This is a genomic window from Micromonospora sp. NBC_01655 (genome assembly GCF_026339755.1).
Classification (GTDB): Bacteria; Actinomycetota; Actinomycetes; order Mycobacteriales; family Micromonosporaceae; genus Micromonospora.
In genome coordinates this window covers 6,244,435-6,302,105 of sequence record NZ_JAPEQF010000001.1, presented here as the reverse complement: position 1 = coordinate 6,302,105, position 57,671 = coordinate 6,244,435, and the positions used below count along the sequence as shown (strand labels likewise).

General features: G+C 72.5%; 41 protein-coding genes (2 of these 41 only partly in view). 30 read left to right on the top strand and 11 right to left on the bottom strand.

What is annotated here, in order from left to right; genetic code table 11:
- The 7 genes from OOK41_RS27685 to OOK41_RS27655 all read left to right on the top strand — a co-directional run.
- Positions 1 to 219, top strand: partial view of an electron transfer flavoprotein subunit beta/FixA family protein gene (locus OOK41_RS27685; protein WP_117666113.1) — the 3' end only. Its footprint begins 561 nt before the window's first position; only the last 219 of its 780 coding nucleotides appear in the window; the start codon falls outside the window, past its left edge; the stop codon is at positions 217 to 219.
- 11 nt (positions 220 to 230) lie between these two features.
- Positions 231 to 1,190, top strand: coding sequence for an electron transfer flavoprotein subunit alpha/FixB family protein (locus tag OOK41_RS27680; protein ID WP_266267226.1), 960 nt, complete (start codon positions 231 to 233; stop codon positions 1,188 to 1,190).
- Positions 1,191 to 1,526: 336 nt separating this feature from the next.
- Positions 1,527 to 2,702 (top strand): cysteine desulfurase family protein, encoded by a 1,176-nt coding sequence (locus OOK41_RS27675; protein ID WP_117666117.1) that lies wholly within the window; start codon positions 1,527 to 1,529, stop codon positions 2,700 to 2,702.
- Positions 2,703 to 2,863: 161 nt separating this feature from the next.
- A complete protein-coding gene (mnmA, locus tag OOK41_RS27670; RefSeq protein ID WP_207892619.1) occupies positions 2,864 to 3,937 on the top strand; it encodes a tRNA 2-thiouridine(34) synthase MnmA in 1,074 nt (357 codons plus the stop codon).
- Between the two features lie 18 nt (positions 3,938 to 3,955).
- Complete coding sequence (locus tag OOK41_RS27665) at positions 3,956 to 4,960, top strand: methionine synthase (RefSeq protein ID WP_117666121.1); 1,005 nt, start codon at positions 3,956 to 3,958, stop codon at positions 4,958 to 4,960.
- A 36-nt stretch (positions 4,961 to 4,996) separates the two neighbouring features.
- Entirely contained in the window at positions 4,997 to 5,365 is a 369-nt protein-coding gene (locus tag OOK41_RS27660; RefSeq protein ID WP_207892620.1) for a VOC family protein, read from the top strand.
- 42 nt (positions 5,366 to 5,407) lie between these two features.
- Positions 5,408 to 6,415 (top strand): ADP-ribosylglycohydrolase family protein, encoded by a 1,008-nt coding sequence (locus OOK41_RS27655; protein WP_266268023.1) that lies wholly within the window; start codon positions 5,408 to 5,410, stop codon positions 6,413 to 6,415.
- A 30-nt stretch (positions 6,416 to 6,445) separates the two neighbouring features.
- Here the strand turns inward: OOK41_RS27655 and OOK41_RS27650 are convergent, their stop codons facing one another.
- A complete protein-coding gene (locus tag OOK41_RS27650; protein WP_117666127.1) occupies positions 6,446 to 7,012 on the bottom strand; it encodes a type II toxin-antitoxin system PemK/MazF family toxin in 567 nt (188 codons plus the stop codon).
- 198 nt (positions 7,013 to 7,210) lie between these two features.
- Between OOK41_RS27650 and ligA the strand changes: the two genes are divergently transcribed.
- The 6 genes from ligA to OOK41_RS27620 all read left to right on the top strand — a co-directional run bounded on the left by ligA (position 7,211) and on the right by OOK41_RS27620 (position 18,150).
- Entirely contained in the window at positions 7,211 to 9,478 is a 2,268-nt protein-coding gene (gene ligA, locus OOK41_RS27645; RefSeq protein WP_266267225.1) for an NAD-dependent DNA ligase LigA, read from the top strand.
- Between the two features lie 270 nt (positions 9,479 to 9,748).
- Positions 9,749 to 12,202: a bifunctional diguanylate cyclase/phosphodiesterase gene (locus OOK41_RS27640; protein WP_266267224.1), complete on the top strand. Its 2,454-nt coding sequence runs from the start codon at positions 9,749 to 9,751 to the stop codon at positions 12,200 to 12,202.
- Positions 12,203 to 12,391: 189 nt separating this feature from the next.
- Positions 12,392 to 12,697: an Asp-tRNA(Asn)/Glu-tRNA(Gln) amidotransferase subunit GatC gene (gene gatC / locus OOK41_RS27635; protein WP_117666131.1), complete on the top strand. Its 306-nt coding sequence runs from the start codon at positions 12,392 to 12,394 to the stop codon at positions 12,695 to 12,697.
- Complete coding sequence (gatA, locus tag OOK41_RS27630; protein ID WP_266267223.1) at positions 12,694 to 14,169, top strand: Asp-tRNA(Asn)/Glu-tRNA(Gln) amidotransferase subunit GatA; 1,476 nt, start codon at positions 12,694 to 12,696, stop codon at positions 14,167 to 14,169. The genes gatC and gatA overlap by 4 nt, the downstream gene beginning before the upstream one ends.
- Before the next feature lie 12 nt (positions 14,170 to 14,181).
- A complete protein-coding gene (gene gatB / locus OOK41_RS27625) occupies positions 14,182 to 15,681 on the top strand; it encodes an Asp-tRNA(Asn)/Glu-tRNA(Gln) amidotransferase subunit GatB (RefSeq protein WP_266267222.1) in 1,500 nt (499 codons plus the stop codon).
- Between the two features lie 111 nt (positions 15,682 to 15,792).
- Positions 15,793 to 18,150 carry a transketolase C-terminal domain-containing protein gene (locus tag OOK41_RS27620; RefSeq protein ID WP_266267221.1) on the top strand — a complete coding sequence of 786 codons (2,358 nt, stop codon included), beginning with the start codon at positions 15,793 to 15,795 and terminating at the stop codon, positions 18,148 to 18,150.
- An 18-nt stretch (positions 18,151 to 18,168) separates the two neighbouring features.
- Here OOK41_RS27620 and OOK41_RS27615 read toward each other — a convergent pair whose 3' ends face one another.
- Positions 18,169 to 19,761: a metallophosphoesterase gene (locus OOK41_RS27615; RefSeq protein ID WP_266267220.1), complete on the bottom strand. Its 1,593-nt coding sequence runs from the start codon at positions 19,759 to 19,761 to the stop codon at positions 18,169 to 18,171.
- A gap of 89 nt (positions 19,762 to 19,850) precedes the next feature.
- Positions 19,851 to 21,026, bottom strand: a complete 1,176-nt coding sequence (locus OOK41_RS27610; RefSeq protein WP_117666142.1) for a sorbosone dehydrogenase family protein — start codon at positions 21,024 to 21,026, stop codon at positions 19,851 to 19,853.
- Between the two features lie 191 nt (positions 21,027 to 21,217).
- On the opposite strand from OOK41_RS27610, the gene OOK41_RS27605 reads away from it, so the two are divergent.
- The gene (locus OOK41_RS27605; protein ID WP_117666925.1) at positions 21,218 to 22,144 is read left to right on the top strand and encodes a 2-hydroxyacid dehydrogenase; all 927 of its coding nucleotides are present in this window, start codon (positions 21,218 to 21,220) and stop codon (positions 22,142 to 22,144) included.
- Positions 22,145 to 22,252: 108 nt separating this feature from the next.
- Here OOK41_RS27605 and OOK41_RS27600 read toward each other — a convergent pair whose 3' ends face one another.
- Positions 22,253 to 22,630 (bottom strand): PH domain-containing protein, encoded by a 378-nt coding sequence (locus OOK41_RS27600; RefSeq protein ID WP_266267219.1) that lies wholly within the window; start codon positions 22,628 to 22,630, stop codon positions 22,253 to 22,255.
- 802 nt (positions 22,631 to 23,432) lie between these two features.
- On the opposite strand from OOK41_RS27600, the gene OOK41_RS27595 reads away from it, so the two are divergent.
- Complete coding sequence (locus tag OOK41_RS27595; RefSeq protein WP_323136270.1) at positions 23,433 to 25,508, top strand: EAL domain-containing protein; 2,076 nt, start codon at positions 23,433 to 23,435, stop codon at positions 25,506 to 25,508.
- Positions 25,509 to 25,536: 28 nt separating this feature from the next.
- Here OOK41_RS27595 and OOK41_RS27590 read toward each other — a convergent pair whose 3' ends face one another.
- Positions 25,537 to 26,556 carry a LacI family DNA-binding transcriptional regulator gene (locus OOK41_RS27590; protein ID WP_266267217.1) on the bottom strand — a complete coding sequence of 340 codons (1,020 nt, stop codon included), beginning with the start codon at positions 26,554 to 26,556 and terminating at the stop codon, positions 25,537 to 25,539.
- Between the two features lie 499 nt (positions 26,557 to 27,055).
- Between OOK41_RS27590 and OOK41_RS27585 the strand changes: the two genes are divergently transcribed.
- From OOK41_RS27585 to pglX, 7 genes are all read left to right on the top strand, one after another.
- On the top strand, positions 27,056 to 27,451 hold the full coding sequence (locus tag OOK41_RS27585; protein ID WP_323136243.1) for a metalloregulator ArsR/SmtB family transcription factor: 396 nt from the start codon (positions 27,056 to 27,058) through the stop codon (positions 27,449 to 27,451).
- On the top strand, positions 27,448 to 29,115 hold the full coding sequence (locus OOK41_RS27580) for a SulP family inorganic anion transporter (protein ID WP_266267215.1): 1,668 nt from the start codon (positions 27,448 to 27,450) through the stop codon (positions 29,113 to 29,115). The genes OOK41_RS27585 and OOK41_RS27580 overlap by 4 nt, the downstream gene beginning before the upstream one ends.
- A 158-nt stretch (positions 29,116 to 29,273) precedes the next feature.
- Complete coding sequence (locus tag OOK41_RS27575) at positions 29,274 to 29,651, top strand: nucleotide pyrophosphohydrolase (protein WP_117666154.1); 378 nt, start codon at positions 29,274 to 29,276, stop codon at positions 29,649 to 29,651.
- A 113-nt stretch (positions 29,652 to 29,764) separates the two neighbouring features.
- Complete coding sequence (locus OOK41_RS27570; protein ID WP_117666156.1) at positions 29,765 to 31,669, top strand: DUF2075 domain-containing protein; 1,905 nt, start codon at positions 29,765 to 29,767, stop codon at positions 31,667 to 31,669.
- A 110-nt stretch (positions 31,670 to 31,779) separates the two neighbouring features.
- Positions 31,780 to 33,747: a DUF2075 domain-containing protein gene (locus OOK41_RS27565; RefSeq protein WP_117666158.1), complete on the top strand. Its 1,968-nt coding sequence runs from the start codon at positions 31,780 to 31,782 to the stop codon at positions 33,745 to 33,747.
- A 200-nt stretch (positions 33,748 to 33,947) separates the two neighbouring features.
- The gene (pglW, locus tag OOK41_RS27560) at positions 33,948 to 38,087 is read left to right on the top strand and encodes a BREX system serine/threonine kinase PglW (protein ID WP_266267214.1); all 4,140 of its coding nucleotides are present in this window, start codon (positions 33,948 to 33,950) and stop codon (positions 38,085 to 38,087) included.
- Positions 38,084 to 41,602: a BREX-2 system adenine-specific DNA-methyltransferase PglX gene (gene pglX, locus OOK41_RS27555; protein ID WP_266267213.1), complete on the top strand. Its 3,519-nt coding sequence runs from the start codon at positions 38,084 to 38,086 to the stop codon at positions 41,600 to 41,602. The genes pglW and pglX overlap by 4 nt, the downstream gene beginning before the upstream one ends.
- Positions 41,603 to 41,675: 73 nt before the next feature.
- On the opposite strand, the gene OOK41_RS27550 is transcribed toward pglX, so the two are convergent.
- The 4 genes from OOK41_RS27550 to OOK41_RS27535 all read right to left on the bottom strand — a co-directional run bounded on the left by OOK41_RS27550 (position 41,676) and on the right by OOK41_RS27535 (position 46,553).
- Positions 41,676 to 42,377, bottom strand: a complete 702-nt coding sequence (locus OOK41_RS27550; RefSeq protein ID WP_128763519.1) for a hypothetical protein — start codon at positions 42,375 to 42,377, stop codon at positions 41,676 to 41,678.
- 251 nt (positions 42,378 to 42,628) lie between these two features.
- Positions 42,629 to 45,346, bottom strand: a complete 2,718-nt coding sequence (locus tag OOK41_RS27545; RefSeq protein WP_117666166.1) for a ParA family protein — start codon at positions 45,344 to 45,346, stop codon at positions 42,629 to 42,631.
- Positions 45,343 to 45,759 carry a hypothetical protein gene (locus OOK41_RS27540; protein ID WP_117666169.1) on the bottom strand — a complete coding sequence of 139 codons (417 nt, stop codon included), beginning with the start codon at positions 45,757 to 45,759 and terminating at the stop codon, positions 45,343 to 45,345. The genes OOK41_RS27545 and OOK41_RS27540 overlap by 4 nt, the downstream gene beginning before the upstream one ends.
- Before the next feature lie 377 nt (positions 45,760 to 46,136).
- On the bottom strand, positions 46,137 to 46,553 hold the full coding sequence (locus OOK41_RS27535) for a hypothetical protein (protein ID WP_117666170.1): 417 nt from the start codon (positions 46,551 to 46,553) through the stop codon (positions 46,137 to 46,139).
- Positions 46,554 to 46,703: 150 nt separating this feature from the next.
- Here OOK41_RS27535 and OOK41_RS27530 point away from each other — a divergent pair, with 150 nt between their 5' ends.
- The 3 genes from OOK41_RS27530 to OOK41_RS27520 all read left to right on the top strand — a co-directional run bounded on the left by OOK41_RS27530 (position 46,704) and on the right by OOK41_RS27520 (position 49,666).
- Positions 46,704 to 46,925, top strand: a complete 222-nt coding sequence (locus tag OOK41_RS27530; protein ID WP_117666929.1) for a hypothetical protein — start codon at positions 46,704 to 46,706, stop codon at positions 46,923 to 46,925.
- 7 nt (positions 46,926 to 46,932) lie between these two features.
- Entirely contained in the window at positions 46,933 to 47,490 is a 558-nt protein-coding gene (locus OOK41_RS27525) for a DUF6879 family protein (protein WP_117666172.1), read from the top strand.
- A 91-nt stretch (positions 47,491 to 47,581) separates the two neighbouring features.
- Positions 47,582 to 49,666 (top strand): tetratricopeptide repeat protein, encoded by a 2,085-nt coding sequence (locus OOK41_RS27520; RefSeq protein WP_266267212.1) that lies wholly within the window; start codon positions 47,582 to 47,584, stop codon positions 49,664 to 49,666.
- 67 nt (positions 49,667 to 49,733) lie between these two features.
- Here OOK41_RS27520 and OOK41_RS27515 read toward each other — a convergent pair whose 3' ends face one another.
- The gene (locus OOK41_RS27515) at positions 49,734 to 49,922 is read right to left on the bottom strand and encodes a DUF397 domain-containing protein (protein ID WP_117666176.1); all 189 of its coding nucleotides are present in this window, start codon (positions 49,920 to 49,922) and stop codon (positions 49,734 to 49,736) included.
- A complete protein-coding gene (locus OOK41_RS27510; protein ID WP_266267211.1) occupies positions 49,915 to 50,796 on the bottom strand; it encodes a helix-turn-helix transcriptional regulator in 882 nt (293 codons plus the stop codon). Before OOK41_RS27510 ends, OOK41_RS27515 begins: the two co-directional genes overlap by 8 nt.
- Positions 50,797 to 51,002: 206 nt before the next feature.
- On the opposite strand from OOK41_RS27510, the gene OOK41_RS27505 reads away from it, so the two are divergent.
- From OOK41_RS27505 to pglZ, 5 genes are all read left to right on the top strand, one after another.
- Positions 51,003 to 51,299 (top strand): DivIVA domain-containing protein, encoded by a 297-nt coding sequence (locus OOK41_RS27505; RefSeq protein WP_266267210.1) that lies wholly within the window; start codon positions 51,003 to 51,005, stop codon positions 51,297 to 51,299.
- The gene (locus tag OOK41_RS27500) at positions 51,296 to 51,547 is read left to right on the top strand and encodes a hypothetical protein (RefSeq protein ID WP_266267209.1); all 252 of its coding nucleotides are present in this window, start codon (positions 51,296 to 51,298) and stop codon (positions 51,545 to 51,547) included. Before OOK41_RS27505 ends, OOK41_RS27500 begins: the two co-directional genes overlap by 4 nt.
- Positions 51,548 to 51,552: 5 nt before the next feature.
- Positions 51,553 to 53,505 carry a hypothetical protein gene (locus OOK41_RS27495; protein WP_266267208.1) on the top strand — a complete coding sequence of 651 codons (1,953 nt, stop codon included), beginning with the start codon at positions 51,553 to 51,555 and terminating at the stop codon, positions 53,503 to 53,505.
- 285 nt (positions 53,506 to 53,790) lie between these two features.
- Positions 53,791 to 57,609, top strand: a complete 3,819-nt coding sequence (locus OOK41_RS27490) for a phage resistance protein (RefSeq protein ID WP_266267207.1) — start codon at positions 53,791 to 53,793, stop codon at positions 57,607 to 57,609.
- Positions 57,606 to 57,671, top strand: partial view of a BREX-2 system phosphatase PglZ gene (gene pglZ / locus OOK41_RS27485; RefSeq protein ID WP_266267206.1) — the 5' end (the start) only. The gene runs 2,667 nt beyond the window's last position; only the first 66 of its 2,733 coding nucleotides appear in the window; its start codon is at positions 57,606 to 57,608; its stop codon lies off the right edge, out of view. Before OOK41_RS27490 ends, pglZ begins: the two co-directional genes overlap by 4 nt.

The following is a 57,671-nucleotide window of genomic DNA, read 5'->3' as shown; positions in this document are numbered from 1 at the left end:
TCGTTCAAGGGCATCATGGCCGCCAAGAAGAAGCCGGTGCAGACGCTCGCCCTGGCCGATCTCGGTGTGGCCCCCGCCGAGGTGGGCTTCGACGGTGCCACCAGCGTCGTGCTGGAGCACAGCAAGCGTCCGCCGCGCTCGGGCGGCGCGAAGGTCACCGACGAGGGCGACGGCGGCGTCAAGCTGGTCGAGTTCCTCGCCACCGAGAAGTTCGTGTGAGGGGTCTGGACATGTCTGAGGTTCTCGTCGTCGTCGAAGCCACCCGGGAGTTCGGCGTCAAGAAGGTCACCCTGGAGATGCTCACCCTCGCCCGCGAGCTGGGCACGCCGAGCGCGGTCGTGCTCGGCGGGCCCGGTGCCGCCGAGGCGCTGAGCGCGAAGCTGGGCGAGTACGGCGCGGAGAAGATCTACGCCGCCGAGAGCGAGGAGATCGACGGCTACCTGGTGGCCCCCAAGGCCACCGTGCTGGCCGAGCTGGTCAAGCGGGTGCAGCCCGCCGCCGTGCTGCTCGCCTCCGCCCAGGAGGGTAAGGAGATCGCCGCCCGGCTGGCGGTCAGGCTGGACAACGGCATCCTGACCGACGTGGTCGGCCTGGCCGCCGACGGTACCGCCACCCAGGTCGCGTTCGCCGGCTCGGCCATCGTGAAGTCGAAGGTCACCAAGGGCCTGCCGCTGGTCACCGTCCGGCCGAACTCGGTCACCCCGGTGCCGGCCGCCGCCACCCCGGCCGTCGAGCAGCTCAGCGTGTCGGTCACCGACACCGACAAACTGGCCAGGGTCGTCGACCGGGTCGCCGAGCAGAAGGGCTCGCGTCCGGAGCTGACCGAGGCCGGCGTGGTCGTCTCCGGTGGTCGCGGCGTCGGCAACGCCGACAACTTCAAGCTGGTCGAGGAGCTGGCCGACCTGCTCGGTGGTGCCGTCGGCGCGTCCCGCGCGGCCGTCGACTCGGGCTTCTACCCGCACCAGTTCCAGGTGGGACAGACCGGTAAGACGGTCTCCCCGCAGCTCTACGTCGCGCTGGGCATCTCCGGGGCGATCCAGCACCGGGCCGGCATGCAGACCTCGAAGACGATCGTCGCCGTGAACAAGGACGGCGAGGCCCCGATCTTCGAGCTGGCCGACTTCGGCGTCGTCGGCGACCTGTTCAAGGTCGTCCCGCAGGCAGCCGAGGAGATCCGCAAGCGCAAGTGAACGACGGCCCGGGGGGACCCGGGTGCGGACAGGGGCCACCCGGATCGGGTGGCCCCTTTCGCGTGCCGCCGCAAGGGAGCTGATCGGCGGGCCGGGGAGCTGAGCCGGCCCGCCGATCAGCCCGTCAGGGTGCCCCCCAGCAGGCTGTCGCCGCAGTGGGCGCTCCGGATCGATGTGCCCGACCTCGTAGTACCCGGGAATCTCCGGGAGATTCGCCACATGTAGGTGCAGTTGCCCGTCGGTGCAGGCCCGCCCGCCCCGGTCTCTGCCCGTGCCTGGGCGGGGTTGCCCTCCGGGGTCGGGCCGCCGATGCCCCGGTCAGTAGGCTGAACGGTGATGGCATACCTGGATCACGCCGCGACGACGCCAATGCTCGACGAGGCACTGGCGGCGTACCTGGCCGCAGCCCGCGAGGTCGGCAACGCGTCGGCACTGCACGCGGCCGGCCGGCGTGCCCGGCGTCGGGTGGAGGAGTCCCGCGAGCGGGTGGCCGCCGCGCTGGGTGCCCGCCCGTCCGAGGTGATCTTCACCGGCGGCGGCACGGAGAGCGACAACCTGGCGGTCAAGGGCATCTTCTGGGCCCGTCGGTCGGCGTCCCCGGGCCGGCGGCGGGTGGTCTCCAGCGCCGTCGAGCACCACGCCGTGCTCGACGCGGTCGACTGGCTGGTCGACCACGAGGGAGCCGAGGTGGGCTGGCTGCCGGTGGACGCCGCCGGTCGGCTCGCCCCGGAGGCGCTGCGCGCCGAGTTGGCCGCGCACGGCGACGGGGTCGCCGTGGTCACCGCGATGTGGGCCAACAACGAGGTGGGCACCCTCCAGCCGGTCGCCGCGCTGGCCGCCGTCGCCGCCGAGTACGGCGTGCCGTTCCACACCGACGCGATCCAGGCCGTCGGCCAGGTGCCGGTGGACTTCGCGGCCAGCGGCGTCTCCGCGCTCACCGTCACCGGGCACAAGCTGGGCGGCCCCGCGGGCGTCGGCGCGCTGCTGCTCGCCCGGGACGTCGCGGCCACCCCGCTGCTGCACGGCGGCGGGCAGGAGCGCGACGTCCGCTCCGGCACGCTGGACACCGCCGGCATCGTGGCCTTCGCGGTCGCGGTGGAGGCGGCCGTGAAGGGCCAGCAGGAGTACGCGGCCCGGGTGGCCGCCCTCCGCGACGACCTGGTGGAGCGGGTCCGGTACGCCGTCCCCGAGGTGGTCTTCAACGGCGACCCGGCCGACCGGCTCCCGGGCAACGCGCACTTCTCCTTCCCCGGCTGCGAGGGCGACGCCCTGCTCCTGCTGCTCGACGCCCAGGGCATCGCCTGCTCCACGGGCTCGGCCTGCTCGGCCGGCGTGGCCCAGCCCTCGCACGTGCTGATCGCGATGGGCGCCGACGACGACCGCGCCCGTTCCTCACTCCGCTTCACCCTCGGCCACACCAGCACCCAGGCCGACATCGACGCCCTGGTGACGGCCCTCCCGGCCGCAGTCGACCGCGCCCGCCGCGCCGCCGCCCTCCGCACCCCCCGTTAACCCCCACCCCACCCCACCCCACCCCACCCCCACCCCGTCGATCATGGACGCGTGGTGCCCGGTTCGACATCATGCGCGTCATCCGTCCCCCCGCACGGCTCCATGATCGACGGGGCGGAGGGCGGGGGCCGGTAGGCTCGGGGGGAAAGGAGCGTGACGGGGTGAGGGTTCTTGCGGCCATGTCCGGTGGGGTGGACTCCGCCGTGGCGGCGGCGCGGGCAGTGGCGGCCGGGCACGACGTGACGGGCGTGCACCTGGCGCTGGCCCGCAATCCGCAGACGTACCGGACCGGGGCGCGCGGGTGCTGCACGCTGGAGGACTCCCGGGACGCCCGGCGGGCCGCCGACGTGATCGGCATCCCGTTCTACGTGTGGGACATGGCCGACCGGTTCCACGCCGACGTGGTCGACGACTTCGTCGCCGAGTACGCGGCCGGCCGTACCCCGAACCCCTGCCTGCGCTGTAACGAGAAGATCAAGTTCGCCGCGGTGCTGGACCGGGCCGTGGCCCTGGGCTTCGACGCCGTCGTCACCGGCCACCACGCCCGGCTCGGCCCGGACGGCCTGCTGCGCCGCAGCGTCGACCTCGCCAAGGACCAGTCGTACGTGCTGGCGGTGCTGACCCGCGCCCAGCTCGACCGGTCGATCTTCCCGCTCGGCGACTCGACCAAGGCGCAGGTCCGCGAGGAGGCGGCCCGCCGTGGGCTCGCCGTGGCCGACAAGCCGGACTCGCACGACATCTGCTTCATCGCCGACGGCGACACCCGGGGCTTCCTGGCCGGCCGGCTCGGCGAGGCCCCGGGCGACGTGGTCGACGCGCTCACCGGCGCGGTGGTCGGCAGCCACACCGGCGCGTACGCGTACACGGTGGGGCAGCGGCGCGGCCTGCACCTGGACCGGCCCGCCCCGGACGGCCGGCCGCGCTACGTGCTCTCGATCACGCCGAAGACCAACACCGTCACCGTGGGGCCGGCCGAGGCGCTGGAGGTCTCCTCGGTGCGCGCCGAGCGTCCGGTGTGGACCGCAGGCGCCCGGCCGGCCGGGCCGTTCGGGTGCGAGGTGCAGCTACGCGCCCACGGCGACGTGGTGCCGGCCACCGTCGAGCTGACCGGGGACACGCTGCGCGCCGAGCTGCGCCGCCCGGTGCGTGGCGTCGCCGCCGGCCAGGCCGTGGTGGCGTACCGGCCGGACCCGGCCGGCGACGTGGTGCTCGGCTCCGCCACCATCACCGGCTGATCCGTATACCCTTCGCCCGTGACAGATCTCGCATGGTCCTGGCCGGCCGGCGCGGCGACCGGCATCGGTTCGCTGCCCGGCACCGACGTGGCCGAGGCGCAGCGGGTCGTCCTCGGCGAGCTGCCCGCCCTGCCCCACCTGCCCGAGCTGCCCGCACGCGGGCCGGGGGCGGACCTGATCGGGCGCACCGGGGGCCTGCTGGCCGAGCTGCCCGTCGAGCTGTACGCGGCCCGCTGGCGGGTCGCCTCCCGGCCGGGCCGGGACCTGCGCCGGGCGCGGGACCTGATGGAACGCGATCTCGACCAACTCGCCGAGCAGGCCGAGGAGTACGCAGGGACGGTCAAGGTGCAGGCGGCCGGCCCGTACACCCTGGCCGCCTCGCTCGACCTGCCGATCGGCGGCCGGATGCTGCGCGACCCGGGCGCGGTGCGGGACCTCACCGGCTCCCTCGCCGAGGGGCTGCGCGGGCACGTCGCCGCTGTCGCCCGCCGGCTGCCCCGGGCCACGGTGCTGCTCCAGCTCGACGAGCCGTCCCTGCCGGCCGTGCTGGCCGGGCGGGTGCCCACGGAGAGCGGCTTCGGCACGTACCGTCCGGTGCCGCAGTCCGACGCGGCGGACCTGCTGCGCACCGTGGTCGAGGCGGTCGGGGTCCCGGTCGTGGTGCACTGCTGCGCGCCGGACCTCCCGCTGGAGCTGGTCCGCTCGGCCGGCGCCGCCGCGGTCGCGCTGGACCTGAGCCTGGTGAAGGACCTGGACCCGCTCGGCGAGGCGATCGACGCCGGGCTCGGGCTGCTGGCCGGTGCCGCCCCGGCCACCCCGCCGCCGGACGGTCGCGCGCCGACCTCCGCCCAGGTCGCCGACCGGGTACGTCAGCTCTGGGACCGCCTCGGCTTTCCCCGCCGCCGGCTCACCGAGCAGGTGGTGGTCACCCCCGCCTGCGGCCTCGCCGGAGCCACCCCGCAGTACGTCCGGGCGGTGCTCGCCGCATGCCGGGACGCGGGGCGGCGACTCGCCGAGGACTGAGGTTTCCTGTCGTACCCGGCGGGCAGAATGACGCCCATGGTTGGACAACTGCGTTCTACGGTGATCGACTGCCCCGACCCCCGGGCCCTCGCGGCGTTCTACGCCGAGCTGCTGGGCCTGCCGGTGGCGGAGGAGGACTCCGAAGGCGACGAGTGGGTGGTGCTCGGCGGCCCGGCGGGCCGCCATCCCCGGCTCGCCTTCCAGCGGGCACCCGAGCTGCCCCCGCCGACCTGGCCCGACCCGGAGCGGCCCCAGCAGTTCCACCTCGACGTCACCGTCTCCGACATCGAGGCCGCCGAGAAGGCGGCGCTGGCCCTGGGCGCGCGGCGGCTGCCCGGCGAGGGCGAGGACTTCCGGGTCTACGCCGACCCAGCCGGTCACCCGTTCTGCCTCGTCTGGGAGTGACCCGCGCTCCCGTAGCGGGGCTTGCTGCCGCCAGGCATGATCATGGGGGTGATCGACTCCTCGCTCCGGCGGGCCTCCGGCTCGCTCTTCGGCCTCGCCTACGGTGACGCGCTGGGCCGGCCGACCGAGTTCCTGACCGTCGCCGAGATCCACCGCCGGTACGGCCCGTCCGGCCCGCGCGAGCTGGAGGGCGACCCGGCGCTGGTCACCGACGACACCCAGATGGCGCTCGCGGTGGGCTGGGCGCTGCACGACGCGCCGGCGTTCACCCCGGAGGCGGTCGAGCCGCTGCTGCGGGAGCGCTTCCTGGCCTGGTCGGTCAGCCCGGACAACAACCGCGCCCCGGGGATGACCTGCCTGCGGGCCTGCGCCGAGCTGTCCCGGGGGGTGCGCTGGCAGGAGGCGACCGTGGCCGGCTCGAAGGGCTGCGGCGCCAACATGCGGGTCACCCCGATCGGGCTGCTCCCCGTCGACCTGGACACCCTGGCCGGCCTCGCCCAGCTCCAGGCCGGGCTGACCCACGGCCACCCCACCGGGCTGGCCGCCAGCGAGCTGACCGCGTACGCGGTTCGGCTGCTGCGCGACGGTGTCGTCCTGGCCGAGCTGCCGGCGCTGCTCGCCGAGCGGGCCCGCGGGCAGCGCCGGGTCTACCGGGCGGACTGGCTCGGCGACCTGTGGCAGCGCCCGGGCGTGGACTCCCCGGAGGACTTCATCGCCCGTGGTTGGGACGAGTGCCTGGCCGTCCTGGGCCGGCTGAACACGACGCTCACCCGCCCCGACGACGGCGGCGACCCGTGCCGGCGGACCGGTGAGGGCTGGGTGGCCGAGGAGGCGCTGGCGACCGCGCTGCTCTGCGCGCTGTGGCACGCCGACGACCCGGTCGGCGCGCTGGCCCGGGGCGCCACCACCGCCGGCGACTCCGATTCGATCGCCGCCCTGGCCGGCGCCTTCGTCGGCGCCGCCCACGGCCTGTCCGCCTGGCCGAGAGCCTGGTCCACCCGCATCGAGTACGCCGACCAACTAACCACCCTAGCCACCCCTCACGACTAACCCCCCACCCCACCCGACCAGCCCCGTTGATCAAGAGGTGGGGAGGTGGGGGAGGGCGCGGAGTTGGCGCCAGAGGGCGGGGTCGCACCTGCCCGCGTGGTCCCGCAGGGCCGAGGTGGTGATCCGGATGGGTTCGCTGATGTCGAGGTAGCTGTCGTGGTCGGCGCCGGGGTCCCAGTCGCGGGTGGGGATGCGGACGTGGTCGTCCCGGTTGGACTTGTCCTGACTGGTGACCTTGAGCACGTCGACGCCCCGACCGTCGGCGCGCAGCACCACACAGGGGCGGACCTTCGAGCCGGTGCCGTCGGCGTACGGGACCTCGGCCCACCAGACCTCGCCGGGTCGGGGCGTGCCGGCGGGGGCCCGCTCGGCGGCGCGCGGCCGGGGCGGGGCGGCCGGTCGGCCCGGGGCCCGCGTGCCGGCGCCCCGGCCGGGGCGGGGGGCGGCGGACCCGGGGCGCGGTCGGTCCCGCTGCGGCCGGGGCCGGTCCCGCCGGGCGCGCTCGGGCCCGGAGTTCCGCCGGCGCCACTCGCTCCATGCCCAGCCCGCGACGACGGCCAGCACGATCGCCAGCGCCCAGAGCAGCCAGTCCGGCATCTGCGCCTCCCCATGTCCGGCGGCGGCCCCGGCACCGCCGACGTGCGGCGATCCTCGCACGTCGGCGGGGTGACGGCCCGCCGGGCGCGGCGGGCGGCCGGTGGATTGTCCTACCCGGCCGATACGGTGCGGGGGTAGCGTGATCACAGGAGGTCGCACGACGTGTCCGGTGGCGGCAAGGTGTCGGGGAGCGGCAAGGTGTCCGAGAGCGGCAGGGCGTCGAAGGGCGGCAGGACGTCGGGGGACGATCCGGCGGCGGCACCGGCGAGCGGCAGCGCGGCCGGGGACGATCCGGCGGGGCCGGGCGCGTCGGTCGGGGCGGCCGGGGGTGGCGCGGAGGAGGCCGTACCGCAGCGGGTCACCCCGGCCCAGGAGGCGGCGGCGGGCGCCGACCCGACCCCCGAGACGCGGGAGCGGCACGCCACCCTGAGCCAGGAGTTGACCGAGCACCAGTACCGCTACTACGTCATGGACGCCCCGATCGTCACCGACGCCGAGTTCGACCGGCAGTTGCGCGAGCTGGAGGCGCTGGAGGCCGAGTTCCCGGCGCTGCGCACCCCGGACTCCCCGACCCAGCGGGTCGGCGGCACCTTCTCGACCGACTTCACCCCGGTCGCCCACGCCGAGCGGATGCTCTCCCTCGACAACGCCTTCGCCGACGAGGAACTGGCGGCCTGGGCCGAGCGGGTCGAGCGGGACGCCGGCGGCCCGGTGCCCTACCTGTGCGAGCTCAAGGTCGACGGGCTGGCGATCAACCTGACCTACGAGAAGGGCCGGCTGGTCCGCGCGGCCACCCGGGGCGACGGGCGCACCGGCGAGGACGTCACGGCCAACGTCCGCAGCATCCGGGACGTGCCGGCCCGGCTGACCCCGTCGGCCGAGTTCCCCGACATGCCCGAGTTCATCGAGGTGCGCGGCGAGATCTTCTTCCCGGTCGCCGGCTTCGCCGACCTCAACGCCAGCCTGGTGGAGCAGGGCAAGGACCCGTTCGCCAACCCGCGCAACGCCGCCGCCGGCAGCCTGCGCCAGAAGGACCCGCGGATCACCGCGTCCCGGCCGCTGCGGCTGGTGGTGCACGGCATCGGCGCCCGGGGCGGCTTCACCCCGACCGCCCAGTCCGAGTCGTACGCGGCGCTGAAGGCGTGGGGGCTGCCGACCAGCGACCGCTGGCGGGTGGTGCCCGACCTGGCCGGCGTCGCGGAGTTCATCGCGTACTACGCCGAGCACCGGCACGACGTCGAGCACGAGATCGACGGCGTGGTGGTCAAGGTGGACCCGGTCTCCATCCAGGGCCGGCTCGGCTCCACCAGTCGGGCCCCGCGCTGGGCGATCGCCTTCAAGTACCCCCCGGAGGAGGTCAACACCAAGCTGCTCGACATCGAGGTGGAGGTCGGGCGCACCGGCCGGGTGACCCCACGGGCCCTGCTCCAGCCGGTCAAGGTGGCCGGCTCCACCGTCGCCTACGCCACCCTGCACAACGCCCGCGAGGTGGAACGCAAGGGGGTGCTGATCGGCGACACGGTGGTGATCCGCAAGGCCGGCGACGTGATCCCCGAGGTGCTCGGCCCGGTGGTCGACCTGCGGCCCGCCGACGCCCGGCCGTTCGTCATGCCGACCAACTGCCCGGCCTGCGGCACCCCGCTGCGGCCGGAGAAGGAGGCGGACGTCGACATCCGCTGCCCGAACAGCCGTAGCTGCCCGGCGCAGCTACGTGAGCGGGTGTTCCACCTGGCCGGCCGGGGCGCGTTCGACATCGAGGTGCTCGGCTACAAGGGCGCGGCGGCGCTGCTGGACGCTCAGGTCATCACCGACGAGGGCGACCTGTTCGGCCTCGACGCCGAGCAGTTGGCCCGGTCGCCGTTCTTCGTGAACAAGGACGGCAGCCTCGGCAGCAACGCCGTGAAGCTGCTCGACAACCTCGCCGTGGCCCGGGAGCGCGACCTGTGGCGGGTGCTGGTGGCGCTCTCCATCCGGCACGTCGGCCCGACTGCCGCCCAGGCCATCGCCCGGCACTTCCGCTCGATGGCGGCGATCGAGGCGGCCGACGAGGAGGAACTGTCCTCGGTCGACGGCGTCGGCCCGACGATCGCGGCCAGCATCAAGGAGTGGTTCACCGTCGACTGGCACCGCGAGGTGGTCCGCAAGTGGGCCGAGGCGGGCGTACGGATGACCGAGGAGGCCGGCGACGAGGGGCCGCGCCCGCTGGAGGGGCTCACCGTCGTGGTGACCGGCACCCTGGCCGGGTTCTCCCGGGACCAGGCCGCCGAGGCGATCCAGACCCGGGGCGGCAAGGTGACCGGCTCGGTCTCCAAGAAGACCGGCTTCGTGGTGGTGGGGGACAACCCCGGCTCCAAGGCCGACAAGGCGGTCAGCCTGAAGGTGCCGGTGCTGGACGAGGAGGGCTTCCGGGTCCTGCTCGACCAGGGCCCGGACGCGGCCCGTGAGGTGGCCCGCATCGGCGAGTGACCCGGTCCGCCGCCCCGGGCGACCCGGGCCGCAGTGCGCCACCGGCCCGGCCGTAGGGCGCCACCGACCCGGGCCCGCAGTGCGCCACCGACCCGGGCCGCAGGGGCCGGGTCGCGGGTCGCGGGGCTTGACCGCACCTGGCCGCGTATACCAACTTAATTACGACTACGACCGATTCGTGGCTGTCGTCTCGGAAAAAGCGGCACCCAGGGCGTTTCATGGGGGCACGACGGGCGCAGGGCCCGCCGTGGCCACTGCCCGGGAGGTGCGATGGCGGCCGCCGATCCGCGAAACTCCGTCCCGCCGGCACGGGTGACGTCCTTCTACGGCTTCGTCGCCGCCGTCGCGGCGCTGGCGCTGCTGGTCGCGGCCGGGCCGCTGGCCGCGCTGCCGGACCGGGTCGCCGCGCTGCCGGTGGCGTTCTGGACGATGGCGGCCCTCGCCGTGATCTGCGACGCGCGGCCGTTCGTGCCGCCGGGGCGCCGGCAGCCCTCGGCGGTCTTCCCGTCCACCTGCTTCACCTTCGCCATCCTGCTCGGCTGGGGGCTCGGTCCGGCCGTGGCGGTGCAGACGGTGGCGGTGGTCGTCTCGGGCTGGCGGATGGGGCACGCCGGCTGGCGGTCCGGCTTCAACGCCGCCCAGTACGCCTGCGCGCTGGCCGCCGCCGCCGCGGTCACCGGCCTGGGACCGGGCGGGATCTTCGAGGGCGGACACCTGGGCTGGCGGGACGTGCTGGCCGTCGGCGGGGCGGCGACGGCCTGGTTCGTGGCCAACTACGGCCTGGTCAGCACCGCCATCCGGCTGCGCTTCGGGGGCCGCTGGTGGCCCGGGGTCCGGTCGGGCCTGGGATACGAGCTGATCTCCACCGGGTCGCTGCTGCTGCTCGCCCCGGTGCTGGTGGCCGCCGCCCGGGCCAGCGCCGCGCTGATCCCGCTGGTGCTGGTGCCGCTGTTCGCGGTGTACCGGATGGCCCACCTCGCCGCCGAGCAGGAGCAGCTCGGCGCGCTCGACCCGCTCACCGGCCTGCCCAACCGCAAGGCGCTGCTCGCGGAGGTCGCCGAGCAGGTCCACCTGCACGCCGAGCGGGCCGCCCGGGGCGACCAGGACGCCCACCTGGCGCTGCTGCTGATCGACCTGGACCGGTTCAAGAACGTCAACGACGCGCTCGGTCACGCCGTGGGCGACCGGCTGCTGGTCGAGGTGAGCGCCCGGCTGGCCGGCGCGGTGGGGGACCGGGACCTGCTCGCCCGCCTCGGCGGGGACGAGTTCGCCATCGTCAGCACCGGGCTGACCGGGGTCGACGCCGCCCGGGAGACCGCCGAGCGGCTGGTGGCCGCGCTCGCCGAGCCGGTGGCGCTGGACGGGCTGCCGCTGGACGTCGGCGGCTCCATCGGCATCGCGATCTACCCCGAGCACGGGGAGGACTTCGCCACCCTGATGCGCCACGCCGACGTGGCGATGTACGACGCCAAGCAGCGCAGCGACACCGTCGCCGTGTACGCCGCCGAGTCCGACCACAACTCCGCCGAGCGGCTGGGTCTGCTGGCCGACCTGCGGCGCGTACTCGAATCGGGGCCGGCGGGGCGGGACGACGGTCGGGTGGCGGGCGGGGTGCGCGGCGGGGACGGCGCCGCGTTGCCGTCCGCCCTCGCCCCGGCGGTCGCCGGCCGTGGCGGCGCGGGCGGCTCGACCGGCGGGTCGACCCGGTGGGGCGCCCGCCGGCGCCGGGAGCGCCCGGGGCAGGCCCACCCCGACGAGCTGATCCACCGGATCGTCACCGCCGCCGACCCGATCCGTCGGCGGGCCGCCGCGAGCGGCGCCGGGCCGGAGCAGCCGGTCGAACCGGGCGGCGGGGCAACGGAGGCGGATTCCGGGACCGGGCCGGAGCCCGGGCGCGGGTACGCGGAGCCGGCCGGCCGGCCGGCGGGGCCGGACGAGCCGGGCGACCCCGGCGAGATCACCATGTACTACCAGCCGCAGGTCGCCATCGCCACCGGCGAGGTGGTGGGCGTGGAGGCGCTGCTGCGCTGGCGGCATCCGCGCCGGGGGATGGTCGACCCGGAGGAGCTGATCCGGGTCGCCGAGCAGAGCGCGGTGATGCGGCTGCTCACCCGCCGGGTGGTCGACGACGTGGTGGAGCAGTTGGCGAAGTGGTCGGCGGCCGGGATCACCCTGCGGGCGGCGCTCAACGTCAGCGTCCGGGACCTGCACACCGGCGAGATCGCCGACCAGATCGCCGACCGGCTGGCCCGGTTCGGCGTCCGGCCGGAGCGGCTGCAACTGGAGATCACCGAGGGCGCGCTGATGGCCGATCCGCGCCGGGTGCTGGCCACCATCTCCCGGCTGCACGGCATCGGGGTGGCCATCGCGCTGGACGACTTCGGCACCGGGTACTCGTCGATGCAGCACCTGCGCCGGCTTCCGCTGTCCGAGGTGAAGGTGGACCGGTCGTTCGTGCTCGGGATGGTCGAGGACGCGGACGACGCCGCGATCGTCCGGTCGATGATCGAGCTGGCCGGGGCGCTCGGGCTTCGGGTCGTCGCGGAGGGGGTGGAGGACGAGCGGACCTGGCGGCTGCTGCACGCCGCCGGCTGCGACGTGGCGCAGGGCTGGTTCTACGCCCGGCCGATGCCGGCCGAGGAGTTGGCCGCGTGGCTCGCCCGGTACCGGCCGCTGCGGCCGGCCGCGCGGGAGGCGGAGAGCCGGCCCCCGCACATCCGCTGACCCGCCGACCCCGCACGTCCGCCGGCCCTGCGGCCCGCCGGCACCCCGGCGTCGGAGGGCCGAAGGGGGAGTCGGGGACGCCGGGCCGGTGCTGGACAATAGACTCGCTCCGGTCACCGCACGTCATCGTCAATCCGACGCGCGGCGGGCCACCGCCAGAACAGCACGACAGCCACGAAGGGGGCACTGATGGCCGCCATCTCCCGCGAGGAGGTCGCGCACCTGGCGCGACTGTCGCGGCTCGCCGTCACGGAGGAGGAGCTGGACACCTTCGCCGGCCAGCTCGACACGATCCTCCAGGCGGTCGCCCAGGTCGGCGAGGTCACCGCGGCGGACATTCCGCCGACCTCCCACTCCGTACCGCTGACGAACGTGCTGCGCGAGGACGTGGTGGTGCCGGGCCTGACCCCGGCCGAGGCCCTGTCGGGCGCGCCCGACGCGGAGGAACAGCGGTTCCGCGTCCCGCGGATCCTGGACGAGGATGTGGCGTCGTGACTGACCTGACCAAGCTGACCGCCGTCGAGATCGCCGGCCTCGTGGCCGGCGGGGAGACCTCGGCCGTCGAGGTGACCCGGGCCCACCTGGACCGGATCGCCGCCGTCGAGGACCGGGTGCACGCCTTCCTGCACGTCGACGCCGACGGCGCGCTCGCCGCCGCGCGCGCGGTCGACGAGCGCCGGGCGGCCGGCGAGGAACTGGGCCCGCTGGCCGGCGTCCCGGTGGCCGTCAAGGACGTGCTGACCACCAAGGGCGTGCCGACCACCGTCGGGTCGAAGATCCTTGAGGGCTGGCGTCCGCCGTACGACGCGACGATCGTGCAGCGGCTGCGGGCGGCCGGCACGGTGATGCTCGGCAAGACCAACATGGACGAGTTCGCCATGGGCTCCTCCACGGAGTACTCGGCGTACGGGCCGTCCCGCAACCCGTGGGACACCGACCGCATCCCGGGCGGCTCCGGTGGCGGCAGCGCCGCCGCGCTGGCCGCGTACGAGGCGCCGCTGGCGATCGGCTCGGACACCGGCGGCTCGATCCGCCAGCCGGGCGCGGTCACCGGCACCGTCGGGGCGAAGCCCACCTACGGCGGCACCTCCCGGTACGGCCTGGTGGCGTTCTCCTCCTCGCTGGACACCCCGGGCCCGTGCGCGCGTACGGTGCTGGACGCGGCGCTGCTGCACGCGGCGATCGGCGGCCACGACCCGCGCGACTCCACCTCCATCCCGCAGCCGGTGCCCGACGTGGTGGCCGCCGCGCGGCTCGGCGCGACCGGCGACCTGACCGGCGTGCGGCTGGGCGTGGTCACCGAGTTCTCCGGCGAGGGCGGCGAGCCGGGCGTGACGGCCGCGTTCCGCGAGTCCGTCGACGCCCTGGCCAAGCTCGGCGCGGAGATCGTCGAGATCTCCTGCCCGCACTTCAAGTACGCCCTCCCGGCGTACTACCTGATCGCGCCGAGCGAGTGCTCCTCGAACCTGGCCCGGTTCGACGGCGTCCGGTTCGGGCTGCGGGAGGGCGACGACGGCAACCGGTCGCTGGAGGAGGTCATGTCGCTGACCCGGGACGTCGGCTTCGGCCCCGAGGTCAAGCGCCGGATCATGCTCGGCACGTACGCCCTCTCCTCGGGCTACTACGACGCCTACTACGGGCAGGCGCAGAAGGTCCGGACGCTGATCACCCGGGACTTCACCGCCGCGTTCGAGCGGGTCGACGCGCTGATCTCGCCGACCACGCCGTTCGTGGCGTTCCCGATCGGCGCGCGCACCGCCGACCCGTACCAGATGTACCTGGCCGACCTGTACACCATCCCGGCCAACCTGTACGGCGGGCCGGGCATCTCGGTGCCGTGCGGGCTCGCCGACGGGCTGCCCGTCGGGCTCCAGGTGATGGCCCCGACGATGGCCGACGACCGGATGTACCGGGTCGCCGCCGCGCTGGAGTCTGCGGTCGGCACGTTCACCCCACCGGCACTGTAGGTAGGAGCACCGATGACGACCACCCTGCCCGCGTACGACGACGTCGTCGCGCGCTACGAACCGGTGATCGGCCTGGAGACCCACGTCGAGCTGGGCACGAACACGAAGATGTTCTGCGGCTGCCCGACCGACTTCGGCGGCGAGCCGAACACCCGGGTCTGCCCGGTCTGCCTCGGCCTGCCCGGCTCGCTGCCGGTGGCGAACAAGGCGGCCATCGAGGCGACGATCCGGATCGGCCTGGCGCTGAACTGCTCCATCGCGCAGTGGTGCCGGTTCGCCCGGAAGAACTACTTCTACCCGGACATGCCGAAGAACTTCCAGATCAGCCAGTACGACGAGCCGCTCTGCGTCGACGGGTACCTCGACGTGGAGGTGAACGGCGAACTGGTCCGGATCGGCATCGAGCGGGTGCACCTGGAGGAGGACACCGGCAAGACGCTGCACGTCGGCGGCGCCACCGGCCGGATCCACGGGGCGACCGAGTCGCTGGTCGACTACAACCGGGCCGGCATCCCGCTGGTGGAGATCGTCACCAAGCCGGTCCCCGGCATCGGTGCGCTCGCCCCCGAGGTGGCCCGGGCGTACGTCGCCGAGCTGCGCGACGTGATCCGCTCCCTGGGCGTCTCCGACGTGCGGATGGAGGAGGGTTCGCTGCGCTGCGACGTGAACACCTCCCTCAACCTTCCCGGCGAGGAGTGGGGCACCCGCACCGAGACGAAGAACGTCAACTCGCTGCGCTCGGTGGAGCGGGCGGTCCGCTCGGAGATGCTGCGCCAGGCGTCGGTGCTCGACGCGGGCGGCCGGATCACCCAGGAGACCCGGCACTTCCAGGAGGACACCGGGGACACCCGGCCGGGCCGGTCCAAGGAGACCGCCACCGACTACCGGTACTTCCCGGAGCCGGACCTGGTGCCGCTCGCCCCGGACACCGCGTGGGTGGCCGAGCTGAAGGCCGCCCTGCCGGAGCTGCCCCGCCTGCACCGCCGCCGGCTCCAGCAGGACTGGGGCCTGTCCGACGCCGACATGCAGTCGGTGCTCAACGCCGGCGCGGTCGAGCTGATCGAGGCCACCGTGGCCGCCGGGGCCACCCCCGCCGGCGCCCGCAAGTGGTGGCTGGGCGAGCTGTCCCGCCGGGCCAACGAGGCCGGCATCGAGCTGGCCGACGTCGGGGCCACCCCGACCCAGGTCGCCGAGCTCCAGGGCCTGGTCGACGCCGGCAAGCTCAACGACAAGCTGGCCCGGACCGTCCTGGAGGGCGTGGTGGCCGGTGAGGGCTCACCCACCCAGATCATGACCAACCGGGGCCTGGAGGTCGTCTCCGACACCGGCGCGCTCACCGCCGCCGTGGACGAGGCGATCGCCGCGAACCCGCAAATCGCCGAGAAGATCCGCAGCGGCAAGGTCGCGGCGGCCGGCGCGCTGGTCGGCGCGGTCATGAAGACCACCCGCGGCCAGGCCGACGCCAAGACCGTCCGCGAGCTGATCCTGGAGCGCCTCGGCGTCCAGGGCTGACCCCCGGGAGGGCCGCCGCCGACCAGGGGGCGGCCCTCCCGCCTTCTTCGAGTACGCGGCCCCCGCACCCCCTCGCGAGGGCGTCAACGGCGACGCCCGGATGGAGCCACCGTGAACCAGCACGACCTCGATGTCCTCGACGAGATCCAGCGGCGGGTGCTCTGGCTCGCCACCCGGATCGTCGACGCGGCCAACCACGACCGGGCCACCGGCGACGGGGTGAAGGTCGGCGGCCACCAGGCCTCCAGCGCCTCCCTGGTCACCGCGATGACCGCGCTGTGGTTCGCCCACCTCGACGCCGAGGACCGGGTCGCGGTCAAGCCGCACGCCTCCCCGGTCTTCCACGCCGTCCAGTACCTGCTGGGCAACCTGGACCGGTCGTACCTGCCGAGGCTGCGCGCCCGGGGCGGCCTCCAGTCGTACCCGTCGCGCACCAAGGACCCGGACGGCGTCGACTTCTCCACCGGCTCGGTCGGCCTCGGCGCCGCCGCGCCGCTGTTCGCCGCCGTCACCCGCCGGTACGTCGACGCCCACTTCGGCGAGCGCCCGCACTCCCGGTTCGTGGCGCTGATCGGCGACGCCGAGCTGGACGAGGGCAACATCTGGGAGGCCGTCGCCGACCCGGCCACCACCGGGCTGGGCAACGTGATGTGGCTGGTCGACTTCAACCGCCAGTCGCTGGACCGGGTCGTCCCCGGGGTGCGGATCAACCAGTGGCGCGGCCAGTTCGAGGCCGCCGGCTGGCACGTCGTCGAGGTCAAGTACGGCCGCCGGCTCGCCCAGGCGTACGCCCGGCCGGGCGGGGAGGCGCTGCGCGACTGGATCGACGCGATGCCCAACGAGCAGTACCAGTCGCTGTTCGGGCTGGCCGGCCCGGCGCTGCGCGCGCAGTTCCTCGACGGGGCGCCGGCCGGGATCGCCGAGTTCATCGCCGACGTCCCCGACGACGAGCTGGGCCCGCTGGTCACCGACCTGGGCGGGCACGACCTCGCGGCGATGCTCGACGCGTACGCCCAGTGCGACGCGGTCACCGACCGGCCCAGCGTGGTCTTCGCGTACACGGTGAAGGGGTGGGGGCTGCCGATCGCCGGAAACCCGCGCAACCACTCGGCGCTGCTGTCCACCGAGCAGGTCGACGCCCTGCGCACCGCGCACGGGCTGACCGCCGAGACCGAGTGGGACCGGCTCGACCCGGCGACCCCGGCCGGCATCCGGGCCGGTGAGCGCCGGGAGGCGCTGTCCCGGGCGCCCCGCGAGCGGGCGCTGCCGGTCACCGTCCCGGAGGCCACCCGGGTACGCGCCAACAAGCCCGTCTCCACCCAGGAGGTCTTCGGCCGGGTGCTGGTGGACCTGGCCCGGGACGAGAAGCTGGCGCCGTACCTGGTCACCACCGCGCCGGACGTGGCCACCTCGACCAACCTGGCCGGGTTCATCAACAAGACCGGGGTGTTCGCCCCGACCGCGCAGCGCTCCTGGACGGAGGACCGGATGCTGCGCTGGACGGAGAGCCCGTCGGGCCAGCACATCGAGCTGGGCATCTCGGAGATGAACCTGTTCCTGCTGCTCGGCCAGCTCGGCCTGTCCTGGGACCTGTCCGGGCAGCCGCTGCTGCCGGTCGGCACGGTCTACGACCCGTTCGTGCTGCGCGGGCTGGACGCGTTCCTGTACGGCACGTACTCCGGCTCCCGGTTCGTGGTCGCCGGCACCCCGTCGGGCATCACCCTCGCTCCCGAGGGCGGCGCCCACCAGTCGACGATCACCGCCTCGGTCGGGCTGGAACTGCCCGGGGTCACCTTCGTCGAGCCGGCGTACGCGGCCACGCTCGACTGGCTGCTCTGCGACGCGCTCGGCCAGATCGCCGCCGGTGGCGCGCCGGCCAGCACCGCCGCGCCGGCCGAGGACGGGGCGTACTACTTCCGGCTCAGCACCCGCCCGATCGACCAGGCCCCCTTCGAGGCGGCCCGGGCCCGGCTCGGCGACGCGGTGCTGCGCCGGCAGGCGGTCGCCGGGGCGTACCGGCTGGTGGACGCGCACGAGGCGGACCCGCACCTGGCCGACGCCCCGGTGGTGCAGCTCGCCGCGTCCGGCGCGGTGCTGCCCGAGGTGCTGGCCGCCGCCGCCGAGCTGGCCGAGGAGGGCATCGCCGCGCACGTCGTCGACGTGACCAGCCTGGACCGGCTCTACCGGGCCTGGCAGCGCACCCTGCGCCAGGGCGTCCGGACGGCCACCGTGCCGAGCGTCCCCGGGGCGCTGCGGTCGGCGTTCGCCGACCGGGTGCCGGTGGTGACCGTGCACGACGCCGCCTCGCACGCCATGGCCTGGCTCGGCTCGGCCCTCGGCGCGCCCGCCGTGCCGCTGGGGGTCGACGAGTTCGGCCAGTCCGGCAGCGTCCACGAGCTGTACGAGCTGCACGACCTGCTGCCCGGCAGCATCGTCAACGCCGCCCTGGCCGCCCTGTCCCTGCGCTGACCCCCCGCCCGGCCCGCCTCAGCGGGTCGGGGTGGGGGTGACCGGGACCTCGGCGCCGGCCTTCGGGTTCTGCACCACGTGCCGCTCCAGGTTGACCTGCGCCTGGCCGGTCCCGCCGACGGTGATGTCGTCGTACGCCTGGAGCAGCTTGTCCTTGTCGAGGTAGAGCACCGTCATCGACAGCGGGGTGGGCTTCTCTCCCTCCAGGCCACGCAGCCCGGCCCCGCCGGTGGACCCCTCCACCATGAGCTGGGTGGCCGTCTGGCCCGGCACCTGCGGCAGCTTGGAGACCTGCCGGGCGTGGGTGTGGCCGGCGAGGACCAGCGGGCAGGTGCCCGACAGCGGGCCGGCGGACGCCGGGTCGTGCACCAGGGCGATGTCGACCGGTTTCGGCGAGTCGCGGACGGTGGCGGCGAGCTGGTCGCCGGCCCCGATCACCTGGTCGGCGACCTGCTTGGTCAGGCCGCTGCCGGCGGGCGAGGTCTCCTTGTCCGGGGTGAACCGGGGGTCGCCGATGCCGGCGATGGTCAGCCCGGCGACGGTGGTGGTCGAGTTGTTCAGCACGATGGCGTTCGGCTGCTGGGCCACCGCCGCCGACGTCTTGCCCGAGTCGTGGTTGCCCCGGATGTAGACGTACGGCTTCTTGAGCAACCCGATCGAGCCGACGAAGGACGCCTCCGGCTCGCTGCCCCAGTCGGTGAGGTCCCCGGTGTCGATCACCACGTCGATGCCGAACTGCTCGACCACCGTGCGGATGAGCTGCCAGGCGGTCGGGTTGAGGTGCATGTCGGAGACGTGCAGGACCCGGGTGGTGCCGGGCGCCGGCTCGTACACCGGCAGCGCGGACACGGTGGTGTAGAGCTGGCTGACGTTGCCGACGAGGCGCTGGAGCTGCTCGGCGTACTTGGTGTAGTCGTTGGCGATCCTCCGGGCGTCGCCGACGATCGCCGGGGCGTTGACCAGCAGCCCCTCGTACCGGGGCTCCTCGATCGCCTGCGGGCGGAGGGTGGACGCGGCCAGGCCGAGGCTGGCGGCGGTGACCGTCAGGGCCAGTCCCCCGGCCCAGGCGGTGCGCCGGGCGTCCCGGAAGACCAGGGCGGCCAGCAGCAGGGTGACCAGCAGCGTCGCGCCGATGGTACGCAGCCCGAGGCGCATCACCCCGGTCCGGACGTCGGTGACGGCGGACTGGCTGGCCCGGCTGATGCTCGCCGGGTCGTCGATCAACGCCTCGGTGCGTCGCTGGTCCAGCGCCCCCAGCCCCACGGTCAGGTGGGTCGGCCCGTCGTGGCTGTCCAGTTGCAGGGCGCCCAGCGGCGGGATGTCGACGGTGGTGCCGCCGGTGAGCGCGGGCGCGAGGGTCAGCTCGGCCCGGAACGGGCCGATGTCGGTCTGCACCCGCCCGCCGGCGAGGGTGCCGAGCACCACCCCGGCCAGGGCGATCGCCACGACGGCGAGCGCCACGCCCACCCGGCGGGCGACGGCCCGGCCCCGGCCGGCCGGGACGGCCCCGCGCCGGCGCCGCAGGGCCGGGCGCCGGCCACGACCGGTCGCCGGGGTGCCGGCGTCCCCGGCGTCCCCGGTGTTCCGCTGTTCGTTCTCCTGGCCGTCCATGCTGAGATTCTGACCTGCCCAATGAAGGATCTTGGCAAACCTGGGATTCCGGAGCGCGCGCCGCGCGGACCGGGGTGTTACGGCCGGGGCTAGCTGCGCCCCGCGCCGCCGTCGGAGAAGACCAGCCGCAGGATGCGGTCGTCCTCGGGGGCCGGCTCGCCCCGCCCGTCGTGGTTGGAGGTGGTGACCCAGATCGACCCGTCGGGCGCGGCGACCGCCGCCCGCAGCCGACCATACCTGCGGGTGAACATCTCCCGGGGCTGACCGAGCACGGTGCCGGCGTCGGTCAGCTCGACCAGCCAGAGCCGCTGCCCGCGCAGGCAGGAGGTGACCAGCAGCCGATCGGTCGCCGCCAGGCCCGAGCAGGACGCGTCGGAGGTCTTCCACTGCACCAGCGGGTCGGTGTACCGCTTGTCGCCGGCCTTCCCCTCGACGCGGGGCCAGCCGTAGTTGCCGCCCCTGGTGATCAGGTTGATCTCGTCCCAGGTGTTCTGGCCGAACTCGACCGCGTACATCCGCTTGCCGGCGTCCCAGGCGAGGCCCTGCACGTTGCGGTGCCCCAGCGACCAGACCGGGGACCCCGGGTACGGGTTGCCCGGGGCCGGCTTGCCGTCGGCGGTGATCCGCAGGATCTTGCCGCCGAGGCTCTTCTGGTCCTGCGCGGACTCCCGGTTGCCGGCGTCGCCGGTGCTGGCGTACAGGTGGCCGTCCGGGCCGAAGGCGAGTCCGCCGCCGTTGTGGGTGCCGGACCGGGGGATGCCGGTCAGGACCGGCGTCGGCCGGCCGCCCAGCTCCAGCCTGACGATCCGGTTGTCCCGCTCGGCGGTGTGGTAGACGAAGACCGTCCGGTCCGTGGCGTAGCGGGGCGACACGGCGATGCCGAGCAGGCCGCCCTCCCCGCCGGCCGCCACCTCGGGCACGGTCTGCACGGCGGTGACGGTCAGCCCGTCCCGCCCGGATCCGGGCCCGACCCGGAGGATCCGGCCGCTGTCCCGCTCGGTGACCAGCGCGCCGCCGTCCGGCAGGAACGCGATCCCCCAGGGCACCCGCAGGCCCTTGGCCAGCACGGTGGCGACCACCTGCTGGCCGGCGCCGCCGTCGGGGGCGGACGCGGACGGGGTCGGCAGGTTCGGCGGCTCGCCGGCAGGGTCCGGGTCCGGCTCGCCGAAGCTGCATCCGGCGGCGGCCAGCAGCAGCGCCGCGCACGACGCCGCGGCCACCGCGCGCACGGCACTCTTCCGGGGGTACGGGGGACGGGCGTTCACCCGGCCCAGCCTAGCCGCCCGGACCGGCCCGGGCGGGGGCGCGCGGGGCCGGTCCGGGCGGGGCCGTCACCGGGGGTCGATGCCCGGTCGTCCCCGACCGGCGGCCCGCCGGCACCGGGTGGTCCGGCACCGGGTGGTTCGGCCCCCGCCGGCGGGGCGCCCGCGCCGCCGGGCGGCTATCGTCATCGGGCGTGAAGGTATGGATTCCGCACCCGGTCGGCCGCGACCTGCTCGGCGACGTGCCGCCCGGGGTCAGCGTCGAGGTGGCCGAGTCGCCGTCCCGCCTCCCGTCCGACCCGGCCGACGTGCGGTTCTGGGTGCCCCCGTTCCTGTCCGGCGGGGACGCCACCGCCCTGCTCGGCGAGCTGCCCGACCTGCGGGTGGTGCAGCTCCTCTCCGCCGGGGCCGACGCCTGGGCCGGCCGGGTCCCGGCCGGGGTGGCGCTCTGCGACGCGCGCGGAGTGCACGACTCCGGCACCGCCGAGTGGGTGGCCGGCGCGATCCTCTCCCAGCTGCGCGGCTTCCCCGCCTTCGCCGTCGCCCAGTCCCGCCGCGAGTGGGCGTACGACCGGGTCTGCCCGACCGACGAGCTGGCCGGCAAGCGGGTGCTGATCGTCGGCGCGGGCTCGATCGGGGCGGCGGTGCGCGCCCGGCTGACGCCGTTCGAGGTGACCTTCACCCTGGTCGCCCGGACGGCCCGCCCCGCCGAGGGGGTGCGCGGGGTCGACGAGCTGCCGGCGCTGCTGCCCGAGGCCGACGTGGTGGTGCTGCTGGTGCCGCTGACCGAGGCCACCCGGGGCCTGGTCGACGAGGAGTTCCTCGCCGCGATGCCCGACGGCGCGCTGCTGGTCAACGCCGCGCGCGGCCCGGTGGCCCGGACGGACGCGCTGGTCGCGGAGTTGGCCTCCGGCCGGCTGCGGGCCGCGCTGGACGTCACCGACCCCGAGCCGCTGCCCGCCGACCACCCGCTGTGGGAACTGCCCAACGTGCTGCTCACCCCGCACGTCGCCGGCTCGGTGCGCGGGCTGCTGCCCCGGGGGTACCGGCTGGTGGGCGAGCAGGTGCGGCGGTTCGTCGCCGGCCAGCCGCTGGTCAACACGGTCTCGGACGGCTACTGAGCCGCCCCGGCCAATCCGGCCGACGCTCGGCCCGCCGGCGTGGGGCCTGGCGGTCGGGGTCGGGCGGTCGGGGTCAGGTGGTCGACTCGGGCGGGCGGGCCGTCGGGGTCAGACGGTCGGGCCGGGCAGGGTCTGGCCCGTGACGGCGACGAGCCGGGGCAGTTCGGTGCCGCGTACCGCGGGCAGGACCAGCCACTCGCCGTCGTCGAGCCGGGCGACGGCCCGGCCCCGGGCATCGGTGGTCAGCTCGACGATCCGCTCCCAGCCGATCCGGCGCTGCCCGGCCAGCGCCCGCAGGCGCAGCTCCCGGGCGTCCGCCTCGGTGCCGGAGCGCCAGGCCCAGACGGCGACGGCGAGCGGGACGAGCAGCACCGGCAGGAAGTACCACCCGGCGCTGGCCAGCGGCAGCGCCCCGATGAAGGCGATCACCGCCGCGACCAGGATCGCCTGGTTGGGGCGGAAGCGGACGGTCTCGGCGCGGCTCACCCCCCGATGATCCCACCCGGGCTGGGCCGGACCCCGGGCGGGCGGGGGCGCGGGTGATCGGCGCCATGATAGTGACTTGAATCACTCATTTTCGCGGCCTGGTAGCCGTTTCCTGCGGTGTCGATGGATCGTTCCCCCATGTTGGGCCGGCGAACCCGTCGCGCCCACGCCGCCCCGGAACGCCACGCCGGGCGACGCCGTCGACCGCAACCGCACCGTCGTACCGCACCGCCCGTGCCCCCTCACGAAGGCGATCGCCGTGTCCGTCGCGTATCCCTCCGGCGCCTCCCGCAGCCTCCCGCGTCCCGCCGACCTGCTGGCGCTGGCGACGGCGGCGGTGCTCGTCCTCGCCGGCCTGGCCGGCGCGGTCCCGCCGCTGGCCGCGGTGGCGCTCGCCGGCGCCGCCGGCAGCGTCCTGGCCGGCGTCCGGCTGTCCCTGCTGGCCGTGCCCGTCAGGCATGCCGGGCCACCGGGCGGCGGCCCCGACCGGGCCGGCCGCCGCGCCACCCGCTGCCGCTCGGCCGCCGGGCTGCTCGACGCGGCGGTGGCCGCGGTCGGGCTGACCGTCGCGGTGCTCCCGCTCGTCGGCGCCGGACTGCGGGTCGCCGTCGGCGCGGCCGGCCTCGGGGTCGCCGCCCTGCTGCACACCGGCGGGCTGCTCCTGCTGCCCGGCCGCAGCCGGCTGCCGAACCGGGCCCGGGTCCGCCGCGCCGTCGACATCGTCAGCCTGGGCCTGAGCCTGATCTTCGCCGCCTGGGTGCTGCTGCCGCCGGGGGAGACCCCGCCGGCCGCCCGGGTCGCGGTGGTGGCCGGCGGGTTCGGCCTCGCGGCGATCGGTGTCGCGGCGCTGGCCGACTGGCAGCGCCGGCCGGGCGCGGCGATCTGCCTGCTCGGCGCCGGGGCGGCCCAGTTCGGCCTGCTCGCGCTGATCGTGCTGCTCGCCTACGAGGCCCCGGACCGGGCCCTGCTGACCACCGTCGGGCCGCTGGTGGTCGGGGCGCTGCTCACCGCCGCCGGGGTCCGCCGGGTGGCTGCCGGCGACCCGCGCCGCCCGGGCGGCCCGCCGCCCGTCTGGCCCCGGGTCAGCGCGCCGGCCGCGATCGCCACCCTGGCCGCCGGCGGGCACCTCTACGCGCACGGCGACTTCACGCCGGGGGCGATCCTGCTCGGGCTGGCGGTGATCCCGCCGCTGGTGGTCCGGGAGCTGATGACCGCCACCGACAACCGCCGGTACGCCGCCCGCCTCGCCGCCCAGGAGGCGCACTTCCGGGCCCTGGTCGCGGGCGGCAACGACCTGATCCTGCTGCTCGACGAAGCGCTGCGGGTGCGCTGGCAGTCCCCGGCCGGGACCCGGCTGTTCGGGCTGACCGACGCCGACGTGCTCGGCCGGCCCTTCGCCGACCTGCTGCACCCCGCCGACGCCCCGCGCGCCGCGCTGCTGCTCGACGAGGTGCGCGCCGGTGCCCGGCCGACGCTGCTGGTCGCCCGGATGCGCGACGGACACGGGGCGTGGCAGGAGACCGAGTCCACGATCAGCGACCAGCGCGGGGCGCCCGAGGTCCAGGCGCTGGTGCTGCATGTGCGTGACGTCGGCGAGCGCCGTCGGCTGGAGCGCGCGGTGCACCAGCTCGCCGCGACCGACCAGCTCACCGGGCTGGCCAACCGGCGCGAGCTGCTGCGCGAGCTGGCCGCCCGGCGGAACGGGGCGCTGCTGGTGGTGGATCTGCACGGCCTAGGGGTGGTCAACGACGGTCGCGGCCACGCGGTCGGCGACGTGGTCGTGGTGGAGGTGGCCCGCCGGCTGCGCGCGGCGGTCGGCCCGGACGACCTGGTGGCCCGGCTGGTCGGCGACGAGTTCGGCGTGGTCACCACCGCCGGCCCGGTGCTGGCGTACGCGCTGGGCACCCGGCTGCTGGAGGCGCTCGGCGAGCCGTACCGGGTGGCGGGCGACGAGGTCCGGTTGCAGGCCAGCATCGGCCTGGCCGAGATCTTCGGCGCGGCTGCCGACGACGTGCTGCGCCAGGCGGACCTGGCCCGCCGGCGGGCCGCCCAGCTTGGCCGGGACCGGATCGAGTGGTACGACGCATACCTGGAGGAGCAGCTCGTCCGCCGGCTCGACCTGGAGCGGGAGCTGCCCGGCGCGGTGGCCCGGGGCGAGCTGGACCTGGTCTACCAGCCGGTGCTCGGGCTGGCCGACCGGCTGCCGGTGGGCACCGAGGCGCTGCTGCGCTGGCGCAGCCCGGTGCTGGGCACCGTGCTCCCGGCCGAGCTGCTCCCGGTCGCCGAGGACCTGGACCTCCTCGGCGAGGTGGGCCGCTGGGTGCTGGACCGGGCCTGCCGCCAACTGGCCGACTGGTCGGCGGACCGGCAGCTCTGGATGTCGGTGAACGTCACCCCTCGGGAGCTGGCCGCGCCCGACTTCCTCCAGCGCGCCGCGGCGGTGCTGGCCACCCACGGGGTGCCGCCGGACCGGCTGGTGGTCGAGGTGGCCGAGCCGCGCATCGGCGCGGAGTTGCCGACGGTGGTGGCCCGGCTGGCCGGGCTGCGCTCGCTCGGCGTGCGCACCGCGCTGGACGACTTCCGGGCCGCGCACGCCTCGCTGGCCCAGTTGCGCCGGCTCCCCATCGACCTGCTCAAGCTGGCCCCGCACCGGGTCGACGGGGCCGACGGCGGGCACCACCCGCTGGTCGACGTGGTGGTCAGCCTCGGCGATCGGCTGGGCCTGGAGATCGTCGCCGCGCAGCTCGAGACGCCGGCCCAGGTGGCCGCCGCCGGTCGGGCCGGCTGCCGCTACGGGCAGGGTTTCGCGCTCGCCCGGCCGGCGACCGCCGAGCGGGTGGAGGCGTACTTCGAGGAATTCCCGTCCGCGTCCAGGTGAGGTCCCGGGGGCGGGGTGCTGAACCGGTTCACCTGACCCGGGGCGGGGCGGTGCTGCCCCGGGGCGTCAGGTGCGCGGTCTCGTCCTGGAGCCCGCTGGTCGGCTCGCCGGCGATCACCCGGAGCAACTGCCGGGCGGCGTGCGCGCCGTACGCGGGGATGTCCCGGCCGAGGGCGGTCAGCGGCGGGTGCACGAGCTGGCACAGCGGGGAGTCGTCCCAGGCGACGATCGACAGGTCGCCGGGAACCTGAAGACCCATCTCCTGGGCCACGGACAGCCCGGCTATGGCCATCACGTCGTTGTCGTAGATGACGGCGGTGGGGCGGCCCGGTGAGCTGAGCAGCCGTCGGGTGGCTCGCGCCCCCTCCTCGCCGGTGTAGTCCGACCAGACGGTGACCGACTCGTCGAGCCCGAGCCGCCGGCACACCTCGGTGAACGCGTCGCTGCGGATCTCGGTGTGCAGCAGCGCGGGCAGGCCGCCGACCCGGGCGATCCGGCGGTGGCCCAGGGCGACCAGGTACTCCACCGTCTCGGCCAGCGCCGCGGCCTCGTCGGACCAGACGCTGGCCAACGAGCCGGTGTGCCCGGGACCGCCGATCACCACGGCCGGCAGTTGCAGCTCCTCCAGCGCGGGTACCCGGCGGTCGTCGGTGCGCAGGTCGCAGACGAAGACCCCGTCCACCCGGCGCTCGGCCCACCAGCGCCGGTAGACCGCGATCTCCGCGTCCTGGTCGGCGACCACCTGGAGGGTCAGCGCGTACGACCGGTCCGACAGTTCGGCCTCGACGCCACTGATCAGCTCCATGAAGAACGGCTCGATGCCGAGGGTCCGGGCCGGGCGGCACAGGGCCAGGCCGACCGCCTTGGCGGTGGCGCCGGAGAGCGCCCGCGCGGCGCTGCTCGGGCTGAACCCGATCTCGGCGGCGATGGCCAGGATGCGCTGCCGGGTCGCCTCGGAGACGCCGGGCTGTCCGTTCAGCGCGTACGAGACCGCGCCCTTGGACACCCCGGCCCGCCGTGCGACGTCGGCGATGGTCGGCCGCTTCACCGGCGTGTCTCCTTCACTTGCTCGGCCCGCCCGGGGCGGGTGTCCCGGCGCCGGGGTGACGGCGGCACTCACGCTACTGCAACCGACCCGGCGGGCGCCCCGGGCTGTGGCCGCGTTCTGGTTCTTCGCCGAGGACCGCGACGCCGACTGTCCGGCGGCGGAGTTCGACGCGACCGTGGAGGGCGTCGACGGCGGGCAGCGGGGGTCACCGCCCGCACCATCCTGCGCACGGTCAACTGAATCCGACGGCCCCTTCCCGCCGCCTCGGCGGCGCCACCCTCGGTCGACGTGGTGCATGCCGGCGGCGTGACAACGTCGTCGCCGACGCGGCCGCTTCGCCCCCGCTGCTTGATCCACACCACGTGCGGGATGTTGCGGTAACCCGACGCCGGGACGCCGCAGCATCCCGCGCCTCGTGTCGATCAGCTCACATGAGCACTTGAAGAATTCCGCAAGTGGTAAATTCGTCATGTTCTCATCGAGTTGGGGAGGGTCACGGGTGTCCGTGCCGCTGTACCAGGCCAAGGCCGAGCTGTTCCGCACCCTCGGGCACCCCGCGCGGATCCGGGTGCTCGAACTGCTCCAGGACGGGCCGAAGCCGGTCCGTGAGCTGCTCGCGGCAATCGACGTCGAGGCGTCCAACCTCTCCCAGCAGCTCGCCGTGCTGCGCCGCGCCGGCATGGTCACCTCGTACCGGGACGGCCCCCTGGTCATGTACTCGCTCAGCACCCCCGACGTGGCCGACCTGCTGGCCGCCGGCCGGCGGATCCTCGGCGCGGTGCTCACCGACCGGGACGCCCTGCTCGACGAACTGCGCGCTGGCGGCACCGGTCCCGCTCCCGACGCCGCCACGAGCACCGGGTTGGATGGCTCGCGGGCCGGTCAGAGCCGGTGAGCGCCGCGACCGCCGTCGTCCGCGACCGGGTCCTCGGCCTGCTGCCCGGCCGCGCCGACTGGCAGGCGGTACGCCGCTCGCCCCGCCGGGACCTGCTCGCCGGGCTGACCGTCGCGATCGTGGCGCTGCCGCTGGCCCTCGCCTTCGGCGTCACTTCCGGCCTGGGCGCGCAGGCCGGGCTGGTCACCGCCGTGGTCGCCGGCGCGGTGGCGGCCGTCTTCGGCGGATCCAACCTCCAGGTCTCCGGCCCCACCGGGGCGATGACCGTGGTGCTGGTCCCGGTGGTGCAGCAGTTCGGCCCGACCGGGGTGCTGATGGTGGGCGCGATGGCCGGCCTGGTGCTGATCGCCCTGGCGCTGGCCCGCCTCGGCCGGTACGTCCGCTACCTGCCCACTCCCGTCATCGAGGGCTTCACCGCCGGCATCGCCGTGGTCATCGCCCTGCAACAGGTGCCCGCCGCGCTCGGCGTGACCGACGCGCACGGCGACCGGGTGTGGGCGGTGGCCGCCGACGCGGTCGCCCGGTTCGTCGTACACCCCCGGCCGGTCGCACTCGCGGTGGCCCTCGGCGTCGCGGCGCTGATGCTGCTCGGCGCCCGCTGGCGGCCCGGCCTGCCGTTCTCGCTGCTCGGCGTGGCCGCCGCGACGATCCTCGCCGAGAACGCCCCGGTGGACCTGGTCCGCATCGGCGCGCTGCCGCAGGGGCTGCCCGCGCCGTCACTGGGCTTCCTCGACCTCGGCGCGGTCGGCGTGCTGCTGCCGTCCGCGCTCGCGGTGGCCGCCCTCGCGGCACTGGAGAGCCTGCTTTCGGCCACCGTCGCCGACGGGATGACCGTGGGCGAGCGGCACGACCCGGACAAGGAGCTGTTCGGTCAGGGCCTGGCCAACCTCGCCTCGCCGCTGTTCGGCGGCATCCCGGCCACCGCCGCCATCGCCCGTACGGCCGTGAACGTGCGCGCCGGGGCGTCGTCGAAGCTGGCCGCGCTGACCCACGCCGCCGCGCTCGCGGCGATCGTGCTCGCCGCCGCCCCGCTGGTCGGCCGGATCCCGCTCGCCGCGCTCGCCGGGGTGCTGCTCGCCACCACCGTACGGATGGTGGAGGCCGGCTCCCTCTGGGCGCTCGCTCGGGCCACCCGGGGCGACGCGCTGGTGCTCGTGCTCACCTTCGCCGTCACGGTGATCTGGGACCTGGTGACCGCCGTGGCCGTCGGCATCGCCGTGGCGATCGTGATCGCGCTGCGCGCGGTGGCCCGCAGCGCCCGCCTGGAGCAGGTTCCGCTGGACGCGGGGGAGCACAGCGCCGAGGAGCACGCCCTGCTCGACGCGCACATCGTGGCGTACCGGCTGGACGGGCCGCTGTTCTTCGCCGCCGCGCACACCTTCCTGCTCCAGCTCTCCGACGTCGCCGACGTCCGGGTGGTCATCCTGCGGATGTCCCGGGTGTCCACCATGGACGCCACCGGCGCGCAGGTGCTCGGCGACGCGATCCGGCGGCTGCGGGGGCGGGGGATCGTGGTGCTGCTCTCCGGCGTGACGCCGGGGCACGACCAGGTGCTCAGCGTGCTGGGGGTGGCGGAGGAACTGCGCCGCGACGGCCTGGTCTTTTCGGACACCCCAGCGGCTATCGCCCACGCCCGCGATCTGGCCCTGGCCGACGCCCACTGACCCTCTGGACCGGCCCGCGCTTCAAGATCCTGGTAGGGATCTGCCCCTCCAGGGGCGGATCCCTACCAGGATTCACGCCTGATGGGCCAAGGCGGCGTCAGGCCGTGTCAGGATCTGCGGTGGCACCGACCTACCCATCGAAACGAGCCGAGACGTACATGAGCCGGAGTGACGACCGCAACCTGGAGACCGTGGCGGAGCTTGCCGACCAGCTACGGAGGTTCGCCCAGGACCGGGAGTGGCAGCAGTTCCATACGCCGAAGAACCTGGCGATGGCGTTGGCCGGCGAGGTCGGGGAACTGCTGGCGGAGTTGCAGTGGCTGACGCCGGAGGAGTCGATCCGGCTGATGTCCGATCCGGAGCTGGGTGGCCGGGTGCGCGCTGAGATCGGCGACGTCATGATCTACCTGCCCCGGCTGGCCGACGTGCTCGGGATCGACCTGGTCCGGGCGGCGGAAGACAAGCTGGCGGAGGTGGCCCGGCGGTATCCGGCGGACCGGGTGCGCGGTTCGGCCGCCAAGGCGGCGCGGCCGTAGCCGCGGATCGATCTTCTGGATAGGGTATTCGGGTAGAAAAGCGGTCTGACGGGCTTCTGATACGGACATGCCCCCCGCGCGAACGCTTCGTGCTGCCCGGAGGCGCTTCCCTGATGTCGGCGTACCGTACGTCCGCTGCTGGCCTGTTGCGACTCGCCACCGACGGCACCCTGGTCGAGGTGCTGGCCGAGCGGGCCCGGCACAACGGCCACGGAGTGGCTCCCGCCGAGAAGCGGGCCTGGTCGCGCAGCCTGCCGGTGCTCGCACAGGATCTCGTCGACGCCGGCCTGTCCCAGGTCGAGGTGCTGGTCGAGTACCAGCTCCCGTTGACGAGCCGCCGCGTCGACGCGGTACTGGCGGGCCTCGACCCCCGGACCGGGGACGACTCGTACCTCGTGGTCGAACTCAAGCAGTGGAGCTACGCCACGGCCTACGAGGAATCCGACACCCTGGTGGCCGTCGAACAGGTCCGTGGGCCACGGCTGCACCCCGGTGTCCAAGTGGCTGACTACTGCCGTTATCTCAGCGACTTCCTGGGGATCCTCGGCCGGGAGCAGAAGCGGTTGAGCGGTGCCGCGTACCTGCACAACGCCGTGGACCGGGATGTCGTCGACCTGCTCGACCGGCCGGCCACCGAGCAGAGCCGGATCTTCACCGGGCAACGCCGGGGCCAGTGGCTCGACCATCTTCGCAGCCGGTTCGCCGCCAGTTCGGGAGCGGACGCAGCCGACCGGTTCCTGACCAGCACTGTGCGTCCCAGCCGGCACCTGCTGGCGTACGCGGCGGCCGAGCTGAAGGAAAGCTCGCACTTCACCCTGCTCGACGAGCAGCACGTCGCGTACGAGCTGGTCATGCACGCGGTCGAACGGGCCCGGACGGCGAACCACAAGCGGGCCGTGGTGGTGGCCGGCGGGCCGGGCAGTGGCAAGAGTGTCATCGCCCTTTCGGTCCTCGGCGAGTTGGCGCGACAGAACCGGTCCGTGCTGCACGCCACCGGCTCCCGGTCCTTCACCCAGACCCTGCGCCGCTACGCCGGCCGGGGATCCACCCGCCTGCAGAGCCTGTTCAAGTACTTCAACAGCTTCATGGACGCCGGCACCAACGACATCGAGGTGCTGGTCTGCGACGAGGCGCACCGGGTGCGGGAGACCTCGGTGAACCGTTACACGACCAAGGCCCGCCGAGACATCGCCCGTCCGCAACTGGAGGAACTCCTCTCCGCCGCCCGGGTGCCGGTCTTCCTCCTCGACGAGCACCAGGTGGTCAAGCCCGGTGAACTGGGCAATGTCGAGGTCATCTCGGCGTTCGCCGAGAAGCTGGGCCTGGAGGTCGATGTCGTCTCGTTGCACGACCAGTTCCGCTGCGGCGGCAGCGAGGCGTACGAGCAGTGGGTCCTGGCCCTGCTCGGCCTCGACGGCGGCGAGCCGTCCGTCTGGGCGGGCGACGGCCGGTTCGACGTACGGATCGCCGAGTCGCCCCAGGAACTGGAGGACCACCTGGCCCGACGGCAGGGAAGCAGCGGGACGGCCAGGATGTCGGCCGGGTACTGCTGGCCGTGGAGCGACCCGAGGCCGGACGGCACGCTCGTGCCGGACGTGACGGTCGGCGACTGGGCCCGACCGTGGAACGTCAAGAGCGACCGTAGCGTCGGCGACGCACCCGGAAGCGCCTACTGGGCCACCGATCCGAACGGATTCGGGCAGGTCGGCTGCGTCTACACCGCGCAGGGCTTCGAGTACGACTGGTCCGGGGTGATCATCGGCCCGGACCTGGTGGCCCGGGACGGGCGGCTGGTGACGCGCCGCGAGGAGTCGAAGGACCCGGCGTTCCGTAGCAAGAAATCGGTCAGCGACGAGGAGGCGGATCGCCTCATCCGCAACACGTACAAGGTGCTGCTCACCCGGGGGATGCGCGGCACGGTGCTGTACGCGACGGACGCGGAGACCCGCGAGTACCTGCACGGCCTGGTGCGGGTCGAGCACCCGCCGGAGGTCCGGTTCGAGAAGATGGCCGGGTAGCGGCAGCCAAAGCGTGTGGCTAGGGTGACGGTCGGTTGAGCGGAACGACGGGCTTCCTGTGAGGGACATGCCCCCACCGCACGAGATTCTCGTGTTTTGGGGGCCCGTCAGTGTCGGCGTACCAGACCACACCCACCCGCATCTTGGAGCTGGCCGAGGCGGGGCGACTGGTCGATGAGGTCTCCGCGCACCTGGTAGCCACCGGGTACTCGGTTGGGGAGCCCGAGCGGGAGTCGTGGCGCAGGAGCCTGCCGGCGCTCGCCCGGCACCTCTGCGAACTGGGGTTCGGTGACCTCGACGCGCTGGTGGAGTACCAGCTTCCCCGCAGCAGCCAACGGATCGACGTCATCCTGGCCGGTGCCGAACCGCTGCACTCGCGCCCGGCGTACCTGGTCGTCGAGCTGAAGCAGTGGAGTGCGGCGGAGCGGTACGACGAGGCCGGTTGCCTCCTGCGGGCACCGTGGACGCCGAGGCCGCTGCTGCACCCGTCGGTGCAGGTCGAGGCGTACTGCTCCTATCTGGTGGACCACCTTGAGCGGCTGCGTGAATGGCCGGAAACGGTGCATGGCATGGCGTACCTGCACAACGCGACTGTCGAAAGCGTCCCCGATCGGCCGTCGCCCCGGAGCTACCGCAACATGCTCTACACGCCGGACCGAGCCGACCGCTTCCCCGGTTACCTGGCGGCAAGGTTCTCCAAGGTCCGGGACGGGCGTGCCGCGCACCGGTTGTTGACCAGTCCGGTGCGGCAGAGCGCGCGGCTGCTGGCGATCGCGGCCGACGAGGTGGGCAGCCGGGGGCATTTCGTCCTGCTCGACGAGCAGCGTGAGGCATACGAGCTGGTCATGCGGGCGGTTCGGTGGGCCGACGCGGGCCGACGCAAACGAGTCGTGGTGGTGTCCGGTGGGCCAGGCACCGGCAAGAGTGCCATCGCGCTCGACCTCTTCGTCGACCTGCTGCGGGAGGGGCGACAGGTCAATCACGCCACCGGCTCGAAGGCGTTCACCCGGACCCTGCAGCTCTACGCCCGCGAGCAGCCGCTGCACCCGTCGCAACGATCCGATCGGCTGTTCAAGTACTTCATGAACTTCACCTCCAGCCGGAAGGACGGGCTCGACGTGCTGATCTGCGACGAGTCGCACCGAATCCGGGAGCGCAGCGCACGTGGGTCGTGGCGGGCCGACCGACCGCAGGTGCAGGAGCTGATCGACGCGGCGAAGGTGCCGGTCTTCCTCCTCGACGACCACCAGGTCGTGCGGCCGGACGAGGTGGGCAGCATCGCCGCCATCAGGGAGGCGGCACAGCGTCTGGACCTGGAGGTGGACGAGGTCGCCCTGGGCGCGCAGTTCCGGTGTGGCGGCAGCCCTCGGTACGAGCGGTGGGTGCGCTGTCTGCTGGGGCTGGAGAACGCGGACCCGTACCGGTGGACCGGGGACGAGAACTTCCGGCTGGCGCTGGCCGACTCGCCCGAGGAGATGGAAACGGTCCTTCGGCACCGCAACGACCAGGGCGAGACGGCCAGGATCTCGGCGGGCTTCTGCTGGCCGTGGACGACGAAGTCTCGCGGCGGACGGCTGGCGCCGGACGTCCGCATCCACGGGTGGGCGCGCCCGTGGAACGCCTACGAGGAGTCCCCGCCGCCCGGTATCCCGTCGAGTTCCTACTGGGCGACGGATCCCGGCGGCTTCCACCAGATCGGCTGCATCTACACCGCTCAGGGCTTCGAGTACCACTGGTCGGGAGTGATTTTGGGACCCGACCTGGTGGTACGGGGCGGCCGTTTCGTTACCCGGCCCGGCGAGCTGCGTGATCCCAAGCTGGTTTCCCAGGACGGAAGAGTCAAGACGAAGAATCCGGACAGGTTGATCCGCAACGCGTACAAGGTGCTGCTCACCCGGGGATTGTTCGGCACCCTTCTCTACTCGGTCGATCCGGAGACGCAGGACTTCCTGTCGGGGCTGATTCCTCGCCCCCGTCGTCGTGGCCCGGCGGTTGCGCCGGGCGTGCGGCGGGTCGGCGAACGGGTGGAAGGAAACACCACTCAGCAGGGACTGTCAGATTCCCGACGGAAGAGCTGACAGGGTGGCGTAGGGAATCCGAATTCCCAGGTGAGGCACCGAATCGGGGCGGTCAATGTCGATTTTCATCGTCTGGTTCGCTTGTCCTGACCTCCGGGCTATGGGCAGGAATGGGAGCGGGCGGTACCGTCCACCGGGCTGTAGGACGGTCTGTTATCCGGGAGTGGCACTGATGATCGTGCAAGAATGCTCGGTGCGGCATGCGTGAGGACTCACCACGCTGGGAGCAGATCAATCCGAGTTCGTACCAGCACGAGCAGGAGGGCCTGCGCGAGCTGGCCGCCTACCTGCCGGATGCCGAACCTTTCCACGTCTGGGCCAACGTGGAGTTCGTCGGCACCGATGGCTCGATCAACGAGGTCGACGCTCTGGTGCTCACCCGTAGCGGCCTCTACGTGCTGGAACTCAAGCACTGGCAGGGCCCGGTGTCCGGGGACGGCCAGCAGTGGCGGCGGCACAAGCCCAACGGCCGCACCCAGGTGGTCGACAGCCCGCTGATCCTGGTCAACCGCAAGGCGAAGCGGCTGCGCAGCGTCATCCAGCAGTACGCGCCGCATGGCGCGAAGGTCCCGTATGTCCAGGCGGCGGTCTTTCTGCACGCCAAGAACATGCGCGGGGACCTGGACGACATCGGACGCCAGCACGTCTACGGCCTGGACGGCAGCAGCACCTCCCGCCTGCCGAGCCTGAAGGAGCTGCTGCTCGTCCAGCCGGTCGACGCCCGCAACCGCGTCGACGCGGTCCGGGGCCGGCAGATCGTCGAGCTGGTGAAGGGCGCGCGGATCCGCCCCTCGGTCGCCGACCGCCGGGTCAACCAGCTCGTGCTGCACCAGCGGCCGTTCGCCGAGGGCATCGGCTGGCAGGATTTCCTCGCCGACCACACCGTCGGCACCGAGTTGTTGCGCCGGGTGCGGTTCTACCTGACCAGCCGGTCGGCCGAGGAGGACGTACCGAAGATCAAGCTCGCGGCGGAGCGCGAGTTCCGGCTGCTGCAGGGCATCCACCACCCCGGCATCGCCCGCGCCCTGGACCTGGTCGAGCACCCGTGGGGGCCGGCGGTCGTCTTCGACCACCGCGCCGAGTGGGTACGCCTGGACCAGTGGCTGGCCGAGCGGGACGGCCGGCTGCAACTGGCCCAACGCCTCCAGCTCGTGCAGGACCTCGCCGAGATCGTCGACCATGCGCACTCGCGGCGGCTGTCGCACCGGTCGTTGAACCCGCGGGCCGTCTTCGTCTGCGACCCGGACGGCCCCCGCCCGACCCTCGTGGTGACCGACTGGCAGACCGGCGGTCGGCTGCCCGGCACCCGGGTCACCACGCTCGGCTCTTTGACCGATCCGGCCAGCATCGAGCTGTTCTTCGACGACGTGGTCCGGCGCTACCAGGCCCCCGAGGCGGCCATCCTGGAGGAGTTGTCGGGCCACCAGCTCGACATCTTCTCCCTCGGCGCGCTGGCGTACCGGATCTTCGCCGGGGTCGAGCCGGCGACCTCCGCCGAGGGGCTGCTCGCGGCGGTCGCCGACGGCGGCCTGCACCTCGACGCGGTCGCCGACGGCATGCCGGACGCGCTGGTGTCGGCGGTCTACGACGCGACCCGGGGCGACCCGGCGCAGCGGATGAAGCGGGTGGGGGAGTTCCTCACCTGGATGGACCTGGTCTGGGAGGAGCTGACCGCCCCGGAGCCCGTGCCGGTGGTGGATCCGCTGCAGGCACACCGGGGCGACGTGCTCGACGGCGGCCTGAGCGTGCTGGGCAACCTCGGCAGCGGCGCCACGGCCATCGCGCTCTCCGTCGCCCAGGAGACCCCGGAGGGCCGGCGGGAGTTGGTGCTCAAGGTCGCCCGCGACGAACAGTACGCCGACCGGTTCGCCGCCGAGGCCCGCACCATCGACAAGCTCCGCGACTCCCGGGTGGCGGCGCTGGTGCAGGGCCCGATCAAGGTCGGCAACCGCACCGCCCTGCTGCTGGAAAACGCCGGCGAGCGCACCCTTGCCGAGGACCTGCGCGGCGGCCGGCTGGCTCTGGACCTGCTGGAGCGCTACGGCCGGGACCTGCTGGAGATCGTGTCGTTCCTGGACGGGCAGGGGGTGTGGCACCGGGACATCAAGCCCGCCAACCTGGCGGCCCGCCCCCGGCCGAAGGACCGGCAGCCGCACCTGTGCATCTTCGACTTCTCCCTCGCGGGGGTGCCGGCCGACCAGCTCAGCGCCGGCACCACCGCCTACCTCGACCCGTTCCTCGGGCCGCCGCGCCGGCTACGCTTCGACGCCGCCGCCGAGCGGTTCGCCGCCGCCGTCACCCTGTACGAGATGGCCACGGGCACGCTGCCACGCTGGGGTGACGGCGCGAACCCGGCCACCGTCGCCGACGAGGTGACCCTCGACCCTTCGGCCTTCGATCCCTCGGTCGCCGACCGGCTCGTCGCCTTCTTCGCCAAGGCCCTCGCCCGGGACACCGCCGACCGGTTCGACACCCTCGACGAGATGACCGACGCCTGGCGGGCGGTGTTCCGGGAGATTCCCGAGCCGGCGGCGGAGGCCACCGACGACACGGGGGCGCTCGCCCCGCTGGGCCGCACCTCGCCCCTGGAGGCCACCGAGCTGACCGCGCGGGCCCGATCGGCGCTGGAGCGGCTGGGCTTCACCACGGTCGGCGAGTTGCTGGACGCCGAGCCGTCCGCGCTGACCCGGGCCCGGGGCGTCCCCGACGCCACCCGCAAGGAGATCCTGGCCCGCACCCGGGAGCTGCGCGACCTCCTCGATGCCGAGCGGGAGCCGACCGCGCCCGCCGACCCGCCCGCGCAGGGCGTCGAGGCGCTCTGCGCCACCCTGCTGCCGGAGGTCGTCGGCCGCACCGCCTGGCACCGCGCGGCCGTGCAGGTGCTGCTCGGCCAGGCTGCCGACGCCGAGGGCAGGCATCTGCGCTGGCCGTCCCAGTCGGACGTGGCCCGGGTGGCCGGCAAGCAGCAGCCGCAGATCTCCACCCTGATCAAGCGGGTCGTTGCCCGGGACTGGCAGCCGAACGCCGCCCTCGGCCTGGTCCGCGACGAGATCGTCGCCCTGCTCGACGGACGGGGCGGGGTGGGCTCCGCCGAGGAGATCGCCGAGGCGCTCATCGTCGCCCGCGGCTCGTACACGGCCGAGCCGAGGCGTACCGCCCAGGCCGTCGGCCTGGTCCGGGCGGCCGTGGAGACCGAGCTGGCCCGGGGCGGCGATGCCCGGCTGGCCATGCATCGGCTGCGCGGCGGCGACACCGTGCTCATCGGCCGGGAGCCCGACGACCCGGGCATCGAGCGCACGGCCGACGACCTGCTCGGGTACGTGACCCGGCTCGGCCGGCGCGCCACCGCGCTGGCCGGCGCGGACCCGCTGCCCACCCGGGTCCGGGCCGTGGAGGAGCTGCGGGCGCTGGAGGCGCCGCCGGCCGGCACGCCGCCGCTGAGCGACGCCCGGCTGTTGCAGCTCGCCGCCGCCGGCAGCGGCGGCGAGGTGGCCGTCAACGCGCAGGGCCAGCTCTACCCGGCGGGGATGCCCGCTGAGCGCGCGCTGCGCCTCGCCGCGGGCGCGCTGGTCGGCCAGAGCCTCGACCCCGAGACGGTACGCGCCAGAGTGCGCACCCGGTTCGCCCGCGCCCAGGAGCTGCCGCCCCGGCCGCAGCTCGACGGGCTGCTGCGGGAGCTGATCCCGCTGGTGTGGGACTCGAAGGATGCCAAGTACGTCCCGCCGGACCGCACCTCCTCGGTCACCGGCACCCGGTCGCTCACCACGGTCGGCCCGCTCCTGGAGCCGGACGCCGCCGCGCACGCCAGCAGGCGACTGGACGGCGTCATCGACCGGCGCGGCTTCCTGGTGGCGCTCACCTCGATCCGGCGGACCGTCCACGCCCGCCGGGCCCTGCTGAAGCGGTACGACCTCACTGAGGTCGACGTCACCGCGATCATGCTGGAGCGGCTGCGGTCGCTCAGCTTCCCCTGGGAGGTGATCGTCGCCGCCGACACCGGTTCGCCGACCGACGCCGACTTCCGTTCCCTGGTGGAGCTGTTCCAGCACGAGGTCATGCCCGCCGTCGAGCGGAGGCTCGCCGAGACCGACCGGCCGGTGCTGATCACCGAGGCCGCGCCGCTGGCCCGCTACGACCAGCTCCGGCTGATCCAGGAGCTGGCCGACCCCACCCGGCCCCGCCCCGCAGCCCGGCTGCTGCTGCTTCCCGTCCGCCGCACCGAGCCGGTGCTGCTCGACGGCCGGCAACTCCCGCTCACCTCGCCGGCCAGCCAGTCCCTGTGGCTGCCCGAGGAGTGGAGCAACACCCTCACCCCGCAGATAAGGAACGCCCCCCGATGATCCCCCTGAAGGCCCTGCAGGCCCAGGTCACCGCCCTCACCGACGACCTGCGCGGCGTGGTCGCCCGGGATTCCGAGCTGGAGTCGTCGCTGCGCAAGGAGCACGGCCAGGCGACAGAGGCGCGGCGTACGGCGGGGACATTCGAGACCTGGCTGGAGGACGTCCTCGACCAGGCGGCGGTGGCGTGGGTGCTCGGCTGCGTCTTCGTGCGCTTCTGCGAGGACAACGAGCTGGTCGAGCCGCTGTGGATCGGCGGCCCGGAGCCGGCCGCGCCGGTCGAGCGGGCGGTGCAGCACCGCCAGCAGTACCTGATCGACAACCCCCGGCACAACGACCGGCACTGGCTGCGCGAGGCGTTCGAGTACCTGCGCGGGCTACGCGCCACCGGCAAGATCTTCGACGAGCACAACCCGGTGTGGCGGTTCGGCATCTCCGGCGAGGGGGCCGAGCGGCTGTCGGAGTTCTTCCGGCGCGGGCCGGGCCTGGCATCGCTGCGGGTCGAGGACCTCGATACTCGCTTCCTCGGCGACCTGTACCAGGACCTGTCGGTACACGCGAAGAAGACGTACGCGCTGCTGCAGACGCCCGACTTCGTGGAGGAGTTCATCCTCGACCGCACGTTCGAGCCGGCGGTGAAGGAGTTCGGGCTGTCGGAGACCTCGGTCATCGACCCGACGTGCGGGTCGGGGCACTTCCTGCTCGGGGCGTTCGACCGGCTGGTGAAGCTGTGGCGCAAGCGGGAGCCGACGACCGACGTGCGGGTGCTGGTCGAGCGGGCGCTCGGGCAGGTGACCGGGGTGGACATCAACCCGTTCGCGGTGGCGATCGCCCGGTTCCGGCTGCTGGTCGCCGCGATGAGGGAGTGCGGGCTGACGTCGCTGGAGCGGACGCCGGCTTGGCCGGTGCGGGTTGCGACGGGCGATTCGCTGCTGCACTGGGGGCGGAAGTCGCGGCACCAGGGGGATCTGATCGCGGAGCTGGAGGGCCGAAACGCCTTCGCGTACGCGACCGAGGACGCCGACGTGCTGGGCGACTACCTGCGCGAGGGGCAGTACACGGTGGTTGTGGGCAACCCGCCGTACATCACGGTGGCAGACTCGGCCCGCAACCAGCTCTACCGCAGCATCTACCCCGATGTTTGTCACCGCCAGTACGCGCTGACGGTGCCGTTCGCCAAGCGCTTCTTCGACCTGGCCAAGCGCGGTGACGAGCACGGCGAGGGGGCGGGCCACGCCGGCCAGATCACCGGTAACGGCTTCATGAAGCGCGAGTTCGGCAAGAGGTTGATCGAAAAATACCTGGCCCATCACGTTGAATTGACTGAGGTGATCGATGCTTCAGGGGCGTATATTCCTGGTCACGGAACTCCGACCGTGATCCTGATTGGGCGGGCAAATTCGCGTCGGCGAGCATCTGCCGTTCGAGCTGTACTTGGCGTCCGGGGCGAGCCGAGTCAGCCGAACGAACCGTCGAAGGGCCTTGTCTGGCGGGCTGTAGTGGATCAGATCGGCCAGCCGGGAAGTGTGTCCGAATGGGTCTCGATTGCTGATTTGCCACGTGCTAATCTTTCGCTTCATCCATGGAGTCTCTCCGCAGGCGTTGCTTCTCCAGTCATGTCGAAGCTCCAATCCGGCGCGGATGTCTTGAGCGGCGTTGTGGACAACATCGGCTACGTCGGACAAACAAACGCAGATTCGTCAATGCTGGCAACCAGGGAGCAGCTTGCCCGGGTTGGGGTTGAGTCTGACGCTCATCTCCAGTTCGTTACTGGCGAAGCGGTTCGCGACTTTGTTGTTCATGGGGGTGATCATTCCCTCTTTCTCCATCGCGGTTCGGAACATCTCGATATTGCTGATTATCCAGGTGTCCTGCGTCGGCTATGGCCGCTTCGAGAGTCACTGTGGGCTCGACGGACGTTTGCCAAGTTATCCTACAAAGAAGAAGGTCGCCCGTGGTGGGGCTGGCACCAAGTTGCATCGCAGCGACTCGGTGTGTCCCTATGCATTTGCTTCGCCTTTGTGGCTACCCACAACCACTTTGTTCTGAGTAGGGGCGCGAAGCTTTTCAATCGCCATGCTCCGATGATAAAGCTGAGGCGGGAGGCGACGGAGGACGATCACCTGCGGCTGCTCGGGGTGCTGAACAGCTCGACCGCCTGCTTCTGGCTCAAGCAAGTCAGCCATAACAAGGGCAACGGCGGTATTGGTGGCGGCATCGGCGACGAGGACTGGGAGCCGAGATACGAGTTCACCGGGACGAAGCTCCAGGAGTTTCCGCTGCCGAAGACGTACCCGTTGGGGCGGGCGCGGGTGCTCGACTCGCTGGCGCAGTGGCTTTCCAGCCTGACCCCGGCGGCGGTCGCGGAGTCCGGGGTACCGACCCGGGAGAGGCTGCGTGCGGCGAACCGCGACTATGACTTGACCCGATCGCAGATGATCGCGCTCCAGGAGGAGTTGGACTGGGAGGTTTACCGGCTCTACGGGCTGCTTCGCGAGGAGCTGACCTGCCCGGAGCCGCCGGAACTCAAGCTGGGCGAGCGTGCGTTCGAAATCGTGCTGGCGCGGAAGATGGCGGCCGGCGAGGTGGAGACGCAGTGGTTCGCGCGGCACGGGTCGACGCCGGTTACGGAGCTGCCGACGCACTGGCCGGATGACTACCGGGCGCTGGTGCAGCGGCGGATCGAGGTCATCGAGTCGGATCGCAACATCGGGCTGATCGAGCGGCCGGAGTGCAAGCGGCGCTGGGCCACCGACGGTTGGGACGCCATGCAGACGAAGGCGCTGCGGGACTGGCTGCTCGACCGCCTGGAGGCCCCGAAGCTGTGGGGCGACCGTCCTACGCCTCAGTCCGTGGCGCAGCTCGCCGACAAGGTGCGCCACGACGACGACTTCCGGTCGGTGTTGGAGCTTTGGGTCAGCCGTGACGATTACGACCTCACGAAGACGCTCGCCAAGCTGGTCGCCGACGAGCACGTGCCGTACCTCGCCACCTACCGCTACAAGCCGTCGGGGCTGCGGAAGCGGGCGCAGTGGGAGCGGACCTGGGAGCAGCAGCGGTTGGAGGACGCGGGCGAGGGCGTGCAGATCGCGGTTCCGCCGAAGTACACCTCGGCCGATTTTGCGAAGCCGTCGTACTGGCGGGCGCGCGGCAAGCTCGACGTGCCGAAGGAGCGGTTCATCTCGTACCCGAAGGCGGGCCGGGATGGCGACGGCACGGAACTGCTCGGCTGGGCAGGGTGGGACCACCTCGCCCAGGCCCAGGCGCTGGCGACCGTCTACCTGGACCGGAAGCTTCAGGCGGCCTGGCCGGCGGAGCGGCTGCTGCCGCTGCTCGCCGGCATCGCCGAGCTGGAGCTCTGGCTGCACCAATGGCACGCCGATGAGCGGCCCGACTTCCCCGGCTCGCCGGCACAGTTCTTCACCGATCTCATCGACGCCGAGCTGTCCCAGCTCGGAGCCGACCGCGCCGAGCTAACCAACCTGCGGGGCTTATCCCAAGCTGCGACGTCTGCATGAGATTAGCCGGCGGAGTCCGCCTGGGCCGGTGGTCGCCGGCCCAGGCGTGGAGAGTTCGGTTTAGAAAGCGCGGTCACCCCGCCGGCCAGCCTGATTGAGGAGCCCAGTTGGTGCCCTCCGAACAAGCGCGAGTCAGACGGCCGCGCGGTCTTCGGGTGCGGAAGGCTGGCCGACGGGCGTGGCCTTCCTTCCGTTCCTTGCCCAACATCCACAGGTACTTGTCGATTTCCCGGATGGAGAACTCTTCCAAGCTATAGTGCGTGCGGAACCTGTTGATCGAGCGGTGCCAGATCGCATAGTCGGCTGCCCAGCGTTCGCCAGGTGCGAAGTTGTCGAACGTCGCACCCTGCTTGAGTAATTCGTTGAGGACCCCGGCTACCAGAGAATCGTAGATGGGGTATAGGTCGGGCCTGTGGAAGCTGCAGTACTTGGTCGCAAAAGAGTAGTTGCGTCGCTTGTTGCCACCAAAATCAACGATGGCGATCTTTTCGATGAGGTCAGGGTTTACGTCGGGCTCGGCCAGTGCAGCGTCGATGTCCAGGCTGACGATGTGCCGTGCGACCTTAAGCACGCCCAGTATACCGGTTGCGTAAAGGCTGTTCAGCGCTGCGACCTTGACCCCGGCCGCACCGACATCGGTGTTCTGTGGAATTGCCCCAAACGTAACCCTCAGCGCAGCATCGATTTTTTCGCTGTCGCCTTCGCGCCAACATGCGAGGTGTTTCCGCACCTGGTCGGGTGAGGGTGTCGGAACCGGATGCAGTGATGCAGGCATAGGTCTCTCTTCGGGGTGTCTGAAATGAATCGCGCCTTGCCGGCTCGTGCCGAGGAACGCGGAGCCCGCCGCAGGCCTCCTCGACGACCTCCCGCCGATCAGGCCGATCCAGAACCGCGCCAGGTGGGCGGGGCTCCGGGCATCGCAGGTCAACGTCAGCAGTCATGGATCCACGACTGAGGATAGAGGGACGGGGTCGGCAGGCAGTAACGGGTTTGAGCGGCACGCCAGGGTGGGAGTTTGTGTGAGCGTCAGCCGGAAATGTCGTTCCGGCGACGTACCAACTTCGCCATCGCAACCACCCTCGGCCGACCCTGAACCGAAAAGCCCAGCCCGTGCCGGAAAATCTCCGGAATCCAGTACTGGTCACCTTCCCGGAACACGACACCGTTCGTGTCCAGTAACCGTGCCTCCTCGCTGCTGAGCCCGACGGACTCCAACCGGAACGGCACTTTCTTCCGGTCGACGTCAAGGTCTCGGAGACGGTCGAGCAGTTCGCGCACCGGGGGGTTCTCAAGCCGGATTGCCTCGATCTTTTGTTCGCTGCATTTTGGCAGGGCGTTGCGCATTGCGGCTGGGGCCAACACCCTATCGGACCAGCGCTGGTCGGCGCCCAACGACTCGGCGGCGGCAGTGGCGAGAAACGCGACGATGTCCCGAGCCTGGATCTGGCCTCGGAAGTCGGACAGCGCGGCGAAGAACCACACCTCCGAGCGGGCCTCCTTGGACTTGGCGCTGCCCATCTTCTCGCCCCAGACGGTCGACATCAGCTCGGAGAGTCGGGCCTCGGTGGCGGTGCGGATGTCCTCGCTGGAGACGTTCGGCAGGCTTCGACCTCGTTGGCAGACCCACGCGGCCAGCCGCAGCGCCTCCTCGGTGTTCCAGCGCAGGGAGTATTTCTCGTATCGCTTCTCGAACTGGCCGGGGTTCTGCCGGATTGCGGCCAGGGCCAGGTCCCGGCGGACGAACGCCACCAAGCCGAGCGGCCGGCCGCGCAACGTGCGCAGCCACTCCGGGCAACCGACCAGTAGTGCCTGGAGAGCGTCCTGCTGCTGGGCCCGCTCGGCGAACTTGGGGAACATATCCTCTAGTCCATCGAGTACGAACACTGCCGACCGGTCCCGGGCGAAGCTGGTGAGAGCCTCCTCGGCCATGGCCGGAGTGGAATCCAACCCGATCGACCGGGCGAAGCAAGCCAGCCAGACCCGTCGCCAACCGACCTGGGTAAGTTTGTCGGTCAGCGCCTCCGCGATGAGGTCCCGAATCGCCTGCCGACTCGCCGGCTTCCGTCCGGTGAGACCGACCGACGCGGCCGACCGCAGCCGATCGATCAGATTCGCCGATTCGTCGGACAGGTTGGTGGAGGCCAGGACCGGCACGGTCGGGACGTCCAGCGAGGCGTTTGACACCCCGACGTCCCGGACGAAGGATGCCCAGTCGGACCGCCGGCACAATTGCATGAAGGTGAATGTCTTTCCGGCTCCCTTGCCGCCGATGACGACCTCCACCGGCAGTTCCGTGCGGTGGGCCTCGGCGAGGTTCCGGAGCGCGTCAGTGGTGAGGAAGTCCGACTCGGCGGTCTGCTCGGCGTAAATCATGGCATCGGCGACCCCGGCCAGGTGGTGTCGCCGCTCCTCGACCGTGGTCGGTTCGGCCTCAACCGAGGCGGGGGCTTTGGTCGTCGCGGGTAGTGCCTCGACCAGGGTAGCCACCACGTCGGTCAACCGCAGGCGGGCAATGAGTGCCACCACCTCGTCCCAGTTGGCCGGCAGATTCAGCAGGCCGGGCTCGAACCGGCTGGTCATAATCGGAATGGCCGCATCGGTTGCCGGCAGGTCGTTGTTGAGGTCGCCGATCCGGCCGGAGACCTCAAGTGCGCTGTCCCGCAGCTCGGCCACCACGTCGGACAGCCGGTTTCCGTGGTCCACCGCGTGGAACTGCGTTAGGAGCAGCGCGCAGTCCGGGTGGCTCGGTTGTCGGCCGGGCGCCCGGCGGGCCAGCTCATGCAGGATCTGGCGGGTGCCGCGAACCGACTGGTCGCTGATGCTGGTAACGAAGACCCGGAGCACTCGGGGATCGAGCAGCAGCGGAGCACTCAGCTCGCTTGATCCGGCTCGCAGGTCGACGAGCACGGTGTCCGCGCCGACCGCGTGCCCCAGCTCGGCCAGGGCTTCGGTCAACACGTACGGATCCCGGTCGGTGGTGAGCAGATCGACCGGCTCGATGCGGGGTGGGGCGACCCGTAGATGGTCCCGGCGGGCGGGCAGCACTACCACCCCGCCCAACTCCTGATTCGCCAGGAACTTTCGGCCCAGGCTAATGGCTTCGACGTACGTCTCATCGACGGCACCGTGCACCAGCGCGAGGAAGTCCTCGTAGGCAAAGTCGATACGCGTCGAGTCGGCCACCATCCAGGTGACTCCCGGCGCTTCGAGGTCCGCGTCGATCAGTAGTACCTTCCGCCCCAGCTCGACGAGGCGCCGTGCGGTGGCGACGCAGTGCAGAGTGCGCCCGACCCCGCCCTTGAACGAGTGGAAGGCGACGACGGAGACCTCGTGCGGCAGGGCCGACTGCGGCTCGGGCAGCACCGTCGCTAACTCGGCGACCACCCGGCGATCGTTCCAGCGTGGCCGGCGTTCGGCGGGGGGGACGTCGCCGGTGGCCTCGATCTCGATGGCGAGTGGCCGCTGCGGGCCGTCCGGACCGGCGTCATCGAGCAGGAGTACGGCGTTTTCGGGCTCGACAGTCAGCGGCCCGAGAGCATTCCGTAGCCATGCCCAGACCTCATTCGCCGGCACCGTCGGATCTACGACGAAGCGGGCGCTGTCCCAGTACGCGTCGACCTCGCGCAGCCAGTGGGGCCAGCCGCCATGCCGGGCGAGATCGGCAAAGTATTGGTTGACATCCAACCAGGTGAAGAGGTGATCGGGGTGGCCGGGTTGGTCGGCATTCGGCTGGTCGTCGTTCACCGCCCGATCCTTTCTTCGCAGAGTCTTCCGAGCGTGGTCAAGACTGCCACAGCCCGCACCTCGTCCTCGGGATCAAGCTCTGCGCCGTACCTCCATGCCTCGTGAAGCTCCCTCACCTCCACGGGCGGATGGCTGAATCCACCTCGCGGGGGACGTCGGCAGGCCATCAGGTCGCGGTAGGCGGAGGCGCTGAGGTTCAGGCTCCTGGCCAGTTGCCGAAGGTCATGCGTGATGAGCTCCTGCCGCTGAGCGGTGGATCGTGCGTTTCGATCCTTGAGCGCCCACGTCTTCAATCCGCACTCGACCGAGTAGAAGCGCAGCAGGTGCCCGACGGGTGCGGGGCTCGTCTCGGCGGCCTTTCGAAGCCGAATGTAGCTGTTGGTCAGCTCGCGGAGGGAGACAGTCAGCGGCACCGACGAATCGTAGCCGTCACCACTGGTGGGTCAAGATGAACACACCGTCATATTTCATCAGCGGCTATGCCCAGTGTTGGCATCTCAGCCACGTGCAGCAGCCGCCTCATCCCCTGCTGATCATCGCCCATTAAGGGTATGCTCGGTGCTGATGGCCGGGACGGGTCGAATCCCCTGCGCCGGGATGGAACCTCGCCGGCCTGCGGGGCGCTCTCCTCGTCGCCGGCGCCGCCGCAGCCGAAGGACCTCGCCCGCGTTATCGAGCGTTGTCACCACGCACGACGCGGGTACTACCAGCCGCCCCTGGCCCCGGATGAAGGACTGCAATTCGACCACCGGCAACCGTGCACGAGGTCGCTGGTCAGTGTCGTGTCGTCTCAGCCGAACGAGATGCCCCCATGGACGTCGCGGGCTTGCACCACGGGCCCGCTGACGTCACCGGAGATCGAGTTGGCGACGCCGCCCGGACCTGCTGCGACGGCCGCGTCGGTCCGCTTCCATCGGGCCTGGAACTCCGCGCCGAACGCCGGGTCGCGTTGCGCCTCGCGATCCAGCAATTCCGCAAGAGGGCGCGCAGCGTCCGGTGACGGCTGGTGGAGCAGCCCCTCAATGACCTCGCGCGCCTCAGGCTCGCGCCGGAATCGGTCCCTCAGGAAGTCGATCAGCGCCGTTACCGCCAGTCGGCCGCCCTGGGCGAGTTCGTTGGTCGTCCACGCGACGAGCGTTGTCGCGGCGGTAACCATTATCGGATCCACTGTCGGTTCCACCTCCGAGCAGCCGACTTCGAACGTCACGAGGTCAATCGGAGGCGGCAGGGACTGTTGGTTGTCCTCGATGCTAGTGGAGGGTCCCAGATCGCCGGTATCGGCTTGTTCGGCCGCTACGCTGCGTACTACCCTCGTCGCAAGAGACGCCGGCTGGTTGTCTACTCGGAGGAGGTCGCGGTGAAGCTGACCAAGCTCTACAAGGACCCGGGGTCGGGTGGCAACGGCTGCCCGACGGTCTACCTCGCCGAGAGCGGAGAGCTGGTCGTCCAAGGGCACCTGGTCGACGGAGACACCCTCGGCGAGCTGGAGAACGTTCTTCCTGGTGAGGGTGCGGTTCGGATCTCTGCCGAGGTGGTGCTCGGCGCGATTGAGCGCTACCGCGAGTCCGGGCAGCGGTGATCGAGGGTTGACCCGATCGTTCACGTCGCTGAATGACGACGAGTTCAACCAACTGTTCCGCGACTTCCGTTACACGGCCTACCGGTTGGAGACGCTTCAGCGGTACGACGTGTCGTACGAGCAGGATGAGTTCGCCCGGTTCCTGGCGGGCCAGTCCCGCGGGGAGTTCCCCGGGATCGCCGCCTGGTGCGACACGGTGCGGGCAGCGGTGACGGCCGGCAAGCGGATGCACCGCGTCCATGTCGTGACCGAGCCGCTGTCGGACTACGTCCGCTTCGAGTGCGGCTGGGCCTACGAACACACGGTCGAGGCGGGTGAGGATGTCCGCCTCATCGTGGCCTCCGGTAACGACTGGCCGGCAGCATTGCCGCACTACGACTACTGGTTGTTCGACTCCCATCAGCTCGTGGCGATGTACTACGACGAGGAGGGGCGGTTCGTCTCCGGCGCGCTGATCAGCGAGCCGGAGAAGATCGTGCAGGCCAACCTGTGGCGTGATGCCGCCGTCTCGGCGTCGATCCCCTACCGAACGTATGCAGCCCAACTCCAGCCCAGTTCCCCATAGATCCCCTACTCGCCTTCGGGGAGGAGGCAGCGTGCGCCCGGCGCATAATGAGTCGTCAGGCGACGCTGAGGCTGTCGTACAGGCTGGGACGGTGTACGGCGGGGTCAACCTGTTCGGGCTCGCTGGGCCGCCTCCTCCACCGCCGCCCCGCCAACTACCCCTCGACGCGACCCGCTTCGTCAACCGCAAGCAGACCCTCACCCGACTCGACGCGGCACTGCCCGCCGGCAACGCCACGGCTGCGGGCGGCCCGTCGATGACCGTCGCTGCCATCGCGGGCGCCCCGGGTGTGGGCAAGACGGCGCTGGCTGTGCACTGGGCTCACCGAGCCCGGCACTGGTTCTCCGACGGCGATCTCTACGTCGACATGCGAGGCTACGGGCCAGGCCCCGCCTTGGACGTCGGACAGGCACTGGACACCTTCCTTCGCGCCCTTCACGTGCCGGCCGAACAGATCCCGACAGACACCGAGGGACGCGCCGCCCTCTACCGGTCCGCCCTGACCGGCAAGCGGATATTGATCGTGGTGGACAATGTGTCCACGGTCGGCCAGGTTCGGCCACTGCTGCCCGCCACACCGACCTGCATGGCGATCATCACCAGCCGCAGCCGGCTCTCCGGGCTTGTCGCGCGGGAAGGAGCGTCACGGATGACCCTGGATGTCCTGTCCCCGGACGAAGCGATCGCACTGCTGGGCGACAGCGTCGGCGGAGACCGCGTCAGCGCCGAACCGCAGGCCGCCGCCGAACTCGCCCGCCGCTGCGCCTACCTTCCGCTTGCCCTGCGGATCATTGGGGAACGCATCGCCAACACTCCCTACGTCACCCTCGCGGAGTTCGTGGCTGATCTTGCGCTCGTCGACCATCAGCTTGACGCCCTGACGGTCGATGATGACGAACTGTCCGACGTACGGGCCGTGTTTTCCTGGTCTTATCAGGCGCTACCCGAGGATGCGGCGCGGTTCTTCCGGCTCCTCGGGTTGCACGCCGGCTCCGACATCTCCGTCTCCGCAGCGGCAGCCATCGCCGGCGTGAGCCTCCCCCGAGCCCGCAGTCTTCTCGACCAGCTCACTGCGGCGCATCTCGTGCAGAGCCCTGCCCGCGACCGGTACCTGTTCCACGACCTTCTGCGTGCCTACGCCCTTGAACGTGCACAGGCCGAGGAGACGCCCGAGCAGCAACGCCGAGCGCGACGCCGCGTCTACACCTGGTACCTGTGGATGGCGGAGGAAGGCCGTAAGGTCATTCTTCCCTCCTCCCATGCCGTCGCTCTCGTCCCAGCCGAACCCGACGTGCCGATCACTCCCGTCAGGACCGTGGCCGAGGCGATGGCGTGGTTTGAGCGGGAGCGGCTGAACATCCTTGACGCCATTCGGCAGGCAGACGAGCTGGGTGACCACGACATCGCCTGGCAACTGCCCGTGGTCAGCGACGGATTCTTCGAACTCAAGTCGTACTGGGCCGACTGGCGCGACGTCCACCTCACCGGCCTTCGTGCCGCCCGGTCCGCCGGGTCACGCCTCGGCGAGGCCGCCAACCTGCGTTGCCTCGGCGACGCCTACTGGCGGATGGAGCAGCGCGAGACCGCCCTTGACTGCTACCGCCAAGGTGCCGACGCAAGCCGTGACGTCGAGGACCACTGGGTAGAAGGTTTCTGCCTGCGGGGCCTGGGCCTCATCCACGAGGAACTCGGCCAGATAGACGAGGCCCTCAACCTGTACGGCCAGGCGCGGGAGGTCTTCCGTCACCACGGCATCACCCGAGGCGAGGGCATGTCGATGCTCAGCCTCGGCAACTGCCACCGCGCACGCGGACACTTCGACACCGCCGTCGCCCATTACCAGGCAGCGGTCGCCATCCTCGACGGCATCAACGACCAGTGGAGCGTCGCCTGGGCCTCTTACCCCCTGGGCCTGGCCTACCAGCAGAGCGGCCGACTGGACGAGGCCCTCGAACAGCATCAGCGGGCTCTGGAACTCTTCCGCAGATTCGACGACCGACGCTGCGAAGGACTCACCCTCGCCGCGCTCGGCGATACCTTTCACGCCACCGACCGACACGACGACGCGCAGCGCTGCTGGCAGGAGGCACTTCAGATCCTCGATCCACTCGGAGACCCCCACGCCGACGCTGTCCGCCGCCTCATAGAGGTGGTTCCTCCTACGCGGAGTGAATGAGCTGGCCGGTCGGCTGCCACAGCGCCCCGCCGGGTTCGTCGGGAGCGCTGTGCGATGTCGGCGTACGTCAGCGGCGAGCGGACCGGATGAAGGCCGTCCAGGCGGTGGGGGTGAAGGCGAGGGTCGGGCCGTGCGGATCCTTGCTGTCGCGGACGGCGACGATGTCGGGCAGGTTGTCAGCGACCTCGACGCAGTCGCCGCCGTTGCTGCCGCTGCGGGTGCTCTTGCGCCACCGCGCGCCGGTCAGGTCAGCCATGGTGGACCTCTCCGATGATCTTGTCGATAAAGTGCCTTGATTGTCCTTCATCAAGGGCGAGCTGATCCAGGCTTCCCCAGGCATTCTCGTAGGCGGCGAACTCGTCCGGCCGGTCGAGGTAGAGGGCTCCGGTCCACGACTCGCTGTAGATCACCGGCGGTTCTGGTGTCGCCCGGTTGCCGAGCGGGAACTCCAACATGACGAAGGTGCCCGCCTCGACGCCACAATGAAGGCCGATCGACAGCGGGAGGACGCGGATGCTCACCGAGTCCCGCTCACCGACTTCGAGCAGATGACGCAGTTGCTCGGCCATCGTGGGCAGGTCGCCGACTATCCGCAGAAGGGCGCCCTCCGAGATGACGACCTGCATCTCGGGTGCTGCGGGGAGCCGGCGGGTCAACAGGGACTGGCGCTGTAGTCGTACCTGAACCAGCCGTTCGCGTTCCTCCTCGGTCACCTCCGCGCGATGCTGGTAGACGGCGTGCGCGTAGCTACGGGTTTGCAGTAGGCCGGGAATCAACGCCTCGTCGTATCGCCGGATCCGGCAGGCGGCGGATTCGAGGCCCACGTACAGCTCGAACCAGTCGGGGATGGCGTCGCCGTAGGCGTGCCACCAGCCCTTCGCCTTGGTCTCGCCGGCCAACGCCGTGAGGGCGCGCGTCAGCTCGGCCTTCGCCGCGTACAGCTCGCACATGGCGCGGACGTCGAGGCCGCGCACCGAGCCGAGCCCGCTCTCGATCCGCCACACCTTCTGGCGGCTGCACTCCAGCGCCTCGGCGGCGGCGTCCAGGGTTATCCCCGCCTCGGTGCGCAGGTCACGCAGCGCCTTGCCGAGCCGCCGTCGGGGCACTGTCGATCCCATGTCCTCGGCCATCCGGCCTCCCTCCGTTGAATTTTGCAACATCTCGACGCCCACTGGAGGTACGGGAATGTTGCGCACGAATAGCGGAACAGTATGGGCTGACATTGGTTGTGATAGTGCCCCTGACCTTACAAGATGGCCCTGACAAAGGCGACGACCGTGGAATTCCCACCGTCTATTGAAAGCCGCTCCCTATTGGTCATCGAGGAGGTGCTGGCGTGCGCGCGTTCCCCCGTCATCCGCGTCCGGTCGGGTCGCCGAGGTCGTCGGCGTACCGGGTTGCCGACCACGTACCGCTGAAGCCCTGGCAGGTGCGCGAGCGCCGGTTCACCCGGCGCGGCCGGCGCGGGGTGGACGCGGTCGAGGTAGCCGCATTCCTCGACCGGGTCGCCGACGAGCTGGCCGAGGTCTACGCGGTGCTCGACAGCAGCCGCCGGGAGATCGAGCGGATCAGGGAAGTCCTGCGGGCCTGGCAGGCGCAGCGCGTTCGCGCGGACCGGGCGGCCCGGTGGTGAGCCCGCGCTGGGTGGTGCACCTGCCGTTCACCGCCTCCGACCTGCCCACCGCCCGCCGGTTCGCGGCGGCGCTGGCCCGGTCGGTGACGTTCCTGCCCGAGGTGGACGCCGGCGAGACCACCGTGTCGGCCGAGGACGAGCAGGGCGTACGCCAGCGGGTCTTCTGCGACCTGCCGATGCTCAATGGCCGGCGCTGCGTGCGCCGCGTCGACCACGACGGGCCGTGCTCCGCCCGGCCGCCCCGATGACCGGCGTGACCACCGTCGCCTGCCCGCACTGCGACGGCATGACCTTCCGGCTCGACCCCTGCCGCTGCACCCGCTACGGCAACCGGCTCCTGGCCGACGACGACGGCGGCAACGACCACGGTCCGGCCGGCGACGCGGGCGGGCACCGGGAGCCGTACCGCGCGTGCGGGCTGTGCCGGGGTGCCGGCACGGTCGCGGTCGCCTGCCAGCGCTGCGGGCGGCGGGGCCGGCGGCGCGCGCAGCTCGTGCTGACCGTGGCCAACCTCGACACCGGCGCGGTCGCCTCCCACGAGATCGTGCCCGACGACCTCGACCCCCGCCCGTGCCCGGCGGGTGGCTGGGCGGTCGAGCTGACGCCCCGGGTACGCGAACTGGCCGCCGAGGCGGGCGTCGCCGCAGGAGTGGACCCGCTGACCGTACGGCTGCCGGCAGCCTGGCGGCCCGACCTGCCGGCGGCCGAGCGGCACGAGCTGGCGGCGCGGGCCGTCGCGGAGGCAGCCCGGCCGGCGTGGCGGGTGCTGGTGGGCCGGGCGGCCGCCCCGCCCCCGGTCGACCCGGCGCGGCGGCTGGCCCGGCTCTGCGCGGTGGCCGACCTGCTCCTGCTCGACCTGGTCGTGGAGGCCCGCCGGCACGGCGGCGTGCTGCGCTGGTCCGTCCGGTACGAGGTGCCCGGCTCTCCGGTGCCGGACGGGCCGCCGGAGTCGCGCTTCGCCGACCTGACCGCCGGCCTGGCCGGCACGGACGTGGCCGACGCGCTGGCCGGGCTCGGCGAGCGCGGCCGGGACGCGCCCGCTCGGATGCTCAGCCCCGATCCGCTCCGGCCGCTCATCCCGGCGACGACGGACGTGGCGGAGGTCGCCCGCCGGGTGCGCGCCGACTGCACCGCCTCCGGGGCACAGGCCGTCTGGCGGGACGGCCGCTGGTGGCACACCGCCCTGCATGCCGGCGAGCCGGTGGAGACGCTGGTCGAGCAGCCCACGGGGCAGGTGGTTCGCCGGGCCCGGGTGCCGCTGCGCCGGGCGGCCGAGCCGCCGGACCCGCCGTGGCTTGGCGAGCCGGTGCCGTGGCGGCCCTGCCCGGACTGCCGCCCGGTGCGGCCGTCGGCGCTGACCTGCACCACCTGCGGCGGCACCCGCCGGGTGCACCAGGCGGTCCTGGTCACCCTGACCGACCTGCGGCACCGGGTGGTGCACCTGACCTGGCGGGCCGGCACGCCGGAGACGGTGTCGGCGGTGAGCGTCCGGCCGGGCGGCCGGGCCGTCGTCCGGCTTCCCGAGCGCTACCGGCTGGGTGCCTGGGCGGCCGTGTTCGGCGTACGCCCGGAGGACCTCGCCGAGACCGACGGCGGCCACGACCTCCCGCCGGACGTGCGCGAGGGCTACGTCGCCCTGCCCTGGGCGGGCGCGGACCCGGTGGGGGAGCAGGTGCGCGCCGTCGGCCCGGCGCTGCCCGCCGCGCGCCTGCTGGTGACCGCAGTACGCCCCGACCCGCCGCCGCTGGCCGAGCTGCTCCGGCTCGCCCTCGGCCTGGACCTGGCGCTGGTGGTGAACGTGCTCGACCTGCGCCGGCACCCGGCCGCGCCGATGCGGGCGCACGGCGTGCTCTGGTCGGTCGAGCTGCGCCCGCCGGCCGCCCCGGTGCACCCCGACGACCTGCCGTGCCGGCCCAGCCTGGAGGCGGCCGTGGCGCACTGCCTCGACGGCCTCGACGTCGCCCTGCCCGAGACCGCGCCGGAGGACCCCGGAGTGCCGGTCCCGGTGCCCCGGTCGGCCGCCCGCCCGCTGCCGCCCGACCCGGTTCCTGGGCTGCGGCGGCTGGCGGGGCAGCACGCCGGCCGCCCGCTCAGCGTCCGATTCAGCCGGGCCGCCTGCGCCGTCTACCGCCACAACGGCGGCCCCCTGTTGCTGGTCGAGGGCGGCGACCTGCCCGCTGCCCTGGCCGCCCTTCGGCTGGCATGACCGTCACCGGGCACCACCCCGATCGGCCGGCCCGTCGTGGTGGAGGAACCCTCACAGTTGTGATTGCAGCTCTCGGAGCTGTGCCAGCGCCGGACCTTGGCCGGCTGACCCTGAGTGTCGAGATTCAGACTCTCGTTCAGTCCCCAACCGGCCCTGCCGCGAGCGGTCGACGCTGAGCTGGGACTTCTCGGACGATCGGAGGAAGCGCCCGCCATTGGTCCACTGTGGTCCCGTCAGCCGGACCGCAAATTGGCCAACCAGTGCGGTACCCGTTCAATCAGGTCGATGGGTAGCGTGTCGGGCACCTGGGGAGCTGGAGGAACATTGGCGACGCTGCTGCGCGACCTGATCGACATCCCGACGTCCGTCGGCGAGGGCGACTTCGTGGTGAAGGCGGCCGAGGGCGCCGACCTGAGCCGGTACGTCGTCACCGACCAGCTTCGGGAGAGTTTCGCCAAGGCGCTGGGGCGGATCGGCCACGCCGTCACCACCGGCCGCTCCCAGGCGCTGTTCCTGCACGGCTCGTTCGGCTCCGGCAAGTCGCACTTCATGTCGGTGCTGCGGGAGATCCTCGCGCATAACCCCAGGGCCCGGGAGATCGGAGGGCTGGACGGCGCGGTCGTCGCCGCCGACGACTGGCTGCCCGACCGGAAGTTCCTCACCCTGACCCTGCACATGCTCGACGCGCGCTCGGTGGAGCAGGCGATCCTTGAGGGGTACCTGCGCCACGTCACCGTCGCCCACCCGGACGCGCCGCTTCCCGCCGTACACCGGTCGGACGCGCTGCTGGGCAACGCCGCCGGCCTGCGCCGGACGCTCGGTGACGACAAGTTCTTCGCGGCACTGGGCGGCGGCACCGTCACGGGCGGCGGCCTGGCGGCGATGCGGGCCCAGGCCGAGGGCTGGACCCCGCAGCGGTACGCCGAGGCCGCCGCGCAGCCGCCCGGCACCAAGGAGCGCGACGCGCTGGTCAGCGCCCTCACGCAGGCGTTCTTCAGCGGCGCGGTGCACAGCGCCGAGTACCTCGACCTCGACACCGGCCTCGCCGTCATCACCCGGCACGCCAAGTCCCTCGGGTACGACGCGATCGTGCTCTTCCTCGACGAGCTGATCCTCTGGCTCTCCGGCCGGATCGCCGACCACACCTTCGTCAACACCGAGGGCGCCAAGCTCAACAAGCTCGTCGAGTCCGCCGACGCCACCCGTCCGCTGCCCCTGGTCTCCTTCGTGGCCCGCCAGCGCAACCTGGAGGAGTTCCTCGGCCCGCAGGTCGGCGGCACCGAGCGGGAGGCGCTGGCGCAGGTGATGCGCAGCGTCCAAGGGCGGTTCGGGGAGATCGTCCTCGCCGACACCAACCTGCCCGAGATCACCGAGGGGCGGCTGCTCAAGCCGAACGACGAGACGGCCCGCGCGGTCATCGACAACGCCTTCGCCGCAGTCCGGCACAACCGCGAGGTGTGGGACACGCTGCTGCTCGGCGCGCAGTACGGCGACGCCGGCATCGGCTCCGACGCCACCGCCTTCCGGCAGCTCTACCCCTTCTCGCCGGCCCTCGTGGCCACCCTCGTCGCACTCTCCCAGGCGTTGCAGCGTGAGCGGACGGCGCTGAAGGTGATGACGGAGCTGCTGGTCGAGCGGCGGGACACCCTGCGCGTCAACGACCTGATCGGGGTCGCGGCCCTGTTCGACCCGCTGGTGCTGCGCGGCGAGCTGCCCGACCGCCCGGAGCTGCGCCAGAAGTTCGAGGCCGCCCGCACGCTCTACCTGCGTAAGCTGCGCCCGATCCTGCTCGCCCTCAGCGGCATCGACGAGGAGAAGACCGCCTCGCACACCCAGTTCCAGCTCGACGACAAGCTGGTCAAGACCATCCTGCTCGGGGCCCTGGTGCCCGAGGTGCCGGCCCTGCACAACCTGACCGCCGCCAAGCTGCACGCGCTGAACTTCGGCTCCATCGCCTCGCCGATCCCCGGCTACGAGAACACGATGGTGCTCAACCGGCTGACGAAGATCCAGCAGGACGCCGGCGAGCTGCACCTGACCGACGACCACGACAAGGTCGTGTCGCTCAAGCTGCACACCGTCGACTTCGACAAGCTGCTCGACCTGGTGCCGCACAACGAGACCTCGGCCGGCGTGCGGCAGCAGTTGCTCCGGGAACTGATCAGCGCCGAGATGGGGCTGGCCGGCAGCGAGGGCAGCCACGGCGAGCTGCAGCAGCCGCGCGACTGGCGGGGTCGGCGGCACGTCGTCCAGGTCAAGTTCGGCAACGTCCGGGACCCCGACACCATGCCGATCGCCGCGCTGCTCGCCCCCGGCGAGTCCTGGCGGATCGTCGTGGACTACCCGTTCGACCCGCAGGACTACCCGCGCAGCGCCGACCGGGCCCGGATCGAGGAACTGCCCCGGGGCTCCAACACGGTGTTCTGGCTGCCGCTCTACCTCACCGACGACCTGATGGGCCGGGTCGCCCAACTCGCAAAGATCAACTACCTGCTCGGTGTCGGCGGCGCGGGGGAGCGGCTCAACACCCTCGCCGCGGACTGGCCCAAGGCCGACCGGCAGCAGGGCCGGGTCTACCTGCTGCAACGGCAGACCCAGCTCCGCGAGGGCCTGATCACCGCGCTCAAGCAGGCGTACGGGGCGGCCAACGCGCAGCCCTCCGACGTGCACGACGACACCGTCGGGGTGCTGCACACCCTGGCCGAGGGGCTGCGCATCGGCGACCCCCGGGGCGGGACCCTCGCCGACGCGTTCAAGAACCTCACCGCCGAGCTGCTGGAGTGGTCGTACCCGGGCACGCCGGCCCTGCCGGTGGAGGAGAAGCCGCTCACCCGTGGCGACCTGGCCAAGGTCTTCGAGTACGCGAAGCTGGCCGCCGCCGACCCCACCGGCGGCGTCTCCGTCGCGACCCCCGCCGACCAGCGGCTGCTCCGCCGGATCTGCAACCCGCTGCAGCTCGGCGAGCTGATCGACAACCGTTACGTGCTCACCATGGGCACCTGCTACTGGAGCCGGCACCTGCTGCAGGAGGCGGCCAAGGAGGACTACCGGGACCACTTCCCCGTGCACCGGCTCCGGGGCTGGCTGGACGTGCCGAAGCGGCGCGGCTTCGACCGCGACCTGCAGAACCTGATCATCGCCGTCTTCGCTCTCGAACAGCAGTTGAGCTGGTACGACAGCGTTCGGAAGGTCAACGTCGGCGTGGTGAACGGCGTGGAGGACCGCTTCGAGCTGCGGCACCCGCCGATGCCGACGGAGGAGGCATGGAAGGCGGCCGTGCAGTTCGGGCAGCCCTTCTTCGGCGAGGTGCTGCCCCGGTTCCGCAACCCGGCCAACCTCGTGGACCTGGCCGGGAAGATGCGGGGCGTCGCCACCACGTACGCCGAGACCGCCGGGAAACTCGTGGCCAGCCTGACGGAGCACGCCGCGCTGCTCGGCCTCGAGCCGGACGCGCAGGTCGGCCGGCTCGCCGCCGCCCGGCGGGTCGCCGAGCTGCTCGCCCAGGTCAAGGCCGAACAGGACGATGTGGTGCTCGTCGGCGTGGTCGCCGAAGGGGAGAAGCGCCTCAGCGGCCTGGACGGCCTGGCCGCGAGCGGCGTCTACAAGCAGGCCGGGAAGCTCTGCACGGCGCTGGCCGCCACGCAGTGGCCGCTGATCAGGGCCGTGGAGCAAAGGGCCACGTCCGACCCGCGTGCCCAATCCGTACTCGACCGGCTTCGGGCCGCCGCCCGGGACGAGCAGCACGGCTCCGACCTGGCCAAGGCGTTGCAGGACGCGGTCGACGCCGCAGCCGCACTGCTGGCCGACGACGATCGGCCGGTCGCACCCACGAAGCCGCCGGTTGTCGACCCGCCGGTCTTTGTCCCGCCGGACTCCAACCCGCTGGCCCTCGATCCGCCGCCCGTCATCCCGAACCCGCCGGGCGTCGTCCCGAAGCCACGCGATCCCGGGGACCCGGTTCTCCCGCCGCCAGCCGCCCGCCAGGCGGTCGTGACCGGCGCGGAGGAACTGGACCGGTTCGTCGACGTGCTGCGGGTCGAGGTCGCTGCCGGCAGGCGGGTCACCGTCACCTGGCAGGTCGAGGAGTCGGAGCGCCGGCCGTGAGCCTCACCCGGGCCGCCGTCCGCCCGGCGGCCGTACGGCGCAAGGTCGAGGCGTGGCTCGCC

Bases quoted from the DNA above. Each gene is read 5' to 3' on its own strand.
- OOK41_RS27680 (WP_266267226.1), top strand. From the start codon at position 231: ATGTCTGAGGTTCTCGTCGTCGTCGAAGCCACCCGGGAGTTCGGCGTC.
- OOK41_RS27675 (WP_117666117.1), top strand. From the start codon at position 1,527: ATGGCATACCTGGATCACGCCGCGACGACGCCAATGCTCGACGAGGCA.
- OOK41_RS27660 (WP_207892620.1), top strand. From the start codon at position 4,997: ATGGTTGGACAACTGCGTTCTACGGTGATCGACTGCCCCGACCCCCGG.
- OOK41_RS27655 (WP_266268023.1), top strand. From the start codon at position 5,408: ATGGGGGTGATCGACTCCTCGCTCCGGCGGGCCTCCGGCTCGCTCTTC.
- OOK41_RS27650 (WP_117666127.1), bottom strand. From the start codon at position 7,012: ATGCCGGACTGGCTGCTCTGGGCGCTGGCGATCGTGCTGGCCGTCGTC.
- OOK41_RS27640 (WP_266267224.1), top strand. From the start codon at position 9,749: ATGGCGGCCGCCGATCCGCGAAACTCCGTCCCGCCGGCACGGGTGACG.
- gatC (WP_117666131.1), top strand. From the start codon at position 12,392: ATGGCCGCCATCTCCCGCGAGGAGGTCGCGCACCTGGCGCGACTGTCG.
- gatB (WP_266267222.1), top strand. From the start codon at position 14,182: ATGACGACCACCCTGCCCGCGTACGACGACGTCGTCGCGCGCTACGAA.
- OOK41_RS27615 (WP_266267220.1), bottom strand. From the start codon at position 19,761: ATGGACGGCCAGGAGAACGAACAGCGGAACACCGGGGACGCCGGGGAC.
- OOK41_RS27575 (WP_117666154.1), top strand. From the start codon at position 29,274: ATGAGCCGGAGTGACGACCGCAACCTGGAGACCGTGGCGGAGCTTGCC.
- OOK41_RS27570 (WP_117666156.1), top strand. From the start codon at position 29,765: ATGTCGGCGTACCGTACGTCCGCTGCTGGCCTGTTGCGACTCGCCACC.
- pglW (WP_266267214.1), top strand. From the start codon at position 33,948: ATGCGTGAGGACTCACCACGCTGGGAGCAGATCAATCCGAGTTCGTAC.
- pglX (WP_266267213.1), top strand. From the start codon at position 38,084: ATGATCCCCCTGAAGGCCCTGCAGGCCCAGGTCACCGCCCTCACCGAC.
- OOK41_RS27550 (WP_128763519.1), bottom strand. From the start codon at position 42,377: ATGCCTGCATCACTGCATCCGGTTCCGACACCCTCACCCGACCAGGTG.
- OOK41_RS27515 (WP_117666176.1), bottom strand. From the start codon at position 49,922: ATGGCTGACCTGACCGGCGCGCGGTGGCGCAAGAGCACCCGCAGCGGC.
- OOK41_RS27510 (WP_266267211.1), bottom strand. From the start codon at position 50,796: ATGGCCGAGGACATGGGATCGACAGTGCCCCGACGGCGGCTCGGCAAG.
- OOK41_RS27490 (WP_266267207.1), top strand. From the start codon at position 53,791: ATGGGTAGCGTGTCGGGCACCTGGGGAGCTGGAGGAACATTGGCGACG.